Source organism: Bacteroides sp. MSK.20.12 (assembly GCF_019052435.1).
GTDB lineage: Bacteria > Bacteroidota > Bacteroidia > Bacteroidales > Bacteroidaceae > Bacteroides > Bacteroides xylanisolvens.
Window position 1 is genome coordinate 173,014 of sequence record NZ_JAHQVH010000002.1, and the last position, 57,671, is coordinate 230,684.

General features: G+C 41.7%; 45 protein-coding genes and 2 tRNA genes (1 of these 47 running past the window's edge). 27 read left to right on the plus strand and 20 right to left on the minus strand.

Going from position 1 to position 57,671, the window contains the following annotated elements; genetic code table 11:
- The 3 genes from KTR06_RS01780 to KTR06_RS01790 form a co-directional block, all read left to right on the plus strand.
- Nucleotides 1-80, plus strand: partial view of a glycoside hydrolase family 2 protein gene (locus KTR06_RS01780; protein WP_117683202.1) — the 3' portion only. The gene continues 2,560 nt to the left of window position 1, outside the view; only the last 80 of its 2,640 coding nucleotides appear in the window; its start codon lies beyond the left edge, outside the window; its stop codon occupies nucleotides 78-80.
- A 161-nt stretch (nucleotides 81-241) separates the two neighbouring features.
- The gene (locus KTR06_RS01785; RefSeq protein ID WP_004299750.1) at nucleotides 242-553 is read left to right on the plus strand and encodes an iron-sulfur cluster assembly protein; all 312 of its coding nucleotides are present in this window, start codon (nucleotides 242-244) and stop codon (nucleotides 551-553) included.
- A 72-nt stretch (nucleotides 554-625) separates the two neighbouring features.
- Nucleotides 626-1,390: a UDP-2,3-diacylglucosamine diphosphatase gene (locus KTR06_RS01790; RefSeq protein ID WP_004299751.1), complete on the plus strand. Its 765-nt coding sequence runs from the start codon at nucleotides 626-628 to the stop codon at nucleotides 1,388-1,390.
- A gap of 165 nt (nucleotides 1,391-1,555) precedes the next feature.
- On the opposite strand, the gene KTR06_RS01795 is transcribed toward KTR06_RS01790, so the two are convergent.
- The 7 genes from KTR06_RS01795 to KTR06_RS01825 all read right to left on the minus strand — a co-directional run bounded on the left by KTR06_RS01795 (nucleotide 1,556) and on the right by KTR06_RS01825 (nucleotide 15,771).
- Nucleotides 1,556-3,832 carry an alpha-amylase family glycosyl hydrolase gene (locus KTR06_RS01795; protein ID WP_004305044.1) on the minus strand — a complete coding sequence of 759 codons (2,277 nt, stop codon included), beginning with the start codon at nucleotides 3,830-3,832 and terminating at the stop codon, nucleotides 1,556-1,558.
- Between the two features lie 163 nt (nucleotides 3,833-3,995).
- Complete coding sequence (locus KTR06_RS01800; RefSeq protein ID WP_004305043.1) at nucleotides 3,996-5,477, minus strand: DUF5115 domain-containing protein; 1,482 nt, start codon at nucleotides 5,475-5,477, stop codon at nucleotides 3,996-3,998.
- A 25-nt stretch (nucleotides 5,478-5,502) separates the two neighbouring features.
- Nucleotides 5,503-6,675, minus strand: a complete 1,173-nt coding sequence (locus KTR06_RS01805; RefSeq protein WP_004324583.1) for a SusF/SusE family outer membrane protein — start codon at nucleotides 6,673-6,675, stop codon at nucleotides 5,503-5,505.
- Between the two features lie 35 nt (nucleotides 6,676-6,710).
- On the minus strand, nucleotides 6,711-8,321 hold the full coding sequence (gene susD, locus KTR06_RS01810) for a starch-binding outer membrane lipoprotein SusD (RefSeq protein ID WP_117610623.1): 1,611 nt from the start codon (nucleotides 8,319-8,321) through the stop codon (nucleotides 6,711-6,713).
- 29 nt (nucleotides 8,322-8,350) lie between these two features.
- Entirely contained in the window at nucleotides 8,351-11,398 is a 3,048-nt protein-coding gene (locus KTR06_RS01815; RefSeq protein ID WP_004299756.1) for a TonB-dependent receptor, read from the minus strand.
- Nucleotides 11,399-11,503: 105 nt separating this feature from the next.
- Nucleotides 11,504-13,720 (minus strand): glycoside hydrolase family 97 protein, encoded by a 2,217-nt coding sequence (locus KTR06_RS01820; RefSeq protein ID WP_004299757.1) that lies wholly within the window; start codon nucleotides 13,718-13,720, stop codon nucleotides 11,504-11,506.
- A 197-nt stretch (nucleotides 13,721-13,917) separates the two neighbouring features.
- On the minus strand, nucleotides 13,918-15,771 hold the full coding sequence (locus tag KTR06_RS01825; RefSeq protein WP_004299758.1) for a glycoside hydrolase family 13 protein: 1,854 nt from the start codon (nucleotides 15,769-15,771) through the stop codon (nucleotides 13,918-13,920).
- A gap of 244 nt (nucleotides 15,772-16,015) precedes the next feature.
- Here KTR06_RS01825 and KTR06_RS01830 point away from each other — a divergent pair, with 244 nt between their 5' ends.
- Both KTR06_RS01830 and KTR06_RS01835 read left to right on the plus strand, forming a co-directional pair.
- Complete coding sequence (locus tag KTR06_RS01830; protein ID WP_004305037.1) at nucleotides 16,016-17,611, plus strand: DUF6377 domain-containing protein; 1,596 nt, start codon at nucleotides 16,016-16,018, stop codon at nucleotides 17,609-17,611.
- Between the two features lie 161 nt (nucleotides 17,612-17,772).
- The gene (locus KTR06_RS01835) at nucleotides 17,773-19,173 is read left to right on the plus strand and encodes an alkaline phosphatase (RefSeq protein WP_217289901.1); all 1,401 of its coding nucleotides are present in this window, start codon (nucleotides 17,773-17,775) and stop codon (nucleotides 19,171-19,173) included.
- Between the two features lie 70 nt (nucleotides 19,174-19,243).
- Here KTR06_RS01835 and efp read toward each other — a convergent pair whose 3' ends face one another.
- Complete coding sequence (efp, locus tag KTR06_RS01840) at nucleotides 19,244-19,810, minus strand: elongation factor P (protein ID WP_087317008.1); 567 nt, start codon at nucleotides 19,808-19,810, stop codon at nucleotides 19,244-19,246.
- Nucleotides 19,811-20,002: 192 nt separating this feature from the next.
- Between efp and rpmH the strand changes: the two genes are divergently transcribed.
- The 7 genes from rpmH to KTR06_RS01875 all read left to right on the plus strand — a co-directional run bounded on the left by rpmH (nucleotide 20,003) and on the right by KTR06_RS01875 (nucleotide 25,513).
- Nucleotides 20,003-20,161, plus strand: coding sequence for a 50S ribosomal protein L34 (gene rpmH, locus KTR06_RS01845; protein ID WP_004299762.1), 159 nt, complete (start codon nucleotides 20,003-20,005; stop codon nucleotides 20,159-20,161).
- 369 nt (nucleotides 20,162-20,530) lie between these two features.
- Nucleotides 20,531-21,181, plus strand: a complete 651-nt coding sequence (locus KTR06_RS01850) for a PASTA domain-containing protein (RefSeq protein ID WP_049702285.1) — start codon at nucleotides 20,531-20,533, stop codon at nucleotides 21,179-21,181.
- A gap of 26 nt (nucleotides 21,182-21,207) precedes the next feature.
- On the plus strand, nucleotides 21,208-22,281 hold the full coding sequence (locus KTR06_RS01855; protein WP_217289902.1) for an RluA family pseudouridine synthase: 1,074 nt from the start codon (nucleotides 21,208-21,210) through the stop codon (nucleotides 22,279-22,281).
- Nucleotides 22,278-23,252 (plus strand): D-alanine--D-alanine ligase, encoded by a 975-nt coding sequence (locus KTR06_RS01860; RefSeq protein WP_004312992.1) that lies wholly within the window; start codon nucleotides 22,278-22,280, stop codon nucleotides 23,250-23,252. The genes KTR06_RS01855 and KTR06_RS01860 overlap by 4 nt, the downstream gene beginning before the upstream one ends.
- Nucleotides 23,253-23,259: 7 nt before the next feature.
- A complete protein-coding gene (locus KTR06_RS01865; RefSeq protein ID WP_008024464.1) occupies nucleotides 23,260-24,408 on the plus strand; it encodes a 1-acyl-sn-glycerol-3-phosphate acyltransferase in 1,149 nt (382 codons plus the stop codon).
- Complete coding sequence (locus tag KTR06_RS01870) at nucleotides 24,405-25,106, plus strand: NigD-like C-terminal domain-containing protein (protein ID WP_217289903.1); 702 nt, start codon at nucleotides 24,405-24,407, stop codon at nucleotides 25,104-25,106. Before KTR06_RS01865 ends, KTR06_RS01870 begins: the two co-directional genes overlap by 4 nt.
- A 14-nt stretch (nucleotides 25,107-25,120) precedes the next feature.
- Nucleotides 25,121-25,513, plus strand: coding sequence for a rhodanese-like domain-containing protein (locus KTR06_RS01875; RefSeq protein ID WP_004312995.1), 393 nt, complete (start codon nucleotides 25,121-25,123; stop codon nucleotides 25,511-25,513).
- Nucleotides 25,514-25,690: 177 nt separating this feature from the next.
- On the opposite strand, the gene KTR06_RS01880 is transcribed toward KTR06_RS01875, so the two are convergent.
- The 3 genes from KTR06_RS01880 to proB form a co-directional block, all read right to left on the minus strand.
- Nucleotides 25,691-26,647: an acetylornithine carbamoyltransferase gene (locus tag KTR06_RS01880; RefSeq protein ID WP_008024468.1), complete on the minus strand. Its 957-nt coding sequence runs from the start codon at nucleotides 26,645-26,647 to the stop codon at nucleotides 25,691-25,693.
- Between the two features lie 79 nt (nucleotides 26,648-26,726).
- The gene (locus tag KTR06_RS01885; RefSeq protein ID WP_008024469.1) at nucleotides 26,727-27,983 is read right to left on the minus strand and encodes a glutamate-5-semialdehyde dehydrogenase; all 1,257 of its coding nucleotides are present in this window, start codon (nucleotides 27,981-27,983) and stop codon (nucleotides 26,727-26,729) included.
- A gap of 420 nt (nucleotides 27,984-28,403) precedes the next feature.
- Nucleotides 28,404-29,486, minus strand: coding sequence for a glutamate 5-kinase (gene proB / locus KTR06_RS01890; protein WP_008024470.1), 1,083 nt, complete (start codon nucleotides 29,484-29,486; stop codon nucleotides 28,404-28,406).
- A gap of 105 nt (nucleotides 29,487-29,591) precedes the next feature.
- On the opposite strand from proB, the gene KTR06_RS01895 reads away from it, so the two are divergent.
- The gene (locus KTR06_RS01895) at nucleotides 29,592-30,740 is read left to right on the plus strand and encodes a pyridoxal phosphate-dependent aminotransferase (protein ID WP_195365556.1); all 1,149 of its coding nucleotides are present in this window, start codon (nucleotides 29,592-29,594) and stop codon (nucleotides 30,738-30,740) included.
- On the opposite strand, the gene KTR06_RS01900 is transcribed toward KTR06_RS01895, so the two are convergent.
- From KTR06_RS01900 to ribD, 8 genes are all read right to left on the minus strand, one after another.
- On the minus strand, nucleotides 30,709-30,942 hold the full coding sequence (locus tag KTR06_RS01900) for a DUF2007-related protein (RefSeq protein ID WP_004313000.1): 234 nt from the start codon (nucleotides 30,940-30,942) through the stop codon (nucleotides 30,709-30,711). The two genes, KTR06_RS01895 and KTR06_RS01900, sit on opposite strands and share 32 nt — an antisense overlap.
- A 73-nt stretch (nucleotides 30,943-31,015) precedes the next feature.
- Complete coding sequence (gene murI, locus KTR06_RS01905; protein WP_008024472.1) at nucleotides 31,016-31,858, minus strand: glutamate racemase; 843 nt, start codon at nucleotides 31,856-31,858, stop codon at nucleotides 31,016-31,018.
- 108 nt (nucleotides 31,859-31,966) lie between these two features.
- Nucleotides 31,967-32,482, minus strand: coding sequence for an OmpH family outer membrane protein (locus KTR06_RS01910; protein WP_004310501.1), 516 nt, complete (start codon nucleotides 32,480-32,482; stop codon nucleotides 31,967-31,969).
- Nucleotides 32,483-32,538: 56 nt separating this feature from the next.
- Entirely contained in the window at nucleotides 32,539-33,054 is a 516-nt protein-coding gene (locus KTR06_RS01915) for an OmpH family outer membrane protein (RefSeq protein ID WP_008776422.1), read from the minus strand.
- A 23-nt stretch (nucleotides 33,055-33,077) separates the two neighbouring features.
- Entirely contained in the window at nucleotides 33,078-35,732 is a 2,655-nt protein-coding gene (bamA, locus tag KTR06_RS01920; protein ID WP_004313003.1) for an outer membrane protein assembly factor BamA, read from the minus strand.
- A gap of 30 nt (nucleotides 35,733-35,762) precedes the next feature.
- Nucleotides 35,763-36,497 carry an isoprenyl transferase gene (locus KTR06_RS01925; protein WP_004313004.1) on the minus strand — a complete coding sequence of 245 codons (735 nt, stop codon included), beginning with the start codon at nucleotides 36,495-36,497 and terminating at the stop codon, nucleotides 35,763-35,765.
- Nucleotides 36,498-36,522: 25 nt separating this feature from the next.
- Nucleotides 36,523-38,031, minus strand: coding sequence for a DUF6242 domain-containing protein (locus KTR06_RS01930; RefSeq protein WP_217289904.1), 1,509 nt, complete (start codon nucleotides 38,029-38,031; stop codon nucleotides 36,523-36,525).
- Nucleotides 38,032-38,173: 142 nt separating this feature from the next.
- Nucleotides 38,174-39,229 (minus strand): bifunctional diaminohydroxyphosphoribosylaminopyrimidine deaminase/5-amino-6-(5-phosphoribosylamino)uracil reductase RibD, encoded by a 1,056-nt coding sequence (ribD, locus tag KTR06_RS01935; RefSeq protein ID WP_055235907.1) that lies wholly within the window; start codon nucleotides 39,227-39,229, stop codon nucleotides 38,174-38,176.
- Nucleotides 39,230-39,265: 36 nt separating this feature from the next.
- On the opposite strand from ribD, the gene prmC reads away from it, so the two are divergent.
- The 14 genes from prmC (at nucleotide 39,266) to KTR06_RS02005 (ending at nucleotide 54,289) form a co-directional block, all read left to right on the plus strand.
- Nucleotides 39,266-40,102, plus strand: coding sequence for a peptide chain release factor N(5)-glutamine methyltransferase (gene prmC, locus KTR06_RS01940; protein WP_055235906.1), 837 nt, complete (start codon nucleotides 39,266-39,268; stop codon nucleotides 40,100-40,102).
- Entirely contained in the window at nucleotides 40,099-40,581 is a 483-nt protein-coding gene (locus KTR06_RS01945) for a regulatory protein RecX (protein ID WP_004299786.1), read from the plus strand. The genes prmC and KTR06_RS01945 overlap by 4 nt, the downstream gene beginning before the upstream one ends.
- Nucleotides 40,582-40,659: 78 nt before the next feature.
- Complete coding sequence (gene pyrE, locus KTR06_RS01950; RefSeq protein WP_004313008.1) at nucleotides 40,660-41,298, plus strand: orotate phosphoribosyltransferase; 639 nt, start codon at nucleotides 40,660-40,662, stop codon at nucleotides 41,296-41,298.
- Between the two features lie 95 nt (nucleotides 41,299-41,393).
- Complete coding sequence (locus KTR06_RS01955; RefSeq protein WP_008024483.1) at nucleotides 41,394-41,804, plus strand: SRPBCC family protein; 411 nt, start codon at nucleotides 41,394-41,396, stop codon at nucleotides 41,802-41,804.
- A 10-nt stretch (nucleotides 41,805-41,814) separates the two neighbouring features.
- Nucleotides 41,815-43,155: an argininosuccinate lyase gene (argH, locus tag KTR06_RS01960; RefSeq protein ID WP_004305025.1), complete on the plus strand. Its 1,341-nt coding sequence runs from the start codon at nucleotides 41,815-41,817 to the stop codon at nucleotides 43,153-43,155.
- A 93-nt stretch (nucleotides 43,156-43,248) separates the two neighbouring features.
- Nucleotides 43,249-43,321 (plus strand) — tRNA-Gly (locus tag KTR06_RS01965).
- A gap of 16 nt (nucleotides 43,322-43,337) precedes the next feature.
- Nucleotides 43,338-43,421, plus strand: a tRNA-Leu gene (locus tag KTR06_RS01970).
- A 281-nt stretch (nucleotides 43,422-43,702) separates the two neighbouring features.
- Nucleotides 43,703-44,245: an RNA polymerase sigma-70 factor gene (locus KTR06_RS01975; RefSeq protein WP_004314638.1), complete on the plus strand. Its 543-nt coding sequence runs from the start codon at nucleotides 43,703-43,705 to the stop codon at nucleotides 44,243-44,245.
- 70 nt (nucleotides 44,246-44,315) lie between these two features.
- Nucleotides 44,316-45,302 (plus strand): FecR family protein, encoded by a 987-nt coding sequence (locus tag KTR06_RS01980; RefSeq protein WP_008645190.1) that lies wholly within the window; start codon nucleotides 44,316-44,318, stop codon nucleotides 45,300-45,302.
- A gap of 161 nt (nucleotides 45,303-45,463) precedes the next feature.
- On the plus strand, nucleotides 45,464-48,787 hold the full coding sequence (locus tag KTR06_RS01985) for a TonB-dependent receptor (RefSeq protein WP_121960432.1): 3,324 nt from the start codon (nucleotides 45,464-45,466) through the stop codon (nucleotides 48,785-48,787).
- A gap of 15 nt (nucleotides 48,788-48,802) precedes the next feature.
- The gene (locus KTR06_RS01990) at nucleotides 48,803-50,443 is read left to right on the plus strand and encodes a SusD/RagB family nutrient-binding outer membrane lipoprotein (RefSeq protein WP_195401444.1); all 1,641 of its coding nucleotides are present in this window, start codon (nucleotides 48,803-48,805) and stop codon (nucleotides 50,441-50,443) included.
- Nucleotides 50,444-50,476: 33 nt separating this feature from the next.
- On the plus strand, nucleotides 50,477-51,598 hold the full coding sequence (locus tag KTR06_RS01995; RefSeq protein WP_004310491.1) for a glycoside hydrolase family 18: 1,122 nt from the start codon (nucleotides 50,477-50,479) through the stop codon (nucleotides 51,596-51,598).
- Between the two features lie 32 nt (nucleotides 51,599-51,630).
- Nucleotides 51,631-52,773 carry a DUF1735 and LamG domain-containing protein gene (locus KTR06_RS02000; RefSeq protein WP_004305020.1) on the plus strand — a complete coding sequence of 381 codons (1,143 nt, stop codon included), beginning with the start codon at nucleotides 51,631-51,633 and terminating at the stop codon, nucleotides 52,771-52,773.
- Nucleotides 52,774-53,218: 445 nt separating this feature from the next.
- Entirely contained in the window at nucleotides 53,219-54,289 is a 1,071-nt protein-coding gene (locus KTR06_RS02005) for a virulence RhuM family protein (protein WP_217289905.1), read from the plus strand.
- Between the two features lie 194 nt (nucleotides 54,290-54,483).
- Here KTR06_RS02005 and KTR06_RS02010 read toward each other — a convergent pair whose 3' ends face one another.
- Entirely contained in the window at nucleotides 54,484-56,568 is a 2,085-nt protein-coding gene (locus KTR06_RS02010; protein ID WP_217289906.1) for a BT4734/BF3469 family protein, read from the minus strand.
- Nucleotides 56,569-57,671 lie beyond the last annotated feature (1,103 nt).

A 57,671-nucleotide genomic window follows, 5' to 3' on the forward strand; every position in this document is an offset into this window, starting at 1 on the left:
GCCGCCGTCGTGAACTGAATGAATTAAAACTGAAAGAAGTGGAGCAACAACAGACAGATTTCGGTGAGAAAGTAGATTAAGACTACTCATTACAACAATTTACTGTTCCGGTGTGTTTTTTAGTAACCGGAGATAGAGAGTAAATGATATATTCTTTAGGCACGGGATACGCATTCCGTGCCTAATTTTTTATGTTTCATTTTTTATCTCTATCTTTGCGATACATAATAAATAAGGACGTATGGAAAAAATTGAAATAGAAGAGAAGATTGTAGCTATGCTAAAGACAGTGTACGATCCGGAGATTCCGGTCAATGTATACGATCTTGGACTGATTTATAAGATTGACGTCTCCGATAGTGGAGAAGCGGCACTCGATATGACGCTGACAGCTCCCAATTGTCCGGCTGCTGATTTTATTATGGAGGATATTCGCCAAAAAGTGGAGTCAGTAGAAGGAGTGAATTCCGCCACCATCAATCTGGTCTTCGAACCTGAATGGGATAAAGACATGATGAGTGAAGAAGCCAAATTGGAATTAGGTTTTCTTTAATCGTTCTATGTCAGGCAGTGCTCTGATTTTATAAGTTGTAATTCGTTATTAGATCTCGTAACTGGTAATTAAATGAAGAACATTTATTTTCTTTCCGATGCACATCTTGGTTCTCGTGCTATTGAGCACGGGCGTACTCAAGAACGGCGTTTGGTGAACTTCCTCGATAGTATAAAGCATAAGGCTTCCGCCATTTATCTACTGGGAGATATGTTCGACTTCTGGTATGAATTCCGGCTGGTAGTTCCTAAGGGGTACACCCGTTTCTTGGGGAAGCTCTCCGAACTAACAGATATGGGTGTAGAGGTGCATTTTTTTATAGGTAATCATGACATCTGGTGTGGAGACTATCTCACCAAAGAGTGTGGTGTCATCATGCATCGCGAACCATTGACTACTGAAATCTACGGAAAGGAGTTTTATCTTGCTCATGGTGACGGCTTGGGTGATCCGGATAAGAAGTTCAAGCTACTTCGTTCGATGTTCCACAGCAAAACTTTGCAAACGATGTTTTCTGCTATTCATCCCCGCTGGAGTGTTGAATTGGGTTTAACATGGGCTAAGCACAGCCGACAAAAACGGGCGGACGGAAAGGAACCGGATTATATGGGAGAAAACAAGGAACACTTGGTACTATATACCAAAGACTACTTGAAAAGCCATCCCAATATCAACTTCTTTATTTACGGACATCGTCACATTGAACTGGATTTGATGTTGAGCGCCACCTCCCGTGTGTTGATTTTGGGAGACTGGATTAACTTCTTCTCTTATGCCGTGTTTGACGGAGAGAATCTCTTTTTGGAAGAGTATATCGAGGGAGAGACACAGGTCTAATTATGTTTCAACAAAATAAAAGGTCAGGCATAATACGGAACAAAATATAAAACAAGGGCACAAAGAAGTAGCAGAAAAATAACCTGCCATCTTTGTGCCTTTGTCGTTAGAGAATCTTCAATGCTTATTAGTTAAATCTTCCTTTCTGCTCAAAACACCCGCTCGTTATTCGGCAAAGTTGGTGTATAAGCGGAACTCGTGTGCAGGAACACTGATCTTTTTTTCTCCCTCCACGGGATTCCCATTTTCCAGATATAGATACCATGTACCTTCAGGAATAGTATAATCGATAGATGCATTGGTGAAATTCGCATACACATGAAGTTGTTTCCCATTCACAGCTTTCAATGTCAGTGTACGTCCATTATCCCAATCATTATAACTGACTTTCCAGGTAAATTGAGAAGAAGCGTTGAATAAATCGGAGTGTGTTGTCCGTAGAGTGATTAGTTTTGTATAAATATCTACCAAGCTTTTACGCTCTGTCTGATATTCCCAAAGGACTGGTTTCTTTCCGGTACGTCCATTTTCGTCTATTGAAATATCATACCCCATTTCGCCGAATTGCCAAAGCATTTTCGGACCTGGAACCGTAAAGAAGAATGCGGCGTTGGATGATAACTGTTTGAGCCGTTCGGACAGGTTGGTTTTTAAGGCTCCATTTCCGTATTCAATCTGTTTATAGGCACACCGCTCTTCGTCATGACTTTCCATATAGCCCACAAATTGATTCGGACGGGTGGTGTCATATAATCCGGAGAAATCACTATTATCTTTCCAGCCCATAGCCGACTGACAATAAGAATGGTTCATATTCCTCCAAAAATGAATTCCTTCTGTGGCTAAAGTTGTTTCTTCATTTGCACAGAAATGTTCCATGGTAACCATTGCATCTTCTTTGACAGCTTTTACGGCTTCGTAGTATTCTTTCAGTACTGATACACGAGCAGGGTCGGTTGCCGCCAAATCATCATCACCTGTTGTCTGTTTCTGTGTGAAACCTTTGGTGAAATCGAAACGGAAACCGTCGATGTGGTAAGTATCTAACAGATATTTCAGGTTGCGTTTGACAAAAGCTTTTGTTTGTTCTGAAGTGTGATTGAAATCATCCGGTGAAAAAACATACTTCTGATGCGGTGTTACAGCGTTCAGCCATGGATTCTTAGTGGAAGGGCGGTTATTAAACGTATCCCAGTACATACGGGCAAACGGATTATCATTGTTCGTATGGTTGTAGACTACATCGAAAATAACGGCGATTCCATTCTGATGGCAGGCGTCAATAAAAGCTTTATATTCATTTTGAGTTCCATACGAGGCATCCAGTGCAAAGTATAGTCCGGTGTTGTATCCCCAACTGTCATTACCTGCAAATTCTTGTACAGGCATCAGTTCGATAGCATCTATTCCCAGTTCTTTTAAGTAAGGCAGCTTTTCCATTGCTCCTGCCAGATTTCCACTGGAAGTAAAATCCCGCAACAAGAGCTCATAGATAACCGGATTTTCTTTATTCTTCATCTCAAATTCTCCGGCACTCCATTGATAGGGTTGTGGGTTTGTGCTTACGACTGATACGTAAGGTGCTTGTGCGCCAGTGGGAAAGTTGGTATCCACTCCCTTTTCCAATGCTTGCTCACAATAAGGATCGCACAAGTAAGTACCGCCATCCGAAGCACTGTACACAAAGTACTGGAACTGTGTTTCACCGGCAGTCAATTCCTCCAGAGTGATCCACCAGCAATGGTTTGTTTCGTCATATTTCATCATGTAGCGACTATCCAGTTTCCAGTTGTTGAAATTACCTGTTACAAATACACAATCTTTATGACCGCCCTGACTGTCCTTATCATATAATACAAGCGTTATCGAAGTGGCCGAATGGATATGAATACCCTCTTTTTCTTCTCCGGATATGGGGAGAGGGGCTTTTTGCGGTTCTTCCCAGATAAATCCGTTTTGACTATCTTCTACTAAAGTTGCGTAATCGTAGGTTTGTTGGCTACCTTCCGCATCACGTACAATCAGGTTAATGGTCTGTAAGGGAGTAGATGGAGCAACAGAATAGAAATGGCGGATAGATGAGGAAAGGGTGATACTCCACACATTGTCCTTTGTCTTTTTCAGTCTGTATTTATTCTGATTATCTCCCCATGTAGGTGCACCTGTCCAGTTTGCTCCTGTTCCGGAGTGTAAGTACAAGTCGTCAGCGTAACCATAGAAGTTACTTCCTTCGGGTGCTTTGAAGGTGATAGTCAGTGGTTCATCCGCTTTAGGAATAGCCGGATCAAAATTAAATCCGTCGTGGAGAACTTGTTCTTCCGGGGCAGGATCAGTTCCGGACGAAGGACGCTCGCCCGGCATCAACGGATCATCATCTGAACAAGCTCCAAAGCTGTTGAGTATCAGCAATAAAAGGAGCCAAATATATTTAAAGTCTTTCATAAGCCTTATTTTAGAATTCTTCTTCCAATGTAGTGGTACTATATTTAGCTTTGAGTGTGTCAGATTTCGATCATATCTCAAATCTCCTCTTTCCCGAAGAAGGAGACTTGAGATATGATCGTAATTGATTCTACTCGTTGTGCTGTTTAAGAGTGTCTGATAGTTATTCGACTTTACCTTTGCCTGTCGTAAAGTTAATATGGACTTTCTGACCGGCTTTTACATTACATTCGTAGCCAAGTTCGCTTAGATTATCCGATACGTTCTTATTCTCACGGTAAACGATAGTACCATCGCCTTCATTAGCCAGATCAAGTGTAAATTCGCTCTTCCACCAGCCTCCGGCATCTACAGCCGTAGTAGAAATACGTGCCATGCCTGTAACGGTTGCTGCCGGTGATATGAAGTCGCTTGTTTTATCGGTCGGAATCCTGAACAAGGTCGTTTCATCGCAATTCCACGAATTGTTAATCACACCTCCCAACAGGTAAACTTCCGGCAAACGGAATGAAATTGTTTTTCCTTCTGTAGTCACTGCGACAATTACCAGATACCATCCGGATTTACCAATGCCAATATTGCCTCCTGAGGATGTTAATTCGGCGAAATCAATTGCTTCCGGAGATAAGATTTCTTCGTCATAACCAAAGTCTCCTTCCCATTTTCTAACCGGAGCAAACTTGATTTGGTCTCCCGCCGTATAATATTGTATACTCCAGAACATTCCGGGAGTCTGTGTGACAGGAACCATTTCAGGAGCTACTGCCCAATCCCACCCAAGACTGTACGGAGATCCATTGATGTACATGTGCTCGGGTAGATCCTCCTTGATTGTGTATGTATAATCTTCTACATTAATCGTAATTTTCATTTTCTTTCCGCCGGCGCAGGTGAGATTATCCGGGTCGGCTCCTTCTTTATCCCTGAAAGCCAATAATCCCGGATCCGGATCTTCTATTACTTTGGAAGCACCCAAGGCTCTTTGCCAGGCATCCGGAGCTTCTATCGCACTTCCCGGGACAATCTTGAAATCAAACTTCTCTTCCGACTCGACGACTACTGAAAAGAGATACTGATTGTCTTTGTCTACTTCGAGCTTTGTGGCTGTCGATTTGTCCATCTGCCAGCTGTTTAGATCACCTACTATATAGTATTCCGTATCCACAGCCGGAGTTGCGACCGGAGTGATGGCAGATTGCATTTCCGGGTATTCAGTCAGTGAAGTTGCTTCACCGTTGGTTGTCATGACTACCGGTGTCAGCTTTAAAGTGACTTCGCGCTCTAAAGATTTTTGTGACTTATACAAACTTGCCACTTTTTGGTCAAGTTCTGTCAACCTGACTTTTATATTCCCATCTTTTACTTTTGACGGTAGATTTAATATCTGCCCTTCGGCAACTAATTCTATATTACAAGCTGTGAGTGAGAAGTTTTCTGCAATCGAAGAAACAGAGGCGATTACCACAGAATCGCCCGGCTGTTCTTCAAGTTTCATACTGGCAACCGGAGTTATATCTACCATTGCAGTTATAGCTTCTTCCTGGGGATTGGACTGGGGATCAGCCCAGTCCTTAAAATCTTCATCGCAAGCGGTGAAAGCTGCCGAAGCAAGCAACAGACACGCCATATATGATAATCTTTTCATGATATTCAGTTATTAAAGTTAACGATTATTGAGTAACGGAACCTGTTTTCTGAACAAAGTTCAGATTTATTTTCTGCCCTGCCTTAACGTTTATCGCATATTCAGGACCTATTTCCGACCAACTGTCAATCACACTTTTGTTTTCACGGAACACGATTTTTCCATTAGGTATAGCGAACTCCGTACGCCACCAGTCTTCTCCCGGAACTTTGACGGACATACGCAATTCTCCGCCTCCGGTGCATACCGGTGAAACAAAGTCTGCATCTGCCGTTGTTGGTGCTTGGAATTTGCCTTTATCGCCGAATGTCCAATCTCCTATAGCATTGCCTATCAGACAAACTTCGCCCGGAGCAATATCCAGCGTAAAGGCATAATCAGTCCCTTTGATGCTTACAGACATGATCACTGTATACCAGCCTGTGACATTAACGCTGATATTTTGTCCGCCAAATCCATCATCCGATCCGGTGAATGCATCCGAGGCTATTGTCAGACGTGGATCGTTGAATCCGATGTATTCTCCTTCTTTAGTACCGAACTTGAACATATCAGTGCCTCCGAAATAGAATAAACCGAAGAACTTGGACATTCCGTTTACTGCTGCCAAAGGCACCCAGTTGCTCCAATTACTACCTGCCATCGAGCCATTGATAAATATACTGGAAGGTAATTCGAGAGGCGGTACAGCTTTATATCCCAATACTTTGGGAAGTTCAATTACATTCGAAAAAGCGATGCCACGACCACTATTGGTCAGTTCCGCTTTCAGGCGTACATAAACGGGTATGGGAGTGGTCGGAAATTCTTCATCGGAGGATGCACTCCACAAGTCTCCCAGTGCCAATGCAAATTCTAAAGCTTTCACTTCCATTTTGGCAGAAGAATGGGTAGTACCCAAAGTTGTATAATTAGCTTCCGTATTTGTCTCTGCATGAGCGTCAACGAAATTTTCTTCCAGTGAAATTTGTACTGAATAAGTGGTTGCCATCGGAATCCCGTAATCCGGTTGTGTACAGGTTAATTCCAATGATTCGGAGTTTTTAAGGTCGTACACGTTGTTGGAAGCAAAAGCTGGCACATTCAGTACGAACGTATCCGGTTCGTTCAACACAGGGTTGCTGTCACGGTCTGCTTCACAGGCGGACAGAGCTAGTAGCCCCATTGTCAATGTAAATAGTTTATATAGGTTTTTCATTGTTTTCAGTCTTTAAAACGTGAATAAAGGTTCTATCAATATCCCGGATTCTGAGTCATATTTGTATTCGTCAGCGTTTCTGTTTTCGGTATCGGATAGAGATTATAGATCGAACTCACACCGTTTCCTTCAAAGGAACCGCCTTTCCAATCCCAGAGGTAGGTGCTTGAGGTGAAATAGCCATAACGGATCAAATCTGTGCGTCTGAATCCTTCCAGATACAATTCGCGGGCACGTTCATCCAGAATATAATCTAATGTCAGGTTATTGGCAGAGGGTATTTCTGTTGCTTTGGCACGGTCTCTGAGGGCTTTGATATCCAACCAGGCATTTTGTTGTGCATTTGCGCCGCCTGCTCTCAAATAGGCTTCCGCGCGAATCAGATAAGCTTCCGCCAAACGGAAGAACGGAATGTCCGTATCAGGAATTTTAGCATCGTGAGCGGGTTGTCCGTCCGAGCGCAGATTACTCCATTTCATAAATGAAAGTCCGTCGGTGAATTTACCTACACTTTCCAGTTCGGCTTTGCGACCGGTTGTATAGAACAAGGCGCGTTCATCTTTTGCAGCAGCCTGCACATCTCTCACATTCTGCCATTTATTATCGGTATATTCGGTGAAAGGAATATCCTCACTGTTTGCGAAGAACTTGTCAACCAGTGCTTTGCGTGTACGGATACATTCCCAAGGGTCATTTGTTCCGCGATTCGGCATGTCGCTCTTTTGCGTTGCAGCAATCAGGAAGTAACTTCCTCCGTAACTCTTTGCTTGTACACCATCCTGACGGATAGAAAGGATGATTTCTTTTTTAGCATCGGGATTTTCATCATTGTCTGCCATAAAAAGTTGTTCGTAATTTCCACACAATCCGTATCCATTGGAGGGATCGAGCACTTTGCCGGCATAGGTGATAGCATCATTCCAACGCGGTTGTCCGGTGTATACTTCGGCATTGAGATACAAACGGGCACGCAGCAACCAGCAAGCAGCTTTGTCGGCACGTCCGAAAGGAGCTTGACGCGGTTCGCTCATATCATTTTCGATGCTTTCCAGTTCGCTTTCAATATAAGCGAACAGTTCGGAGGCCGTCTTTTGAGGAGGATTCTCTTTGGAGAAGTGTTCGGTGAAAGGAGCTTTTCCGAAGGTGTCCATCAGATAATAGTAAAATAAGGAACGGAGAAAACGGGCTTCGGCACGTTGCTGAACGGAGGTAGCATCCTCTTTTCCGGCGATCTGATTCAGGAAGAAATTGCAGAGTGTGATATTATATGCTAAACGATTATATAATATTTCTGTCTGCTGATGAGAGGAGTTCCAACGCATATAAGTTAGTTCGGGGATACCGGCATTTTCTTGCCAGGTCCATATCATCTCATCAGTGCCATATTCATTGTTAGTGAAAAGAGCGCGATAGAAACAGGATTGACCTTCGTCCTTTACTGCGATATCCGGATCTTCGCTCAATTTTTGTCCGGTAAGTCCCAGTGAAGCGTATAGTTTGGTAAAGTACATATCTTGGTCGAAGGTGGCAGTCATCTGAGGATCGATTGGAGATATATCCAGGTCATTGATACAGGAGGTCATTCCGGTGGTCAGGCTAAGGAACAACGCTGCTGAAACTATTGATTTTATATATTTGAACTTCATAATAGTCTACTTTTTAATAAATTACAATCTTAGAACTGAAGACTTAGCCCGAACAGGATAGTGATCGGATGAGGATAAATGTTCCTGTCAATACCTGCTACTCCGGCATCATTTCCTGAACTGATAACCGATTCAGGATCGAGTCCTGTATACTTGGTGATAACGAAGGGATTCTGTACAGTACCGTAAATACGGCCGTTGATACCTTTATAAGCCTGGGACTTCAGTAAATTTTTGAAGCTATAACCTACTGTTATGTTATCACAACGCAAGAATGAAGCATTCTCAACGAAACGATCGGACAGATAATAGTCTCCCTTTCCTTCAAATCCCAGATTCACGGCAGCTGTCGGGCGGTTGGAATAGTATCCATGATTAAAGATTCCTCCCTTGCCGACACTGGATTTACTGGCCAGTACGTCATTGTACACATAGTTATTCAGGCTGGCACGGAGGGCAAAGCTTAAATCCCAATTTTTATAAGTGAATTTGGAAGTCAGTCCCATCAATACGTCAGCGGCAGGTTTTTTATAGATATATTTGTCCGAAGCGTTGATGACACCATCTCCGTTACGGTCTACGAACATGTTTTCAATCGGTTTTCCATCCTTATCATACACTTGTTGGTAAACGAAGAATGAGTTCATCGGATAACCTACTTTCTGTACCTGGCAGGTTGCACCGCTAATACCAGTAGATACACCTCCGGTTTCTACATAGTAATTAGAATCATCTCCTCCGGTCAGTTTAGTGATTTCATTTTTGTTCCAAGTGATGTTATATCCCAAGTCCCAGACAAAATCTTTGGTTACAATAGGTTTGGCATTGATGGTGAATTCAAGCCCCGTATTTTTTAATGAACCGATGTTGCTGATCAGTTGGGTATTAAAGTTAGTCCCCGCCGCAATCTTTACGGTATTGATTAAATCGTCGGTTTTCCGGTAATAGTAATCCATCGAGCCGGAGATACGTCCGTTCAGGAAAGCAAAGTCGAAACCTGCGTTATAAGTCGTTGTCTCTTCCCATTTCAGGTCTTCGTTATAAGCTTTAGGACGCATAGTGCCATAATAGGTATCCCCGAAAGGATAATAACCTCCGGCTGCGTTGACGCGGTACAGTGCCATATAAGGGAAATCATAATCGTCGCCTAAGTTCTGCTGACCCGTGATACCCCATCCGAGGCGGAGTTTCAGATCTGACAATACTTCTACGTTTTTCAGGAAATTTTCTTCTTTCAGTTTCCATCCCAAAGCAACAGAAGGGAAGCTACTCCAACGGTTGTCTTTAGAGAAACGGGAAGAACCGTCCTGGCGGAAAGTGGCTGTCAGCAAATAACGGCTAAGTAATGTATAATTTACGCGGGCAAAATAAGAAACTAATGTACTGTGATGTCCCCAGGCTGTTTGTGAGCGCAGATTCGGATTGTAGGCTTCGCCTGTTAACGGATTTGTTCCTTGTCCGACTTTATATCCGGTATAGTGGAAATGTTGCTCTTCACCACCCAGTATTACGTCGACATAATGATCCCCGATTTCTTTGGAATATTGTGCATAGGCATTCACCGACAGGTTATATTTGTAGCCGTAGTCAGTCCCGTTCCAACCATAGTAATAAGAGCCCGGGGCATAAGGTGAATTTACATTCTTTTCCTTACCTTCCGAGTAGTCACCGCCTACGTTAGCATGGATATGTAGGTCAGGGAGGAAGTGGAATTTATAGTCTACTTCTACATTGCTGATAAAACTGGTGTTTCTGGAAGTATGTTTCTTTAGTTTCAGTAGGGAAACAGGGTTGGCGGTTGAATTACTTTCCAGTGTAAGCGGCCATTCCGGATCGTTATATGAACTACCGTCACTGGTCGGTTGGTAGAATCCACCGAAGTTTTTGTACATGTCCGAAGAGTCATATACAGGTTGGGTCGGGTCCATGGTCAAAGCTGCGCCGATAGCCCCGTCGTCAGCATAACGTTGGTTGGCCCACATCATTTTAGCATTGATATTGAACTTCAGGTGATCTTTAAAGAAAGAGGGTGTCAGATTGACGGAGGCGGTATAACGCTCGAAATTAGATGTCATCAGGATCCCATTCTGATTGGTGTAACCGAAAGAAACACGATAAGGCATATTTTTCAAACCACCGCTTACAGTCACGTTATGGTCTGTACTAACGGCTGTCTGGAAAATTTCTTTCTGCCAGTCAGTGTTTGCTTCACCGAAGGGGCTTGGAGCATTTCCTTCACCATAAAGTTTGGATACGTATCCTTTGAATTCATTGGCATCCATTACGTCTATTGTCTTTTGCAGTATACCGGCGGAAACGTTACCTTCATAGTTCACCTGTGGTTTGCTGCCTGCTTTCCCTTTCTTTGTAGTGATGATAATCACACCATTAGAAGCACGTGAACCATAGATGGCGGTGGCCGAAGCATCTTTCAAAACAGTGAAAGTTTCGATGTCATTCGGGTTTACCATTGCCAAAGGATTAGTCAAACCTTGCACACCGCTATTATCCATTGCCAGTCCGTCGATAACGATCAACGGATCGTTTTTGGCGTTCAATGATGAACCACCGCGAATACGAATCGTAGCTCCTCCACCCGGAGTACCGCTGGAAATTACATTCACACCGGCTATTTTACCTGTTATCATATCCTGTGCGCTGGTGGTTACTCCTTTGCTGATTTTATCCGGCTTGATGGCAGTAACTGATCCCGTCAAGTCGTTTTTCTTTACTGTTCCGTAACCTACAACGACTACGGCGTCCAATACTTGAGAGTCATCTTCCAGTGTGACCATTACCGAAGGAGCTGCTTTAATTTCTGCTGCTTTGTAACCGACGAATGTAATGGACAGAATAGAATTTTGAGGAACATTCAATGTGAAGTTACCGTCAAAGTCAGTGATGGTACCCGTTGTGGTACCCTTGGCAATGACATTGGCGCCAATCACGGGTTCGCCCATAGCATCTTTCACATGTCCTTTGACTGTGATTTGCTGTGCATAAGCGCCCAATGATAAAAACATCCCTATTAACAAGGGGAGAATCGTTTGAACGATTCTAAATTTAACTTGCTTCATGCATTTAAAAAATTAAAGTTAACAATATAGTAATATTATTTCTCTCTCTTAAAAGTTTCTTTAAAAATACCTATTGAAAACACTTTTTTTAAGACTATCCTTTATTTATAGTCTTTTCAATCCCTTAACCTCTGATTTGTTTTTCACCTCTTTGATACTGATTGCGTATCCACCGCCATTGGCAGCGTGCAGATTCAGTTTGCTTTTATTATTCAAGATACCTTTTTTGATGGTGTATGCCTGCGGGTTATCTTTCCAGTCGGCATCTTTGGCATCTGCGTATACGGTAGCGACGTATTGTTTTCCCGGTTCCAGGAAATCGAACGTTAATTGGGAGTCGTGGCCGTTTTCACCGGCTGTGCAGCCTATGTACCAGTCGTCCGTTCCTTTTGCTTTGCGGGCAATTGTGATGTATTCTCCCGGTTCTGCTTCCAGATAGATTGTTTTGTCCCAGTCGAGAGCGACGTCTTTGATAAACTGGAAAGCATCCATAAAGCGTTCGTAGTTTTCCGGAATATCGGCAGCCATCTGCAAAGGGCTATACATGGTGACATACAATGCCAGTTGGCGTGCAATGGTTGAACGTACCTGGGAGTTGTTTGCCGGATTCATCTGGTTACAGTGAGTCTCGAAGATGCCGGGAGTGTAATCCATCGGACCACCGACCAGGCGTGTGAAAGGCAGAATCGTCGTGTGGTATACTTTATTTCCTCCAAATGATTCATATTCTGTTCCACGTGCGGATTCATTACCGATCAGATTGGGATATGTACGGCAGATACCGGTTGGACGGGTTGCTTCGTGTGCATTGACCATGATTTTATAATCGGCGGCTTTTTTCACGGCATACAGGTAATGATTATTCATCCATTGACCGTAATGATGTTCTCCGCGTGGAATGATATTACCCACATAACCGCTTTTAACCGAGTTATATCCATTGTCTACCATGAATTGGTAAGCTTTATCCAGGTGACGTTCGTAGTTGCGAACAGATGCAGAAGTCTCATGGTGCATCATCATTTTAATTCCTTTGCTTGCAGCATAACGATGGATTTCCTGTACGTCGAAATCAGGATATGCAGTCAGGAAGTCAAATACATAGTCTTTGCTGTTGCCGAACCAGTCTTCCCATCCTTCATTCCAACCTTCTACCAGCACTGCATCAAATCCGTTGGCTGCGGCAAAGTCGATGTAACGTTTCACGTTAGCTGTATTGGCAGAATGTTTGCCGTTCGGTTTGGTTTTGGAGTAGTCTGTAACGCCAAGTTTCACGCTGGTCAGTTCATCTGTATAAGCCCAGGAACCTTTTCCGGTAATCATGTCCCACCATACGCCTATATATTTCACCGGTTTAATCCAGGAGGCGGCGTCTGCAATCTTACAAGGTTCGTTCAGGTTGAGGGTGATGCGGGAGGCGAGAATGTTACGTGCATCATCACTGACGATGATCGTACGCCACGGAGAGTTGCACGGAGTCTGCATGTAACCTTTATCCCCTTTTGCATCCGGTGTCAGCCAGGATTCGAATATCATGTTTTTGTCGTCCAGATTGAGGTGCATACAAGAATAATCAATCAAAGCGGCTTCGTGCAGATTGATGTATAAACCATCATCTGTTTTCATCATCAGTGCCGTCTGTACACCTGTCGGTGAAAATGGGGTTTGAGAAGAATTTGGAGTGATCGCCTGTTGCATCAAACCTCTGATTTCCGATAGACGGGAGATGGTGTAGTCGTACTCTTGAGTGTCGTAATCGCCCGGTATCCAGTATGCGATATGGTTGCCTGCCATGGCAAATTGGGAATGTTCTTCCTTGATAACGAAGTAGTTCAGTGATTTCTGTTGCGGAAATTCATAACGGAATCCCAAACCATCATTGAACAGGCGGAAGCGAACAACGATGGAACGGTCGTTCATTGGCTGAAACAGAATGACTGCCAGTTCGTTATACTGATTGCGGATTTCCTTTTCTTCTCCCCAGACTGGTTGCCAGGTTTCGTCAAAGGTAGTCGTTTGCGCATCTTTCAGCTTGAAGCCATTATAAAGATTGGATTTAGAATCGAGCTTGGTGAGGTCTCTGCGGTCTACCCAGTCAAAGTCGGTTCTGGTATTATCTTCTTTTTTCAATTCCAGTCCGAGAGTGCTCGGCTTAATTACCACCTTGCCTTTGTAAGTCAAGTCGTAGGTTGGTGCGCCTTCTTTGTTAACCTGAAAGGTCAGAACCAGATTGCCATCCGGTGAGGTCAGTTTCTGTTGTGCATTCGCAATGAATGAGATGCAAAGGAATGCGATGATCGAAAAAAACTTTTTCTTTTTCATTCTATTTATGGTATTAAATTGTAAGCTAACCGATATTTCTATTCCTGTTTGTTTCGGATATTGCAAATGTAGCAACCACCTTCACTTTTTTGCTTGATTAGAATAAAAATACAAGTTTGTATAAATGCTAGTATCTTGTTTTATAATTGTTTATCTATCTGATTTCATTGGATAAATATAAGTCGTAGTGAACTTGCTTAGAAGGCTAAAAGGTATATCCCACGGCTTGGAAGTGTTAATTCATTTCTTAATTCAATCTTTTTGTCTGTGAGCAAATCATGAGCAGACGAGGTGGAGAGTATTTCCTGATAAGGATGTAAGTCAATAGTCTGTTCCCGGTCGTTTCCATTCAGAAAGACAACGACTGATTGGTTACCGTATTTGCGTTCATAAACATAAATGCCTTTATTGGGTGCGAAATGTTTTAGTTTGCCTTTGGCGATGACTTCATTTCCTTTTCTCCATTGGAGCAGTTTTTGCATAAAAGAGAAGGCTTCATTTTGTTGCGGAGTACGGTTGGTTGCTTCAAAACAGTTTTTGGCGTCATTCTGCCAACCTCCCGGAAAGTCACATCGGAGTAATCCGTCTCCATTTGCTTTGTCGGCTGCCATCAGGATTTCAGTTCCATAATATATTTGTGGAATTCCACGGGTAGTCAGTAAGAATGTCAAGGCTTGTTTATATCGGTTCAGGTTCTTGGTATCTTCCTCCGAACGGTAGAAACGGGAAGTATCGTGATTATCGAGGAAGGTCAGCAGACTCATTGGATCGGCGTAGACAATATCCTGTGAGAGGTATTCGTAGAGTCTGAAAAGTCCTCCGTTCCATTCGGTGGTTTCTTCGTCGAAAGCTTTATTTATTTCTTCCATCAGTGGGAAATCCATGACAGTAGGAAGATAACTGTTTTTCGGATAAGCAAGTTTACTGTCTTTCTGCCAGTAGGAGATCAGTACATTGCTGCCCAGCCATGTCTCACCGACAATGTTGAATGAAGGATATTCATCATTGACCGCTTTGCACCAATGCGCCATCATTTCAAAGTCGGCGTAAGGATGTGTATCCTGGCGGATTCCGTTGATACCCGCATATTCTATCCACCAGATACTACTCTGTATCAGGTAAGTGGCTACGTGACGGTTTCGTTGGTTGAAGTCCGGCATAGTCAGTGTGAACCAACCGTCAATGGCCAGCTTTTTATCATAATCGGAAGTATAAGGGTCCATTTGGGTGGCAGTTTTGAAACTGGTCTGCATGTAGTTTCCCTCAAAGTTGAACCAATCTTTGGCAGGCATGTCTTTGAATAGATAATTGTTCGAACCGCAATGGTTGAAGATCATGTCCATGACTACCTTTAGCCCTTTAGCATTGGCTTCTTTTACGAGATTGCGAAACTCTTCATTGCTTCCGAGGCGACGGTCTACTTGATAGTAATCGGTGATGGCATATCCATGATAAGAGCCTTCCTTCATGTCATTTTCCTGAATCGGGTTAAGCCATATACTCGTAACTCCGAGGTCTGCAATATAATCCAAATGTTTCTCTATTCCTTTTAAATCACCGCCATGACGGGCGAAAGGTTCGTTGCGGTCTATGTTTGCTTCCAACATTCCGGGAATTATATCATTGGAGGGGTTGCCGTTGGCAAAGCGGTCCGGCATAATGAGATAAAGTACATCACTGGAGTTGAAGCCTTCTACTGCTGAAGCATTCTCTTTGCGCTGTTTAAGTTCGTATGGTATTTTAGTCTGTTTTTTACCTTGTTTCAGGAGAATGTCGAAGTGCTGAGGGATAGCTTTTGAAAGATCTAAATATAAGATCAGATAATTAGGATTTTCCTGTTTCACCACGTCCTGCAGGGTGATGTCATTAGAAGAAATACTTACCTCTGCGGATGATATGCCATCGCCGTATAGAAGTATTTGTAGTTCGGGATTCTTCATTCCTGCCCACCAAAAGGTAGGAGCCACTTTCTTTATATTGGTTGCGGCGAATGCTTGATGATAACCCGATAGAAGTAATAGTAAAATAGCAAATAACAAATTTCGTTTCATGGTAGCTAGATTTTTAACTGTTTGCTCGGAGAACCGATGATGCAAATGTAGGGGGATGCTGTGCACCTTTGTGAGATTAGAATGGAAATATAAACCTGTTATCTGACTATGTTGCTGATAATTAGTTGGATATTCTAATACCTTATGCCGAAAAATACAAGTGAAAATGAAAATAGTTATACCCATATTTTTCGTTTTCATTACTATATTTCTTATATTTGTAACATCTTTAAAAAGGAATCTTATGAAAAATCTAACCCTTTATATGCTATTTCTTCTTTTGCTCTTTCCTTTTTCGTTGTGTGCAATGCATACGGATAATGCGGCTGCTCTTAAAAAGCTGGATGAAGTTATAAGCAAGAAAGAGACTTTCCAGATTCGGAAAGAGAAAGAGATTAATAACTTGAAATTAGAACTTGCCCATTCTACTGATCCTGTTCGAAAATATGAATTATATGCCTCTCTTTTTGGTGCTTATTTGCATTATCAGGCAGACTCGTCCTTATATTATATTAACCGTGAGATGGAAATCCTTCCATTGTTGAACCGCCCGGAATTGGAGTATGAGATCATCATTAATCGTGCTACGGTAATGGGAGTAATGGGAATGTATATAGAAGCCATTGAACAGTTGGAGAGGATTGATCCTAAAAAATTGAATGAGTGGACTCGGTTATCTTATTATCAGACGTATCGTGCCTGCTACGGGTGGTTAGCAGATTATACGACCAATAAGAATGAAAAAGAAAAGTATTTGAAGAAAACCGATTTATATAGAGATTCCATTATTGCTGCGATGCCTCCAGAGGCAAACAAAACGATTGTTTTAGCCGAAAAATGCATAATGAACGGGAAAGCCGATGTCGCTGTGGATATGCTGAACAATGCTTTGAAAGAAATTCAGGATGAACGTCAGAAAGTATATATTTATTATACTCTTTCCGAAGCTTATAGTATGAAGAAAGATATCGAAAAAGAAGTTTACTATCTGATTCTGACTGCCATTGCGGATCTGGAAACTCCGGTGAGGGAGTATGCTTCATTGCAGAAACTCGCGCATCTGATGTATGAATCAGGAGATATTGACCGTGCCTACAAATACTTGAGTTGCTCGATGGAAGATGCTGTGGCGTGTAATGCCCGTTTGCGGTTTATTGAGGTGACGGAGTTTTTTCCGATTATCGACAAGGCGTATAAATTAAAAGAAGAAAAAGAACGTGCCGTTTCCCGCGCTATGTTGATTAGTGTCAGTTTGTTGTCTTTGTTTCTTCTGATTGCTATTTTCTATCTATATCGTTGGATGAAGAAGTTGTCTGTTATGCGGCGGAATCTTAGTCTGGCTAACAAACAAATGTCTGCGGTCAACGCGGAACTGGAGCAAACCGGAAAAATAAAAGAAGTCTATATCGCCCGCTATCTGGACAGATGTGTCAACTATCTCGACAAACTGGAAACTTATCGTCGTTCATTGGCAAAATTGGCAATGGCATCGCGTATCGAAGATTTGTTTAAAGCTATCAAGTCCGAACAGTTTATCCGGGATGAGCGGGATGAATTCTATAATGAGTTCGACAGGTCTTTTCTGAAACTTTTCCCGAACTTTATTTCAGCTTTCAATAATTTGCTGGTAGAAGAAGGAAGAGTGTATCCTAAATCCGATGAACTTCTGACAACAGAACTTCGTATCTTTGCCCTTATCCGTCTGGGAGTAGTAGACAGTAACAAGATTGCTCATTTTCTCGGTTATTCTTTGGCAACTATCTATAATTATCGTAGCCGGATGCGTAATAAAGCTGCCGGAGATAAAGATATGTTCGAGCAGAATGTAATGAACCTATAATGTTATTCACAGATAGCAATATGTTATTACTTCGTAATATACGAGCCAATAATGCTTGTGTATAAAGCAAATATCTACTTTTAGTGTTCAATAATCCACTGTGCATCTCTCTTTTTTTTCTACCTTTGTAGACAACTAATCTAAAATAAATATACTAGAAAATGAAAAAGTTAGTCTACACACTGTTCTTTGTCCTTATCTCCGTTGTAGCCAACGGGCAGGCAAAGTACGTATTCTATTTCATCGGAGATGGAATGGGAGTCAATCAAGTAAATGGTACGGAGATGTATCAGGCGGAAATTCAAAATGGTCGTATTGGAGTCGAGCCTTTGTTATTTACTCAATTTCCGGTTGCTACCATAGCAACCACTTTCTCTGCTAAAAATTCAGTAACAGACTCTGCAGCTGCAGGTACTGCATTGGCAACAGGAAAGAAAACTTATAATGGCGCTATTTCTGTAGGAGAAGATAAAAATGCTATTCAGACTGTCGCAGAAAAAGCAAAGAAAGCAGGAAAAAAGGTGGGCGTAACGACTTCTGTCAGTGTGGATCATGCTACTCCTGCCGCATTTTATGCACATCAACCCGATCGTAATATGAATTATGAAATTGCTCTTGATTTGCCGAAAGCCAATTTCGATTTTTATGCAGGCGGTGGTTTCTTGAAACCTACCACCACTTATGACAAGAAAGAAGCTCCGAGCATTTTCCCTATTTTTGAAGAGGCAGGATATACAGTAGCACGTGGTTACAATGACTATAAGGCAAAAGCTGCAAAAGCAGAAAAGATGATCTTGATTCAGGAAGAGGGAGCCAATCCTTCTTGTCTGCCTTATGCTATTGACCGCAAAGAGAATGATTTGACATTAGCACAAATTACGGAAAGTGCTATTGACTTTCTTACTAAAGGCAATAATAAAGGCTTTTTCCTGATGGTAGAAGGAGGTAAAATAGACTGGGCATGCCACGCTAATGACGCCGCTACTGTGTTCAACGAAGTGAAAGACATGGATAATGCCATCAAAGTAGCTTATGAATTCTATAAGAAACATCCGAAAGAAACGCTGATTGTGATTACCGCAGACCATGAAACAGGTGGTATCGTGCTCGGTACGGGAAAATATGCGTTGAACCTGAAAGCATTGCAATATCAGAAACATTCTGCTGACGGACTTTCACAACGTATCAGTGAATTGAGAAAATCAAAAGGCAATAAAGTCACTTGGGAGGACATGAAAACATTCCTCGGCGAAGAAATGGGCTTCTGGAAACAATTCCCTCTTTCTTGGGAACAGGAAAAGACGTTGCGTGATGAATTTGAGAAATCATTCGTGAAGAATAAAGTCGTATTTGCTGAAAGTATGTACTCTAAGAGCGAACCGATGGCTGCACGTGCAAAGGAAGTGATGGATGAAATCGCTATGATAGGTTGGGTAAGTGGCGGGCACTCTGCCGGTTATGTTCCTGTATTTGCTATTGGTGCAGGTTCTCAACTGTTTGGTGAGAAGATTGACAATACAGAAATTCCTAAAAGAATTGCGAAAGCTGCAGGATATAAATAATAGAACTGTATGAATATAAAAATAGCCGGGAGTCCAAGGACTTCCGGCTATTTTTATATGTTTTTGCAAATTATGCTTTCACACGTCCTACGTAAGAACCGTCACGAGTATCGATTTCGATTGTTTCACCCTCGCTGATGAACAAAGGAACACGTACTGTTGCACCTGATTCCACAGTTGCAGGTTTCAGTGTGTTAGTAGCTGTATCACCTTTCACGCCCGGTTCTGTATAAGTCACCTTCATCTGAACCTTGATCGGCATATCTGCATAAAGAACAGTTTCAGTAGAAGCGTCAGAAACAACTTCCAATACTGCACCTTCGAGCAGGAAGTCAACCCCGTTAATCAAATCGTGAGCGATAGGGTGTTGGTCGAATGTTTCCTGGTTCATGAAGATATAATCTTCTCCTTCTTTATACAAAAATTGGTACGGACGACGTTCTACGCGTACATCTTCCAACTTTTCACCGATGTTGAAACGGCGTTCAAGAACGTAACCGCTGACTACATCTTTCAGTTTAGTACGCATGAAAGTATTACCTTTACCTGGTTTTACATGCAGGAATTCGATACAGAAATAGAGCTTTCCGTCCATACGGATACAAGTTCCGTTTTTGATGTCTTGAGCATTAATCATACTGCTATTTTTCTTAATATATTATTGTTATTTAATTGTTTTCGCAGGAATTCGACTGCAAAAGTAATCTAAATCGGTAAAAAACACAAAAACTTTTGAGCAAAAATGAGTTATCTCTTGGTTAATTTAAAAAAAGTGCCTATTTTTGCAGCCCGATTACGTAGAATAATAACATAAAAACAAGATACAGTAATGAAAAGAACATTTCAACCCTCTAACAGAAAGAGAAAGAACAAACACGGTTTCCGTGAGAGAATGGCATCGGCTAATGGTCGTAGAGTATTAGCTGCTCGTCGTGCAAAAGGCAGAAAGAAACTGACTGTTTCTGATGAGTACAACGGACAAAAGTGATAATCACCTGTCATCAGGAAACAAAAAAGGCGGAGAATTTAATCTTCGCCTTTTTTGTTTCCTGATTTTCAAGAGAATAGTGTGTTAAAAAACGATATTGTTTGCTCTTGTTTATGACTTTTTGCTTTTCTTTGTGGGATAGAATAAAACTCGTAAACAAACATATGCGATGGAAGAGCAGATCCGGGACTTGAGAACCCGCATAATTATAATAAGGTTGTTGAAATCTATAGGAGTGGGGATTATAGTTGCAGCAATTCTGGCGATGATAAGCGTTCTTGCATAGTAGATGGGGACATTTTTCATCGCCTACTTTTTAAAAGTTCAACTATTTTGTCGTATCTTTGGCGCATATTAACAGCAATGCGTATGACTATTAAAGAATTCTTTTCTTTTAAAACAAATAAATTTTTCTGGGTGAACATTATCGCCATGATTGTAGTGGTGGTAGTGATGATATTCGGTGTATTGAAATGGCTTGATATACATACTCATCATGGTGAAACTGTTGCCGTTCCCGATGTGAAAGGGATGACGGTGGACGAAGCAGCGAAAATGTTCCGGAATCACGGTTTGGTATATGTGATTTCCGATACCAAATATGTAAAGGATAAAGCAGCAGGTATCATTCTCGAACTGAAGCCGGGAGTCGGTGAGAAAGTGAAAGAAGGACGTACGGTATATCTGACTGTCAATACGTTGGATGTCCCTTTGCGTGCTATTCCTGATGTGGCGGACAACAGCTCGCTCCGCCAGGCGCAGGCTAAATTGCTGAATGCCGGTTTCAAACTGAATCAGGTTCAATTGGTAAATGGTGAGAAAGATTGGGTATACGGCGTGAAGTACCAGGGACGCCAGTTGGCTGCGGGTGAGAAAATTCCTGTGGGATCTTCGTTAACATTGATGGTCGGAAACGGCTCCGGTGATACGTCGGAAGAAGATTCAGCCGATGTTTCCGTAGATACGGACCAGCCGATTACGTCGGAATCATCATCTGCTCAAGATGATAGTTGGTTTTAATAGATAAATAACAGAAACGGACTCGCATGATAGAGGAAGAACTTCCGGATGAACTGGAGAATGATTTAGACGATATAGAACCAGTCGGCGACGCATCCCAGCTTTACGAACACTTCCGCGTGGTTGTAGATAAGGGACAGGCGATGGTCAGAGTCGACAAATATCTGTTCGAACGTATTGTCAATGCTTCGCGCAACCGTATTCAGAAGGCTGCTGAAGGCGGATTCGTTATGGCCAATGGCAAGCCGGTGAAGAGTAGCTACAAAGTGAAACCGCTGGATGTCATAACGGTGATGATGGATCGCCCCCGTTATGAAAACGAAATTATTCCTGAAGATATTCCCCTTACTATTGTTTATGAAGATCCATACGTAATGGTGGTGAATAAACCGGCAGGGTTGGTAGTGCATCCGGGACACGGAAACTATCACGGTACGCTCGTCAATGCGCTCGCCTGGCACATGAAGGATATACCGGATTACGATGCCAATGACCCGCACGTGGGACTTGTTCATCGCATCGATAAAGATACTTCGGGCTTGCTGGTGATTGCCAAGACACCGGATGCCAAAACAAATCTGGGACTCCAATTTTTTAATAAGACTACCAAACGCAGATATCGTGCTCTGGTGTGGGGCGTTGTGGAACAGGATGAAGGAACGATTGTCGGTAATATCGCCCGCAATCCGAAAGACCGGATGCAGATGGCGGTGATGTCCGACCCGACGGTGGGCAAGCATGCCGTTACGCACTACCGTGTATTGGAAAGACTGGGCTACGTAACCCTTGTGGAATGTATACTTGAAACAGGACGTACCCATCAGATCCGTGTCCACATGAAGCATATTGGCCATGTATTGTTCAATGACGAACGCTATGGCGGGCATGAGATACTGAAAGGAACTCATTTTAGTAAATACAAACAGTTTGTAAATAATTGCTTTGACACTTGTCCCCGACAGGCTTTGCATGCTATGACGTTGGGGTTTGTGCATCCCGTCACAGGTGAGGAGATGTACTTTACTTCCGAACTTCCGGATGACATGACCCGGCTTATCGAGAAGTGGAGAGGCTATATAAGTAATAGAGAATTAGAATGAAACGCAACATCGCTATCGTAGCAGGAGGGGATACCTCTGAAATCGTAGTTTCCCTGCGTAGTGCACAGGGCATTTATTCCTTTATTGATAAGGAAAAGTATAATTTGTATATCGTGGAGATGGAAGGCCGTCGCTGGGAAGTACAATTGCCGGACGGAAATAAAGTGCCGGTAGATAGAAATGACTTTAGTTTTACGAACGGAACGGAAAAGGTTGTGTTCGACTTTGCTTATATTACCATCCATGGTACGCCCGGTGAGGATGGTCGCCTGCAAGGCTATTTTGATATGATGCGTATACCGTATTCCTGTTGTGGAGTATTGGCAGCTGCCATTACATACGACAAGTTTACCTGCAATCAATATCTGAAAGCTTTTGGAGTGCGCATTGCCGAATCATTGTTGCTGCGCCAGGGACAATCGATTTCTGACGAGGAAGTAGTGGAAAAGATCGGTCTGCCTTGTTTTATCAAGCCTAGTCTGGGAGGTTCGAGCTTCGGAGTTACGAAAGTAAAAACAAAAGAACAAATACAGCCGGCCATTGTTAAAGCTTTCGGAGAGGCGCAAGAAGTACTTGTAGAAGCGTTTATGGATGGAACGGAACTGACTTGCGGCTGCTATAAGACCAAAGAGAAGACAGTTATCTTCCCGCCTACGGAAGTGGTGACGCACAATGAGTTTTTTGATTATGATGCTAAATATAATGGACAGGTAGATGAAATCACTCCTGCGCGTATCTCGGACGAACTGACCAAGCGTGTGCAGATGTTGACTTCGGCTATCTATGATATATTAGGTTGCTCCGGCATTATCCGTGTAGATTATATTGTGACTGCCGGTGAAAAACTGAATCTTCTCGAAGTAAACACTACTCCGGGAATGACTACTACCAGCTTTATTCCCCAGCAAGTGCGTGCAGCCGGACTGGATATAAAGGATGTGATGACCGATATTATTGAAAACAAATTTTAATCACGTGATGGATCTGACAGAGTTTAATGAAATTCGTCCTTACAATGATGAGGAACTTCCTCAAATCTTTGAGGAACTGATTGCCGATCCGGCTTTTCAGAAAGCTGCTACCGGGGCTATACCGAACGTTCCATTTGAACTTCTGGCGCAGAAAATGCGTGCCTGTAAGACTAAACTTGATTTTCAGGAGGCATTTTGTTATGGCATTTTGTGGAAGATAGCGGCAGATCATACCGCCGGGCTGACTCTGGATCATACCGCCATACCGGATAAAAGTAAAGCTTATACGTATATATCGAATCATAGAGACATTATTCTCGATTCGGGCTTTCTCTCTATTTTGTTGATTGACCAGGGAATGGATACGGTAGAAATAGCGATTGGAGATAATTTGCTGATTTATCCCTGGATTAAGAAACTGGTACGTGTCAATAAATCATTCATTGTGCAGCGGGCATTGACCATGCGGCAAATGTTGGAATCTTCAGCGCGTATGTCCCGTTATATGCATTACACCATTTCGGAGAAAAAACAGTCTATTTGGATTGCGCAGCGTGAAGGACGTGCAAAAGATTCGAATGACCGTACGCAAGACAGTGTGTTGAAAATGCTGGCAATGGGTGGTGAAGGTGATTTGATAGACCGTTTGATGGAAATGAATATTGCTCCGCTTGCTATTTCATACGAATATGACCCGTGTGATTTTCTGAAAGCGCAGGAGTTTCAGTTGAAGAGAGACATCGAAGGGTATAAGAAGACGACGCAGGACGATTTGATTAATATGCAAACCGGTCTTTTCGGATATAAAGGCAGGGTACATTTTCAGGTTGCCCCTTGTCTGAATGATGATCTGAAAGAGTTGGACCGTTCGTTGCCGAAACCGGATTTGTTTGCCCGTATCTCTGCTTGTATTGACCGCCGCATTCATCGTAATTACCGGATATATCCGGGAAATTATGTGGCGTACGATTGGCTGAATGGCACGACGGAATTCGGGTCCAATTACACGGAAGAAGAGAAACAACAGTTTATGAACTATATTGAACAACAATTGGCAAAGATCAAGATTCCGAATAAGGATGAGGACTTTTTGCGTGAGAAGTTGTTATTAATGTATTCCAATCCGTTAGTTAATTATTTAGCAGCTTGCCGATGAAAAGAAGAAAATTACATGTTATTTGGTTGTGGGGATTGCTTTTCCTGATGACTGCCTGTGGAGATGATGATTATTATTATCCTTCGGTGAAACTGGAATTTGTGACTGTAAAGGCCGGGGATGATGGTCGTATACAAACGCTTATTCCTGATAAGGGAGAGGCTTTGCCTGTGGCGGAAGACCGTACGGGGTCTACTATTGCCGCAAATACTTCCAGACGTGTAATGAGTAACTATGAAGTGCTTCCGGATGGAAGTGCGGCTACTATATATTCTTTGCAATCGCTCATTGTGCCGGTGCCTAAGCCGGAAGATGATCCGGTGTATAAAGACGGTATAAAGCAAGACCCGGTAGAGGTGGTCAGTATCTGGCTGGGGAGGGATTATCTGAATATGATTTTGAATCTAAAAGTCAGTACAGGCAAAGGACATACTTTCGGCATAGTGGAAGATGTGTCTGAACTTAAAACAAATGGTATTGTGAATATGTTATTATACCATGATGCGAACAGTGATGAAGAATACTATAATCGGCGTGCTTACATTTCTGTTTCTTTGGCGCAATATATTGATGAGGAGCATCCTGGCCGGACGATAAATATTAAGTTTAAATATTGTACGTACGATAAGGATGGATCTGCGGTAGTATCTGAAAAGTATTGTGATCCCGGGTTTGACTATACTCCGGGGCAGAATTGAATAATAGAGTATATATGTTTAAATTGAATCAATTAATCGTGGGGATATTTTTATTTCTCTCTTCCCTTTTCTCTTGTCAGCAGAAAGGAGATTTTCAATCCATGAATGTAGAGGAGTTTGATTCTCTTATTCAGAATGAGGATATACAACGTCTGGATGTCCGCACACTTGCGGAATATTCGGAGGGGCACATCACGAAGACAATCAACATCAATGTGATGGATGATTCTTTTGCTTCAATGGCTGATTCATTATTACAGAAGGATAAACCGGTGGCTGTGTATTGCCGTAGTGGTAATCGGAGCAAGAAGGCTGCGGCAATTTTGAGTGAGAAGGGCTATAAGGTCTTTGAGCTTGATAAAGGATTTAATTCCTGGCAGGAGGCTGGCAAAGAAATAGAGAAATAAGGTAAAGTAAAGAGCGGGCGGTAAGTAATAGCCTGCTTTTATTTTAAATACAATAAGAACAAAAGAACATCTCAATTTTCAAATCCTGTTTTTATATTTATAAGTAGGATTTTAAAGAGATGTTCTTTTGTTCTTATGCGTTGATGGAAGAGGCTTTTCGGCCTCTTTATTTTTCGGTTATTTTAGTCCTTCCAATAGTCTCTTCAGAACGACAGTTGCCGAAATCTCACGATTGGCAGCTTCCGGAATAACGATTGATTGCGGGCTTTCGATCACATCGTCTGTCACAATCATATTTCTGCGAACCGGAAGACAATGCATGAAATAAGCGTTGTTGGTAACTGCCATTTGACGGTCGCTGACTGTCCAATCACGATCTTTACTTAATATCTGTCCGTAATTGTCGCCGGAATAAGCTGCCCAGTTCTTGGCATATATAAAGTCGGCTCCTTCGAAAGCCTTCATCTGGTCGTATTCTACTTTTGCGTTGCCTACAAATTGCGGGGCGAGTTCATAACCTTCGGGGTGGGTGATGACAAATTCGTAATCCGTTGCGTTCATCCATTCGGCAAAAGAATTGGGAACAGCTTGTGGCAATGGACGTGGATGTGGAGCCCAGGTCATGACCACTTTAGGACGTGCTGTTTTCTTGTATTCTTCAATGGTAATCAAGTCGGCAAAGCTCTGCAATGGGTGGCGTGTTGCCGCTTCCATCGAAAAGACGGGACGTCCGGAGTATTGGATAAATTGATTGATAATCGTTTCCTGATAGTCAAAGTCGCGGTTTTCGAAACGGGCGAAAGAGCGTACTCCGATGAGATCACAATAACAGCCCATCACCGGAATGGCTTCTAAGATATGTTCCGGTTTATCGCCATCCATAATTACGCCACGTTCGGTTTCCAATTTCCATGCACCTTGATTGATATCTAGTACCATTACATTCATTCCCAAGTTGATTGCAGCTTTCTGTGTGCTAAGGCGGGTGCGCAGACTGGAGTTGAAGAAGATCATCATCAAAGTCTTGTTTCGTCCCAGTTCTACATATTTGAAGCGATCTTTTTTAATTTCGAATGCTTCTGCAAGGGCTGATTTTAAATCGCCGATGTCCTGTACGCAAGTAAATTTCTTCATATCATTTATCTTTTAATTCTTAATTTTCAATTAGTTTCGTTCAATACCTTGTTTGATTTTTAACGATAAAGGTATCGTCTCAATTTCTTCTCGTTTGCCCGTCTCCTTCGATGACCCATTTGTAAGAGGTGATCTCTTCCAGTCCCATCGGACCGCGCGCATGTAGTTTTTGCGTACTGATTCCGATTTCTGCTCCTAATCCGAATTGCGCTCCGTCAGTGAAGGCAGTAGATACATTGGTGTATACGCAAGCTGCATCCACAATCTTTGTGAATAAGGCTGCACGTTCCTTGTTTTCGGTAACAATACACTCGCTATGTTTGGAGCTGTTTTCCTGAATATGGCCTAAGGCATCTTCGAAGCTTTTTACGGTCTTGACAGCCATTTTATAATCCAGAAACTCTGTGCCGAAACTTTCTGCTTTGGCGTGTTCCAGAAGTTCGGCAGGATAGCGGCCTTCTAATGCTTGATAAGCCTGTGCGTCAGCATAGATAATGACATGGCTGTCTTTTAGTTTCTCGCAAAGCATAGGGAGATCGGTCAGTCTTTTCTCATGTATAATGGTGCAGTCCAGCGCATTACATACGCTAACCCTGCGTGTCTTCGCATTGTGAATAATAGCTGCCCCCTTGTTTACATCTCCAAATTCATCAAAGTAAGTGTGACAGATACCTGCCCCTGTTTCAATAACGGGAATTTTTGCATTCTCGCGTACGAAATGAATCAGGCTGCTGCTGCCTCTGGGGATAATCAGGTCTACGTAACCCACAGCATTCAGCAATGCTGCCGTAGCTTCTCTATCAGCCGGAAGTAGTTCTACAATGTGTGGATTGATATTGAATTTCTTCAATACTTCGTGAATCACACTGATGATAGCCCGGTTGGAACAATCGGCATCACTTCCTCCTTTCAATATGCAGGCATTTCCACTCTTTAGACAAAGGGAGAAAACATCAAAACTGACATTCGGACGGGCTTCATAAATAATTCCTATCACTCCGAAAGGAACGCTGACTTTTGTCAATCTCATCCCATTGGGGCGAACACTTTCTTTCAACACTTTACCCAAAGGAGAGGGGAGTGTCGCTACATTGCGTGTGTCGGCAGCAATGCCTTTTAAACGTTCTTCCGTCAATTTCAACCGGTCGTACTTCGGATCATTTTTGTCCATCCGTGCGAGGTCTTTTTCATTCTCTGCAAGAATGAAAGGTGTTTCTGCAATTGCTGCGTCAGCTACTGCATTTAAAATCTGATTGATGATGTCATCATTCAGCAAGGCTAATTCCCGACTTGCCACCTGTACGGCAGCAAAGGTCTCGTTTAAATTTGTAGTCATTTGCTCCTTTTTTGCATTAAATGGAAAGATAAACTATGCAAATATAGTGAATGATGTGAATAAAACTTGTTGAAAACAGAAATAAATGTTGCTTTTGTGATGGTATATAGATTGTAGAGACATATAGTTCTAATTTCGTATCTCTTTTTCTGATTAGTTGAAAATTCATTTCGGTATAGAAATGAGGTAAACTCATACAATTATAATTCAAAAAAACTTCCGTAAACATTCTCAAGTATACTTATCCCTATGAGAAAAAATACTCATAGGTATGAGAAGAAATACTCATTATAATGAGAACTTTTTCTCATTGCAGTGAGAATATACCCTTGTTAGAATAGGCTGAAACAGTTCATTGCTGTTTCAGAAACAAGCTAATTTTAGTCTAAAATCGGATAAAACAGAAATTCTTATTATTAATTATTCAATGTATAGATAGTCATAATGTACTACCGGTTTCTTTCCATGCTTACCGATTGCTTCTTGCACCTGTTTGGAATCGCAGTTCACCTTTCCAACGCCCACTTGATTTCCTTGAAAGTCCATGATACGCACAATGTCATCTTTCTCAAATTCACCTTCAACGTGAGTAATTCCGATGGGGAGGATACTGACAGCCTTTTCAGAGTTTAGAACTTCTGTCGCACATTCGTTGATGTGAATTTCTCCTTTGGCAAACCCCTCGCTATGAGCAATCCATTTTTTTACACTGGATACCGGTTCGTTTGAAGGGATAAAACGTGTACAAAGCGTTTCTTTCGGATGCTGAAGCAAATCTACCAGAATATTATCCCGTTTCCCATTGGCAATAATCACTGTAATTCCTTCATCAGCTACTTTGCGGGCAATATTTGTTTTCGTCAACATTCCTCCCCGTCCGAAACTGGACTTCGTTGCCTGAATATAATTGGATAAATCTTTTCCGTGATCGATCTCCCGGATAACAGAAGAACCCGGATCGGCAGGAGAACCATTGTAAATTCCGTCAATGTTGCTTAGGATAATGAGAGCCTGTGCATCCATCATGGAAGCGATGAGCCCGGACAATTCATCATTATCAGTGAACATAAGCTCGCTGACGGAAATTGTATCATTTTCGTTGACAATAGGAATAACATTATTTTCAAGCATTACCGTCATACAGTTTTTTTGATTCAGATAATGGCGGCGGGTACCGAAACTTTCTTTCGTGGTCAACACCTGACCAACGGGAATACTATGCTCGCGGAAAAGTTCGTAGTAACGGTTGATGAGCTTAGCCTGACCTACGGCAGAAAACAACTGGCGTTGGTCTACACTATCGAGTTTTTTCTGTGGATGCACTTCACTGCGCCCGGAAGCAACAGCTCCCGAAGAAATCAGAATGATTTCCACCCCGGATTTATGTAATTCCGCTATCTGGTCAACAAGTGCCGACATACGGGTAACGTCCAGCGTTCCGTCTCGGCGTGTCAATACATTGCTTCCTACTTTTACTGCGATTCGTGTAAATTCCTGTTTCATTCCTACTAACGATTTGAAAGCACAAATATAGAGCTTTTTGCCGATATGTTACCAAAACAGGCTAAAAAGAATTATCTTTGCAGTCAGATAGAGAAAAGAAAAACAATGAAACATACAAACCCACAAGTAGAACAGATGACCTCTTTCATCGTAATGGATGTGTTGGAGAGGGCGAACGAATTGCAAAAACAAGGCATTGATATTATTCATCTGGAAGTTGGCGAACCCGATTTTGATGTGCCGGCCTGTGTGGCGGAAGCGGCAAAAGCGGCTTATGATCGTCATCTGACTCATTATACACATTCTTTGGGTGATCCGGAACTGCGACGGGAAATTGCCGCTTTTTATCTGCGCGAATATGGGGTAACGGTAGATCCGGATTGTATTGTCGTGACTTCCGGGTCTTCTCCTTCTATTCTTCTTGCATTGATGTTGCTCTGCAATCCGGATAGTGAAGTGATTCTTTCCAATCCGGGGTACGCTTGCTATCGCAATTTTGTGTTGGCAACGCAAGCCAAACCTGTTTTGGTTCCTTTGTCTAAAGAATATCTGCAATACGACATAGAGGCTATCCGTAAGTGTGTGAATCCGCATACTGCGGCTATCTTTATCAATTCTCCGATGAATCCGACCGGAATGTTGTTGGATGAAAAGTTCCTGAAAGAAGTGGCAGCGTTGGGAGTTCCTGTCATTTCAGATGAAATTTATCACGGCCTTGTGTATGAAGGACGTGCGCACAGCATTCTTGAATATACGGATCAGGCTTTTGTCCTGAACGGATTCTCTAAACGCTTTGCGATGACGGGGCTTCGGTTGGGTTATTTGATCGCACCTAAATCTTGTATGCGATCTTTGCAAAAGTTACAGCAAAATCTGTTTATCTGTGCGTCCAGTGTTGCTCAGCAGGCAGGGATTGCCGCATTGCGGCAGGCTGAACCGGACGTGGAACGGATGAAGCTGGTTTATGATGAGCGTCGCCGATATATGATTGCCCGTCTCCGGGAAATGGGTTTTGAAATAAAAGTAGAACCTCAAGGGGCATTTTACATTTTTGCTGACGCACGCAAATTTACTACCGACTCTTATCGTTTTGCATTCGATGTACTCGAACATGCACACGTCGGTATTACTCCCGGGGTAGATTTTGGTACGGGAGGCGAAGGATATGTACGTTTCTCCTATGCAAATTCATTGGAGAATATCCGCGAAGGGCTCGACCGCATCAGTCGTTATCTTTCTCGGCCCGGCTCCTGATAAGTGCGGTGGCTGCTTCGTATTGGTCCTCGGTGACAAGAACGGATACGGAAGGAGCGATATAGGGTGCCAGTGTACCCATAATCCCATCTTTGATTACGCAACGGATGTCATTGCTTTCTAATAGCCCTTTGATGATCTCGGCTTCCCATGGGGATCCGGAGAATACTTCTATTGCTTTGCTATAATCTTCTTCTTTCATGATCTTGCTTATTAGGGGTTATCTACAAATATAACAAAAAAGAGAGAGAAACGGTTACTTTTTTTCTTAAATTTTATTCGAGCGTGATGTGTTTTACACTAATCTGCTGTTTCAGGAAAGTAGAGGCCGATTCTGAAAACTTTTCTTCCGCTTCGGTCGTGTAAAACTGACAGTTCCCATTCTTCGTGCATTTTGCATCCATTTCGGGATGTCTTTTCAGATAGTCTTTCAGACTTTCCGCAACATACTCGCCTTGCGCAATTACACTGATATGCTCCGGAATATATTGCCGGATTTTGGGTAGAAGTATGGGGAAATGAGTACATCCGAGAATGACAGTATCTATTTGAGGGTCCTTCGATAGCAATTGGTTGATGTACTTCCGGATAAAATAGTCTGCTCCTTCGTCCTGTGATTCATTGTTTTCAACTAGTGATACCCACATCGGACAGGCTGTGCCGCTGACCTGGATTTCAGGAAACAACTTGTGTATTTCCAACGGATACGATTCGGATTTGATGGTGCCTGCTGTTGCCAGTACACCGATATGCTGGTTTTTGCTTATCTCTCCGACACACTCTACGGTAGGGCGGATGACTCCGAGCACACGGCGAGCCGGATCGATGCCTGGTAAATCATTCATCTGAATACTGCGCAAAGCTTTTGCGGAAGCTGTATTGCAAGCTAATATAACCAGGTGGCAGCCCATATCAAATAGTTTGTTGACTGCTTGCCGGGTAAATTCGTATACGACCTCAAAAGAACGTGTTCCGTAAGGAGCACGTGCATTATCTCCCAAATAGATATAATCATATTCCGGTAATACTTCTCTTATTTTGTCTAAGATGGTCAGACCTCCGTAACCGGAGTCAAATACTCCGATCGGTCCGGGCGTATTGGATAGATGTTGCTTCATGACACACTTGATTTATATACGCAAATGTACGCCAAAAAAAGGGAAAGAGAAAGAAGGATCAACTTCTTTCTCTTTCCCTTTTGGTATTTCTTTATTCTTGCTCAGTTCCTATTTGATACCAAGATTTGCTTTTACCTTGCTAGTCAAGTTGATGCTCTGTGATTCGTTTACGTATGGAATCGAAGTTCTTGCCAGGTCGAAGATGTAGATTACCCCTTCAGCAGCGCCTACGGCTTTGATAGCATTGTCCAACTTCTGATAGATAGGAGCCATGGCATCATTTTGTGCTTTCGCCATTTGCTGTTGAGCATCTTGTTGGAATTGCTCTTGTCTTTGCATCATATCTTGCAATTCTTTTTGTCTTCTTTCAGCGATGTTGGGAGGAAGAGAATCCTTAGCGATAGCTTGTTGGAATTCCTGATATTTCTTGTTGAATTCTTCCTGCGTTCTCTGAAGTTCAGCAGTAAGTTGTTTTTCTAAAGTCTGAATGTCATTTTGAGCTTTGGTGAATTCCGGCATCACAGTGATGATTTCCTGTGCATTAATGTGGCCGAATTTCAGGTTCTGTGCAAATACACCCATTGGGAGTGCAAGCAACATTACAAGTGCAATTTTTTTTAGCATAGTTCTATAATTTATTTGAATGATTTTTAGTTATTTCCAGCTGCAAATGTATGAAATTAATTTGAATATCCTAATTTTCTTAGGATTTCATCACTAATATCTATGCGTGGATTTGCAAATATTATACCTGTAGCAGAGGCTCTGTCGATAATCAAATCATATCCATGTTGCTGTGATATAGCTTTCACGGCTTCATAAATATCGTCCTGAATTGGAGTAATCAACTTGTCTCTCATCTTGGCTAATTCGCCTTCCGGACCGAAGTAGTTACGCTTCAACTCGGCTGCCGCTTTTTCTTTAGCTACGATTGCATCTTCTGTCTTTGTCTTTTGTGCGGCAGAAAGAGTGGAAGATTTTGCCTGGTAATCCTGGAACATCTTCTGTGCTTCTTTTGCCAGGGCTTCTACTTCGCTCTGGTATTTCTTCGTAGCTTCTTGCATTTGCTCATTAGCGCTTTGAGCTGCCGGAATATTCTTCATGATATATTCCGTATCGATCAGTGCAAACTTCTGTGCATTTGCCGCCATGCTGACAGCAAACAGCATCATGATTAATAGAACAGACTTTCTCATAACGTTTAGTTTTTGATGATACATTAGAATTCTTGTCCTAAGATAAAGTGGAATTGACTTCCTCCGTATTGTTTAGAACCAAATACTTTATCGAAACCGTAACCCCAGTCAATACCCATCATACCAATCATCGGCAGGAAGATACGAACACCGACACCGGCAGAACGTTTCAACTCGAATGGATTGAATTTCTTGATATCGTGCCATGCGTTACCAGCTTCTAGGAAACCTAACACATAAATGTTAGTACTTGTTTCCAGCATCAACGGATATCTTAATTCAATGCCGAGGCGTGCGTAAGCATAACCTTCAGATCCGTATGGAGTTAATGAGCTGTTTTCGTAACCGCGCAAAGCGATACTTTCAGTTGCATAAGTTGAATAACCGGTCATACCGTCACCACCCACGTCGAATGTTCCGAACGGAGATTTCTTGTATTGGTTGTAGTGACCTAACAAACCGAATTCAGTACGTGTCATTAACACCAGACATTTCGGATGTGCAATCGGGTCCATCAACGGAGTATACGTTTTGCCTTTGAATTTCCATTTGTGGTATTCTATCCATTTATGAAGTTTATTCATGTTGTCCTGGGTAATGCTACCTGTTTCAGGGTTACTATAATATCCCTTATAGTCTTTACCGTCCATCAATGAGTAAGGCGGTGTAAGCTGAACTGACAATGAAAAATCTGAACCTGAACGGGGGAAGATCGGGTTGTCAATAGAGTTACGTGCCAAAGTCAATGAAATGCTAAGGTCATTACATTTACCGTTGGTTACCGGGAAGTATTGCCAGTCGCTTAAGTTGTAGCGTTGGTAAGCTAATTCTGCAGAAAGAGTGAAATAGTCATCCGGCCATTTCAGACGTTTACCCCAACCTACGGAAAGTCCCCACATCTTGATAGACTTGTCCGGGTCATAATAGTTTTCGTAGTTGTTATAGTTACCGTAATTGTACATACCATAACCACCGTAACCACTATACATGCTGTTGTAGTAGTTGTTGAAATAGCTGGAATTGTAGTAACGGCTACTGATGTCTGTCTGTACAGAGAAGAATGCTGATACAGAGAATGAATTCGGACGTTTGCCGCCAAACCATGGATCGAAGAATGAAATACTGTATGATTGGTAGTATTTAGCATTCGTCTGTCCGCTGATGGTCAATGTCTGTCCGTCACCTTGCGGCAGGATACCACGGTAGTTTTCACCCGGGTGTAACAGGTTGGCTACGGAGAAGTTGGTAAACTTCAAACTCAACTTACCAATGATACCCGTTTGTCCCCAACCGGCAGAGAACTCTACCTGGTCGTTGGCTTTGGAAGTCAAAGGCAAACCTATGTCAACAGTTCCGTTCATCGGATCCGGTTGAATATCCGGTTGTAGTTTTTCCGGGTCAAAGTGTCCCATCTGCTGGATCTCACGCAAAGAACGCATCAAGTCTTCTTTGCTGAACAGCTGTCCCGGGCGGATACGCAGTTCACGGCGAACGACGTTTTCATACAAACGGTCGTTACCACTGATCTTAATCTTATTGATAGTAGCCTGACGACCTTCATAGATTCTCATTTCGAGGTCGATAGAGTCGCCTACGATATTTACTTCTACCGGATCAAGGTTGTAGAAGAGGTAACCGTTATTGTAATATAAGTTACCGATAGCATCGTCGTCTGTAGAAACACGCTCATTCAACAACTTCTGGTTGTATACATCGCCTTTCTTCATACGAAGCAGGAAGTTCAACTGTTCCGACGGATAAAGAGTATTACCTACCCATGTCACGTTACGGAGGTAGTATTTCTGACCTTCGTCTATATCCAAATATACATCTACCGTCTTTTCATCATATTGTGAAACGCTGTCTTTAACGATCATTGCATCACGATATCCCAGCTCATTATACTTGTCGATGATAAGTTGTTTATCTGCTTCAAAGTTTTCCGGCACGAATTTCTTGGTGCGGAACAAGTTTAGAAGTTTACCTTTTTCATTGGTTTTCTTCATTACTTTTTTCAGCTTGGAAGCCTTGATTGCAGTGTTTCCTGCAATGGTGATTTTGTGTACTTTGATTTTCTCCTTTTTGTCTATATCAATATCCACAATCACCTGATTCTCGCTGGAAGGATCGTCTTTCTGTGCGATGATTACTTCGGCATTTTTAAATCCCTTGTCATCAAAATAACGTTTAATCAATGTTTTGGCACGGTCTACGGTATTCGGAGTAATCTGCATACCTTTTACCATTCCTAGCTTGGCCTCAAGGTCGGTACGTTCTGACTTTTTCACACCGTGGTAGCGTACATCTGCGATACGTGGGCGTTGTGTCAGACTGATTTTTAACCAGATTTTGTTGCCTTCTATTTTCTCGGCTGTGATTTGTACATTTGAGAACAAACCATGACGCCAATAACGTTTGATTGCTCCAGTGATTTCGTCACCCGGCACAGTAATTGTTTGTCCTACCGATAGTCCGGATAGTCCAATCAATACATAGTCTTCATAATTCTTTACGCCTTCGACTTTAATATCTGCTATCTCATACTTTTTGGGTGTTCCGGAGTATAAGATGACAGGTTTTGAGTCTTCATCAGTGTTAGCATTTTGCGCAACGCCTGTTGTCGCAAAGCAGCACAGGCAGACAAACGTTATGAATATAAAGGAAATACGATAATGCATTTATGTTATAATTTGATGTTTCGAGTTATATTAGCTGATCTGTTCACTGGTTTTGCCGAATCGGCGTTCCCTTTGTTGGTATTCCCAAATGGCTTTGTAGAGTTCTTCTTTGTCGAAGTCCGGCCAGAAGGTATCACAAAAATAAAGCTCCGAATAAGCACATTGCCATAAGAGATAATTGCTTAACCGGATTTCTCCTCCCGTGCGGATCAGTAAATCCGGGTCGGGCATAAAATTAGTATCCAGATGAGATGAGATACACTCATCGGTTATTTGCTCGGGAGATATTTCTCCCGTTTTTACCTGCGTTGCTATTTGCCGTACCGCTTCTGTTATTTCCCAACGGGATGAGTAACTAAGAGCTAGTACCATATACATTCCACTATTCTTGGATGTGCGTTCTATACATGACGTCAAACTTTTCTGAACTTCAACCGGTAACTTCTTGAAATCACCGATTACGTTGAAGCGAATATTGTTCTTCATCAGTGTCTCTTCTTCAATAGATTCTAGCAATAGATTCATCAAAGCCGCTATCTCGTCTTGCGGCCGATTCCAGTTCTCGGTTGAGAAGGTATAAAGTGTCAGGTACTTAATCCCCAGTCTGGCAGCATCTTCAGTAATATTCTGTACCGTTTCTGCGCCAGCACGGTGACCGTAAGTACGTTCTTCCCCTCGTTGTTTTGCCCATCGTCCGTTTCCATCCATAATGATGGCTACGTGTTGTGGTATCCGAGTTTTGTCTATTTGTTCTATATAGGACATCTTTTTATTTTAAACGTATACGTTTTTATTTCTTGGCATTTGCCAAATCAAACCATAGCTGATTAAGACGACCACGCCATACCTCTGAATCATGCTCATATGTGCGTGGTTCAGTTGTGGTTGCCTTTGTACTTTCTTCTTTCTCTACCTCTTCTTCAAAACTTGCACTTCCTTTACTAAAGATAATCCATAGATTTTGAGTGTCAGGATCTAGTACCATTGAATAGTTGGTTTTGCCTCTGAATTCAGGATCTACATCGGGATCTGGAGTTCCTCCTTTGCTCCAATCTCTATGGGGGAAAGAGAACTTAGGATTCGCCTTTTTCCAGAATAATCCTTGATTGGAAACATAAATAGAACTGAAGTCTTGACCAAATATGTATACTAAGTCATTATAATATATAATAGATGGTTGAGTGTATTTAGGGCAGTATGCAACAGAGGAAGTAGTTGAGAACTCAACCCATTTGTTTCCGTTATATGCCCATACAATGGTCGTTTCTAATTTACTGTCATCAGCCAAAGTCGCAGTTTCTGTATCTCCTACTAGAAGGACTGAATTAATATTTGTCGAAGACTTATATACTGTATAGGATATATTTTTAGTTGGAAATTTAGATGGCACTTTTCCTCCATTTTCAGCTTTATCCAAAGTCTCTTTTGGTACATCATTTGTTTGATAATAGAAATAGCGTTGGTTATCTGCTCCTTTCTTTATATAACAAATTCTGCTGACATCGTTATTAGTCAATGTGGCTAGTAGCAATTCCACTCCCTCACCAAACATCGTTGATTCATTCCATTTTTCTCCATCTGCAGATTCATATACTTTACCATCACCATTGGAGGTGGCATATAACATGGTTCTGCTTCTGTTGAATTGGAAGGCAATGATAGAAGTCGGAAGTTTGCCTTTTGGTAATCCCTCTATTTCTTTATACTCCCAACTGCCAAAGTTTGTTAAAGAGTTTTTGTATGCATATAACTTTGTGCCAACTACAGAGTATGTGAGAACTTCACTTCCAAAAATAATAGATTTTTGTTCTCCTACAATTTGGTCATCTATTTTATTCATATATTTCCACCTTAACGAATCCGGATCATAGTCATGCACATTTACTTTGATCTTGTATTCCTTAGTCTGATTAGGAGATATACCCGCTAATGCTTCTGTTGACCATACTTTTATAGTAAGTTCTTTCCGAAGATCGATCGAATCATTGATGTTTAAAACGGAATCGTTTCCGCTTTTGTCCTTCATCGTAACGACACCTGATGCCGTTGTTAATGTTTTGATTAAAATCTTGTCAATGATGGTATCGGCATGAACAGGAAGAGAGTCTTCGTTATAGATTTCACGTGATAATTGGTCAATAGTGAATTTATAACTCCCAAGGCCTGCTGTGTCAAGTGCAAACGCATGTATAGTTGCATCCGGGCTATATTCGATGTTATTATCGTCATCAAGACATGACGTTATAACAAATGACACCATGAAAAAACTCGCAATGAATGATAAAAACTTTATTTTCATTTGAAAGATTGTGTTTATTTACAAGTTGCAAAAATAGAAACATTTTTTCCGATAATGAACATTACAGGTAAGTTTTATATAAAATTATAGATAATAACACTGTTTTTATCGACGTAAAACCCCCTGAATAGAACTATCTTAGCTATATTCGACGAACATAATGCCAAATTTGTCTTTCGAAGTGTTCTTCTATCGAATAACTAAAATTATCGTCCATTTGAGGTGCTTTAACACCGGAGTGTAACCGGCCGGGGCACTTTTCGATATAGGCTTCATCCCATAGCTCATTATCAATGAATGATTGCAGCAATTGTCTGCCTCCTTCCACCAATAATGATTGTATTTTTCGTTGATACAATGCTTCCATGATCTGTTTCAATGGGTTATGGTTAAAGTTGATGGTGATATATGTGATGTTCTTTTTTTCTGGCTGTTGCTTTTCAGTAAAGATAAATGTAGGCACGTTGCCATCGAATATTTGTAAATCATTAGGGAGGGATAGCGTGCGATCTAACACAACGCGTATCGGGTTGTGCCCATACCAGTTGCGTACCGTAAGTGACGGATTATCCAATAAAGTAGTTCGCCTGCCTACCATAATCGCATCCGCCTCCGCTCTTTTTTTATGCACTAACATGGAAGTAAGAGGAGAGGAGAGGACTACCGGTTTTCCGTCTGTACGTTCTATATCAATAAAGTGATCGGCTGATTCTGCCCATTTCAGTGTAATGAAAGGACGGTGAAGCGTATTAAAAGTGATAAAACGGCGAATCAGCGATTTACATTCTTCCTCTAATACACCAACTCTCACTTCTCGTCCGGCATCCCGTAATTTCTGAATTCCCCGTCCGGCCACTTCTGAAAAAGGGTCTTGGCAACCGATAACAATGCGTGGTATCTGCTTCTCTATAATAAGATCAGCACAAGGAGGCGTTTTCCCATAGTGGGAACAAGGCTCCAGACTGACATAAATCGTAGAACGTTTCAACAATGACTCATCTTTGACAGAACGGATCGCATTAACCTCCGCATGCGCCTCGCCACAGCGAATGTGGTAACCTTCGCCGATAATTCGCCCGTCACATACGATAACGGCCCCTACCATCGGGTTTGGAGATACGTTGCATAACCCATTCTTTGCAAGCTCAATGCAACGTCTCATGTATTTTTCTTCTTCCATTTTGGTGCTCTTCGCCATATTATTCTTACTTTTGCACTCCGAAATTGTGAAAATATGAATCGTATCACCGCTTACATTCGCCAATCTTTGCAGGAAATCTATCCACCGGAGGAGGTAAAAGCCCTTTCGATGCTGATTTGTTGCGACATGTTAGGTTTAGATGCGCTTGATATTTACATGGGCAAAGATATAATTTTATCCGAATGCAAACAGCGTGAATTAGAAAACATTATATTCCGTTTACAGAAAAATGAACCTATACAGTACATTCGTGGTATTGCGGAGTTTTGTGGAAGGAATTTTAAGGTTGCTTCCGGCGTACTGATTCCCCGGCCGGAGACCGCGGAGCTTGTGGAACTAATAGTAGAGGAGAATCCAAATGCTCGTCGTCTATTAGATATAGGTACGGGAAGCGGATGTATTGCGATCTCTTTGGATAAAAAACTTCCGGATGCAGAAGTAGAAGCTTGGGATATTTCGGAAGAAGCATTGGCTATTGCTCGTAAAAACAATGACGCCTTGGAAGCTCGGGTGAGATTTCTACAAAGAGATGTTCTGGCCGATGACTGGGAAAAGATACCGTCTTTCGATGTTATTGTCAGCAATCCGCCTTATGTGACCGAAACGGAAAAGAACGAAATGGACGCTAATGTCCTTGATTGGGAACCGGGGCTGGCCCTGTTTGTTCCTGACGAGGACCCTTTACGGTTTTATAATCGTATCGCCCGTCTGGGAAGTGAATTACTCTTGCCGGGTGGGAAACTTTATTTTGAAATCAACCAGGCCTATGGCCGGGAAACAGCACACATACTTGAAATGAACCAATATCGTGATGTTCGTGTTATAAAAGACATATTTGGAAAAGATAGAATAGTTACAGCTAACCGATGAGTGCACAATTAACTGATGAAGAGGCTTTGAATCGCGTAGCCTCTTACTGCTCCACTGCCGAGCATTGCCGGGCAGAAATAAATGAGAAGTTACAACGTTGGGGAATTGCCTATGATACCATTGCGCGTATTCTTGACCGACTGGAATCAGAGAAGTTTATCGATGATGAACGTTTCTGCAGAGCTTTTGTGAATGACAAGTTCCGCTTTGCCAAGTGGGGGAAAATGAAAATAGCCCAAGGGCTTTATATGAAGAAGATCCCATCTGATGTGGCATGGCGTTATCTGAACGAAATTGATGAAGAAGAATACCTTTCTATTCTGCGTGACCTGCTGGCTTCCAAACGGAAAAGTATCCATGCAGCAGACGATTATGAATTGAATGGAAAGCTGATGCGATTCGCTATGAGTCGTGGTTTTGAACTGAAAGATATTAAGCGTTGTATCGACATTCCCGATGAAGAGGAACAAATTGACTGAAAAAATAAACGGATTCTTCTTTTTATTCTCGTTCAATTTCTGTACTTTTGCGGCAAATAATTAATAGTTAGTTTAGTTATGAAAAACTTAGAGAGACTATTTGCGGAGAAACTGTTGAAGATTAAAGCTATTAAACTTCAACCCGCTAACCCTTTTACATGGGCTTCTGGATGGAAATCCCCCTTTTACTGTGACAACCGTAAAACTCTGTCCTATCCTTCTCTTCGTAATTTTGTGAAGATTGAAATTACACGTCTGATATTGGAACGATTCGGACAGGTGGATGCGATTGCTGGTGTGGCTACAGGTGCTATCCCGCAGGGAGCTTTAGTGGCTGATGCATTGAATCTACCGTTCGTGTATGTTCGTTCTACCCCCAAAGATCATGGATTGGAGAACCTGATTGAAGGTGAACTTCGTCCGGGTATGAAAGTCGTAGTCGTCGAGGATTTGATTTCTACAGGTGGTAGTAGTTTGAAGGCTGTTGAAGCAATTCGTCGCGATGGTTGCGAAGTAATCGGTATGGTTGCAGCTTATACGTATGGATTCCCGGTAGCAGAAGAGGCATTCAAAAATGCGAAGGTGACTTTGGTAACGTTGACCAATTATGAAGCAGTGCTTGATGTTGCTCTTCGTACAGGTTATATTGAAAAAGAAGACATACAGACATTGAACGAATGGCGTAAAGACCCTGCTCATTGGGATGCTGGAAAATAAGATTCATTTTTTGATCAAACATATTTGGTAAAAAGAACTGTTCGGACAATATTTGGCCGGATTGTTCTTTTTTTGTTTTATACTAATAGAAGTTTATGAGTAATTTTGAGAGTAGTGTCAAGGTAATACCTTACAGCCAGGAGCGCGTATATAATAAACTTTCGGATTTAAGTAATCTGGAAGCAGTCAAAGACCGTTTGCCAAAAGATAAGGTGCAGGATTTGAGTTTTGATTCGGACACGTTGAGTTTTAGTGTTTCCCCTATTGGACAATTGACTTTGCAAATTGTAGAGCGCGATCCTTGTAAATGTATAAAGTTGGCAACAACTAACTCTCCTCTTCCCTTTAATATGTGGATTCAACTGGTTGAAACTGCAGAAGAAGAGTGTAAAGTGAAGGTTACTATCGGAATGGATCTTAATCCATTTATGAAAGCAATGGTGCAGAAACCTCTCCAGGAAGGTTTGGAGAAGATGGTTGATATGTTGGCAGTTATTGAATATTAAACTTTTTTTTATGGCACAGAAACTTTGGGAGAAGTCCGTACAGGTAAATAAGGATATCGAACGTTTCACAGTAGGTCGTGATCGTGAGATGGATCTTTATTTGGCCAAGCATGATGTGCTTGGTTCTATGGCTCATATTACGATGCTTGAAAGCATTGGGTTGTTGACAAAAGAAGAACTGGACCAGTTGCTGGTGGAATTGAAGAGTATTTATGCCTCGGCCGAAAAAGGCGAATTTGTGATAGAAGACGGGGTGGAAGATGTACATTCGCAGGTAGAATTGATGTTGACCCGTCGTTTGGGTGATATCGGAAAGAAAATACATAGTGGCCGTTCCAGAAATGATCAGGTTCTCTTGGACTTGAAACTTTTTACCCGTACGCAAATTAAAGAGGTTGCCGAGGCAGTAGAACAACTATTTCATGTCTTGATCCGTCAGAGCGAACGATATAAAAACGTTTTGATGCCGGGATATACACACCTGCAGATTGCAATGCCTTCTTCTTTTGGCTTGTGGTTTGGTGCCTACGCCGAGAGTCTTATGGACGATATGCTGTTTTTGCAGGCAGCATTTAAAATGTGTAATCGTAATCCGTTAGGTTCAGCAGCCGGATATGGTTCGTCTTTTCCTTTGAACCGTACCATGACGACTGACTTATTAGGTTTTGATTCAATGAATTACAATGTTGTGTATGCTCAAATGGGGCGTGGAAAGATGGAACGCAATGTTGCTTTTGCATTGGCTACGATTGCCGGAACAATCTCCAAATTAGCTTTTGACGCCTGTATGTTTAACAGTCAAAACTTCGGTTTCGTCAAGTTGCCCGATGACTGCACTACAGGATCCAGCATTATGCCTCATAAGAAGAATCCTGATGTGTTTGAACTGACACGTGCTAAATGCAATAAATTGCAATCGCTTCCCCAACAGATTATGATGATTGCGAACAATCTGCCTTCCGGCTATTTTCGTGATTTGCAGATTATCAAAGAAGTTTTCCTTCCTGCTTTTCAGGAACTGAAAGACTGTTTGCAGATGACAACCTATATCATGAATGAAATAAAGGTAAATGAACATATTCTTGATGATGACAAATACCTTCTTATTTTTAGTGTGGAAGAGGTAAATCGTTTGGCACGTGAAGGTATGCCTTTCCGTGATGCATATAAAAAGGTAGGTTTGGATATTGAAGCAGGTAAATTCTCGCATACTAAAGAAGTACACCATACTCATGAAGGTAGTATTGGTAACCTTTGTAATGCAGAAATCTCCGCATTGATGCAGCAAGTGATTGATGGATTCAACTTTTGTGGAATGGAGAAAGCGGAGAAAGCACTGCTTGGAAGATAAAATAAACTTTCGGAGGATAGTTTTTTAAACTTTCCTCCGAAAAGATTTGGCAGAAACAAGTAAACTACTTATCTTTGCACCCGTTGAAAAAACGCGGAAATAGCTCAGTTGGTAGAGCATAACCTTGCCAAGGTTAGGGTCGCGAGTTCGAGTCTCGTTTTCCGCTCTTTCTTTGAAAGGATGCTCGAATGGTGGAATGGTAGACACGAAGGACTTAAAATCCTTTGGCCATTGCGGCTGTGCGGGTTCAAGTCCCGCTTCGAGTACGAGTATTCTTTATAAGGCTTCATGAATCATTGATTCATGAAGCCTTTTTATTTTTATGGGTGTATAATATACATTTTATTTATTTTCTGGAAAGCTCTATATGATAGCTGCTTGGAAGAAATAAACCAAAAAAGAGTTATAATATTTTTTTATTGTGTTATTAATCTTTTATTTTGCTTTTAGATTATGATTTAATGTATAATATTATATTGAATCATTCCTTAGACCTAAATATATGTAATATTTGATTTAACCGCTAACACTGAAAAATACTAGAGAGATGGAGAATAATGACAGGCAGATTGAATTAAAGTTTCAGAGGTTTTTCACTGTAAATTTTCCAAAGGTAAAGAACTTTGCTCAAATGCTGCTAAAATCGGAAGCGGATGCAGAAGATGTGGCTCAAGATGTTTTCTGTAAGCTCTGGTTGCAGCCTGAGTTGTGGCTGGATAATGATAAAGAACTAGACAATTATATTTTTATAATGACTAGAAATATAGTTCTGAATATCTTTAAACATCAACAGGTAGAACAGGAATATCAGTCGGAAGTTATAGAGAAGACTCTTCTTTATGAATTAACAGAAAAGGAAGAGATCTTGAATAACGTATATTATAAGGAGATGTTGATGATTATTCAACTCACCCTGGAGAAAATGCCGAAGCGTCGGAGGTTGATATTCGAACTTAGTCGTTTCAGGGGATTAAGTCATAAAGAAATAGCTGATAAACTCGATGTTTCTATCCGAACAATAGAGCATCAGGTTTATTTGGCATTGATCGAATTAAAGAAGGTACTCCTCTTTTTTATTTTTTTTCTCTAATATTTTTAAGTAGTATGTATGTAGTAGTTGTATTTAGTGTATAAAGCCCAAAAAAGAAAGAAAAAGATTCATGAAAAATTATATTCAACAACTCGTAGAATTATTCGGCCATAATAGCTATTCAGCCGGAACACAGAAGAAAGTGCAACAGTGGTTGGCTGATGAGGAGCATGTTGATGAAAAGAGTGAGGCTCTTCGTGAGCTTTGGAAACAAGCAGGAGAGCAGAAAGTGCCTGATGGCATGCAACAATCAATACAACGAATGCGGCAGAATCTGGGAATGCAGTCTATCACTTCACGTAGAAATTACCAGTTACTTATATGGAGAGCTGCAGCTATTTTCTTGTTAGCAGTCTCATCCGTTTCTATTTATTTGATGTTGGAAAAGGAACGGCCGGAAAAAGATTTAGTTGAATGCTATATACCGACAGCGGAAATTCGTGAACTTACATTACCGGATGGTACAAATGTCATGCTGAATTCGAAGAGTATACTACTATATCCGGAAAAATTTACAGGAGAGACTAGAAGCGTATATTTGATTGGTGAGGCCAACTTTAAAGTGAAACCGGATAAGAAGCATCCTTTCATTGTAAAGGCCAATGATTATCAAGTTACTGCTTTAGGTACTGAATTTAATGTAAATGCTTATCCGGAAAATAGCGAACTGATGGCTACTTTGCTGGAAGGTAGTGTGAAAGTTGAATTCAATAACTTGCTGTCCAATATTATTTTAAAGCCTAATGAACAGTTGGTATATGACAAACATACGAAAGCGCACAATCTGCGGATGCCTGAGATAGATGATGTGACGGCATGGCAACGTGGGGAATTGGTTTTTAGTAATATGTATCTGGAGGATATTTTTACAAGTCTTGAACGCAAATTTCCTTATGCTTTTGTATATAGCCTTCATAGCTTGAAAAAGAATACATATAGTTTCCGCTTCTCCAAACAGGCGAATCTGGAGGAAGTTATGAAGATTATATCGCAAGTTGTAGGAAATGTAAACTATGTTATCAAGGGAAATAAGTGCTATGTAACTAGTAAAGAATAAATATATTGTAGAACCTTTTAAATTTAATACGTAATGCAAAAAAATACCCGGAAGGAATGGCCGTTCCTCCCGGATATGAAATCAATCTCTTTTAATATTAGCGTAATATTGACGCTATTCTGAATGATCCTAGAATAATAACCAATTAACTAATACTAAAGATGCTACAAATCTACGAAAAAATAGCAGAAAAAATAGCTCATAAGCGGGTCTTTCTCACTTTTTTAAGTCTTATTCTTATACAGACTTTCGCTTTGGCTCAAAATGATAGTAAAATAACTATCCAGCAGAAGAACATCACTGTCATTGATGCCTTAAAAACTGTGGAAAAACAGTCCAAAAAGTCTATAAATTATAGTGATTCCGAATTAAAAGGAAAAGTAATAGCCCAGTTAAACTTGCAGAATGCATCCCTCGAGACCGCACTTGATACCATCTTAAAAGGGACGGGCTTTTCATTCCAGATTCAAGGTAACTACATCATAATAGCTGAAAAGAAGCCTGTAGTTGCACAAACCCTTAAAAATATCAAAGGAAAGGTTACTGATGAAAGCGGTGAACCGTTGATTGGAGTAAATATATCTGTGGATGGTAGTTCTACAGGTACGATTACCGATTTCGATGGTAACTTTACGATCAAGGCGGCAGAGAAATCTATTCTCAAAGTATCTTATATCGGATATGCTGCACAGATAATTCCTGTTTCCAAGAAAGATTTCTATCCGGTTGTAATGAAGCAGGATACAGAAGTGCTCGATGAAGTTGTTGTGACGGCATTGGGTATCAAACGTGCAGAAAAGGCGTTGTCTTACAATGTACAACAAGTCAAGGGAGATGCTCTGACTACAGTAAAAGATGCTAACTTCGTAAACTCGCTGAACGGTAAGATAGCCGGAGTGAGTATTAACAAAAGTGCTAGTGGAGTTGGTGGTGCGACACGTGTTGTAATGCGTGGTGCAAAATCTATTGAAGGTGATAACAATGCTTTGTATGTGGTGGACGGTATTCCTTTGTTCAATACCAATATGGGAAATACCGACAGTGGTATTATGGGTGAAGGTAAGGCCGGAACAGAAGGAATCGCCGACTTCAATCCCGAAGATATTGAAAGTCTTTCTGTTTTGAGTGGTCCTTCGGCTGCTGCGTTGTATGGTAGTAGTGCCGCTAACGGTGTAATTTTGATTACCACTAAAAAAGGAAAAGAAGGAAAACTTTCAGTGCAGTTCTCTTCTTCTTCAGAGTTCAGCAAAGCTTATATGACTCCTGAGTTTCAAAATACGTATGGTAACAAAAAAGATATGTATGAAAGCTGGGGTGAGAAACTGTTGACTCCTACAAGTTATGATCCTAAGAAGGATTTCTTTAATACCGGAACAAACTTTATTAATTCGGTTACGTTGACCACCGGTACGAAATCGAATCAGACTTTTGCTTCTGTTTCTTCTACCAATTCCAAAGGTATTGTACCTAATAATGAATATGATCGTTTGAATTTCACAATCCGTAATACGGCAACTTTCCTTAATGATAAATTACAACTCGATTTAGGTGCGTCGTATGTGAAACAGAAAGACAAGAATATGGTATCGCAAGGACAATATTGGAATCCGGTGATGGCCGCCTATTTGTTCCCTCGTGGTGAAGACTTTGATGGAATTAAGTCATTCGAACATTTCGATGAAAGTCGCCAACTTCCGGTTCAGTATTGGCCGGTGGCAGATCCGGTATATGCTTCACAGAACCCTTACTGGACTGCTTATCGCAATGTAGCTACGAATGAAAAGAGTCGTTATATGTTCAACGTAGGGTTGACTTATAATATTACCGATTGGTTGAATGCGACAGCCCGTTTCAGAATGGATGACACACATGTATTGTTTGAACGCAAGATTTACGCTTCATCCGACGATAAATTTGCGGAAGGAAAGAAAGGACTGTATGGATACAATAACTATGAAGACCGTCAGGAATATGCCGACTTTATGTTGAACGTAAATAAACATATAGCTGATTTCAGTATTTCTGCCAATGCGGGTTGGAACTATTCTAACTATTGGGCATTGGAGAGAGGATACAAAGGGACATTATTGGGAGTGCCCAATAAATTTGCGGCTTCTAATATCGATCCGGCTAATGGTCGTATCTCAGAAAAGGGTGGTGATAGTCGTGTACGTAATCATGCTGTTTTTGCCAATTTGGAACTTGGTTGGAAGAGTATGCTTTATTTGACGCTGACCGGACGTAATGACTGGAATTCACGTTTGGTGAATACCGATGAAGAATCTTTCTTCTATCCCTCAATCGGTCTGTCCGGGATTATTTCCGAGATGGTCAAATTGCCCGAATTTATCTCTTACCTGAAAGTTCGCGGTTCGTATACGGAAGTCGGTGCGCCTGTATCCCGTTCGGGACTGACTCCGGGTACGGTAACTACCCCTATTGTGGGTGGTGCATTAGATCCTACCGGTATCTATCCGTTTACTGATTTCAAGGCAGAGCGTACAAAGTCATACGAATTTGGATTAAGTCTGAAGTTGTGGAATAAATTAAGTGCGGAGGTAACCTACTATCATTCTAATACATACAATCAGACCTTCTTGGGTGATCTTCCGGAATATACCGGATACAAGCAGATTTATTTGCAGGCCGGTAATGTGGAAAATCGTGGTTGGGAGGCTTCATTAAGCTATTCCGATCGGTTTAAGTTCGGATTAGGAATCTCTTCAACATTGACATTCTCTCGAAATATAAACGAGATTAAGGAGATGGTTGAAAACTATCATACGGATTTGATGGATGAACCGATTAATATTCCGGAGGTTTTGAAGGATGGTGGTCGTGTCATCTTGAAAGAAGGCGGAAGTATCCACGATATTTATGCCAACACCTTCTTGAAGAAAGACCACCTGGGATATGTTGAGGTAAAGAGCGACGGAACCTTTGGAATGGAAAAGGGGGAACCTGTTTATTTGGGAAAAACTTCTCCTGACTTTAATCTGGGATGGAGTAATATGTTGACATACAAAGGCTTTGGACTCGGGTTCCAGATCAACGGGCGTTTTGGTGGTGTGGTGACCTCTTCTACAGAGGCATTGCTTGATCGTTACGGTGTGTCCAAACGTTCGGCTGAGGCTCGTGAAGCGGGAGGCGTATTGTTGAAGGGACAAGGTCTGGTAGATGCGAAGTCTTATTATCAGATGACAGGTACGGGAAATTATGAAACTTCCGGTTACTATGTATACAGTGCCACCAATATTCGTTTGCAAGAACTTACCTTTAGCTATACTATGCCTAATAAGTGGTTTGGTAACGTGTTGAAAGATGTTACAGTTTCGTTTATAGCCAACAATCCTTGGATGTTGTATTGCGAAGCTCCGTTCGATCCGGAACTGACTCCTTCCACTAGTACTTACGGACAAGGTAATGATTATTTTATGCAACCGAGTGTTCGTAGCTTTGGCTTCGGTATTAAATTTAAATTATAATACACCTTCTTTATTATGAGAAAAATGAATCATTTTAAACTATTAGCGGTGATATGCGCAATGGCGCTATTTGCCTCATGCAATTTTGAAGAAATCAATACCAACCAATTTGAGATGAGCGACGGAGAAGGTGCGATGGATGGTTTTGAAGTCGGAGGGCTGATTACAGCTATGCAACGGACAGTGATTCCCGTAGGCACACAGGCTGATGATACAGATGTTATCAATGAATATCAAATAGCTTATCATCTGTCGGCCGATAATTGGAGTGGATTTTTTGGCGAGAACAACAGTAACGGTTGGAACGCAGGTAGTAACAATACTACTTATTATTTGTTGGACAATTGGATAAAAGCGACCTATACACAGTCTTATACCAATGCTCTTGATCCTTGGAAGAAATTGAAAATAGCGTCCGAGAAAAATGGTACGCCCGAAGTCTTTGCTTTGGCTCAAATTCTGAAGATTTCCGCTTGGCACAAGACACTTGAAAGTTTCGGTCCGATGCCTTATTCTCATGCGGCGGACGCTACAATGAACATTCCGTTCGATTCGGAGAAAGAGGTGTATACGGCGATGTTTGAAGAATTGACCGCAGCCATTGAAGAATTAACGGAAAAGGCGGAAAATGGGGTGAATGTAATGGGCGCTTATGATGCGGTATATGCCGGAGATGCTACCAAATGGGTGAAATACGGCAATTCGCTGATGCTTCGTTTGGCTATGCGTGTCCGCTTCGCTGATGCGGAACTGGCGAAAAAGTATGCTACTCAAGCAGTGAATCATTCTATTGGCGTGATGACGGCTAAGGATGATGCGGCTCAAATGAGTCAAGGAGCGGGTATGACTTTCCGCAACAACATTGAATGGTTGGCAGGCAACTATAATGAAGCTCGTATGGGTTCTTCCATCTTTTCTTATCTGATGGGATATGAAGACCCGCGTTTGAGCGTTTATTTTTTGCCGATGGATGGTAATGCCTCTTATGGTGTTGAGGCTTTCGACGGAAAAACGTATCAAGCGGTGCCGGCAGGGCATGCCAATGCGCAGAATGACATCTACAAATCTTGCTCAAAGCCCAATATTCAAAGTGGAACTCCTACATATTGGCTGCGTGCATCGGAAGTTTATTTTTTGCGTGCGGAAGCAGCTTTAGTGTGGGAAGGTTTCGGCAGTGCGAATTCATGGTATAAACAGGGCATTGATATGTCTTTTCAGGAGAATGGTGTGACCGATCCTGTAGACGATTATATGAATTCCAATTTGTCACCTCGGGCATATGTTTTTTCCCATTATCAGTATGGGCAAACACTTTCTGCTCCGTGTGAGACTACTGCCAAGTTTGAAGGAACAACAGAGCAGAAGTTGGAAAAAATTATGATTCAGAAGTGGATTGCTTTGTTTCCTAACGGACAGGAAGCGTGGACGGAATGGAGAAGAACCGGTTATCCGAAGTTGAATGTCATTAAGACTTTGAAAGGAGCAGTGCAAGGCGCAACTCTTGAGGGCGGTATTCGCCGTATGATTTATCCTACCAGTTTTTCTCAGACTAACGAGGGAAAGGCTATTTATGAAGCAGCCTTGAAGTTGTTCAATAACGGTGCAGGTGGCGAAGATAAGTCTTCTACCCGTTTGTGGTGGGATTGTAAGAGATAACCTACATGTATCATTTTAATACAGATGAAGAATATGAAATCATTAAGAAAATTGTTATATATTATTCCATTGACAGGCATGATGGTAACTTCTTGCATGGATGTGGAGAATATTGAGATAGACCATATAGGCGGGTATGCCACAATGAACAATGCGGAGAGTGAGGCATATTATGCCAATCTGCGCGCCTATAAGGCGACTGCTTGGAATTACAATCGTCCCGTAGCTTTCGGATGGTATTCCAATTGGGCGCCTGCTGGAGCTTATCGAAGAGGATATCTCTCTGCTATGCCCGATAGTATGGATTTTGTTTCAATGTGGAGTGGCGCTCCAGGACGTTATGAAATCACTCCGGAGCAGAAGGCAGATAAAGAGTTTGTGCAAAAGGTGAAAGGAACGAAACTGTTGCAGGTAAGTCTGCTTTCTTATCTTGGTAAGGGTGCGACACCAAATTCGGTATACCTCGAAGTGGAAAAACAAGCGGAGGAAGAAGGCTGGTCGGCGGCTCAATTGGAAACGGCGAAGAAACAAGCCCGTTGGAAATATTGGGGATTTGAAGGTCAGTTTGAAAGTGAAAACCATTATGCATGTCTGGCGAAGTTTGCCAAAGCTCTGTGCGATTCTTTGTATGCAAACGAATGGGACGGTTATGATGTAGACTGGGAAATCGGTAGTGGTGTGTTTGATATGGATGGCACATTGAGTCAGAATAAGCATTTGATTCATTTGGTTAAAGAAATGAATAATTACATTGGCCCGAAAAGCGATCCGGAAGGTAAAGGACATAAAATGATCTGTATTGATGGAAATATTTATGGGCTTACCCATGAATTGGATGAGTATGTCGATTATTGGATTATACAAAGTTATGGTAGTTCCAATCCCGGTTTTGATGGTTATGGCGTTGATCCTAAGAAAATAATCTGCACAGAGAACTTTGAAAAGTATGCCACTAATGGAGGTCAATTGCTGAAGCAGGCAGCTGCTATGCCGCGAGAAGGTTATAAAGGTGGAGTAGGAGCTTATCGCTTCGATAATGATTATGACAATACGCCAAATTATAAATGGATGCGTCAGGCTATTCAAATCAATCAGCGGGTTTTCAATGAATGGAAAGCGAAACAAAACGAAGCGGAAAATAAACCGCAGGAATAAGTGGACTTATAAAATTCTAAAACAGTAAAAAGATGATGAATAAACATATATTCTATTATTTGATGGTAGGTAGTATGGCGTTATTGTTGGGCGCTTGCAACGACAGCATGAATGACCTGCTGGAGCCTAAGGTTTATTTCGAAAGCAAGGAATATAATTTCTCGGTGGAAGATGAAATGGATGTAATGACATTTGATCTGGTTTCAAGACTCTCGTCAGCAACTTCCTCTCAGGTAGACGTATCATATAGTGTAGCCGAACCAAGTGTAGTAGACGAATACAATGCAAAGTATGGCACAAATTATGAGATGCTTGATGTTTCGCAGGTAAAGCTAAGCAGTACGACATCTTCTATTTCGAGTGGAAAATTGTATGCGGATAATGTAGAAGTCGAACTTTCCGGGTTAGAAGCTTTGAAAGCCGGGAACTCGTATGTTTTGCCTATGCGGGTGCATTCGTCTTCGGTGTCGACTCTTTCCGGAACAAACATTGCATATTTCTTTTTCTCCAAACCGTTGAAAATTACCAAAGCTGGTAACTTCAGTAATCACTATATTTCTGTGAAGTTCCCTGTCGGTACTTTCTTCTCGTCATTCACTTACGAAGCATTGATTAATGTGGATTATTTCCTCGATAATAATACGATTATGGGAACCGAAGGTGTGATGATCCTCCGTATCGGTGATGCGGGAGGAGGAATTACTCCTAAAGATTATTTGGAAGTGGCCGGAGGACAGAACTACCGTGTAACGAAACCGTTGTTAACAAATCGTTGGTATCATGTAGCGTTGACTTATGATCAACCGACAGGAAAAACAGGCATTTATGTAAATGGTGAGAAATGGGCTGGTTCAGATTGGGGTATTGACGGTTTTGATCCGAATTCGGATATGGGTTTTTATATTGGTAGAATCTATGGTTTTAAATGGGGTGAACGTCCATTCCATGGTAAAATGAGTGAAGTCCGTGTTTGGAGTGTAGCCCGTACGGAAAATCAACTTAAGCAGAATATGCTGGGTGTTGACCCTGCTTCAGAAGGCTTGGCACTTTATTATAAACTAGACGGATCGGAGACTCAGGAAGGTGGAGTTATCAAAGATGCCACAGGGCGTATAAACGGTACTACAAATGGAATTACTATTAAGACGTTGGATGCTCCGATAGCTATCAATTAATGGAACACACAAATTTGTGAGAGATTTTGCTCTTTGCATTTTTGAATATGAGTGAAAGCCTGCTTACTGAAAAGATAATATTCTTTGGGTAAGCAGGTTTCTTTTATTTATGTTTGTTTTATGAAGAAGTTACTATTTCCCCTGTTTATATCTTTTCCATCTAAATGTTTTTGCCAGTACCTTTATACATATAATTTATGCGGTTCATGTAAACCAATATGTAAACCGGAAAAATACGAATAAAATCTGTTGAATCCATAAAGCGAAGATATTACGGAGAAAGCTTTCTACTGTAATTATGATCTTTTTAGGGAACTTCTCAGATAATGATTGGCGCTGCTTCCAATGACATAAGATTACAGACGAAGGTGGAGATAAAATAGGAGATATTATCTTTGGCAGTTCGATATGTTCTAAGTACATTTGTTTCTGATAAAAGAAATGAATGTTCAAGATGAATATGGAAGAAAGTAATAACGGAAGCAAGAAACTGCAAATACGCAATAGTACGGCTGAATTTCTTATTTTTCAGATAGAGAATAAAGAAGAAGGCATTGAAGTGCTTTATCAGGACGAAACTTTGTGGCTGACGCAGAAGACGATGTCGATATTGTTCGATGTTGATATACGCACAATTAATGAACATTTGAAAAATATATATTCGCAAGGAGAAGTAGATAAGAATACAACTATCCGGAAAAACCGGATAGTTCAAAAAGAAGGTAATCGGAATATTTCTCGTGAAGTTTTTATTTATAGTCTTGATGCCATCATTTCAGTCGGCTATCGCGTCAACTCCGTGCGCGCCACTCAATTTCGGCAATGGTGTACATTTATACTTCGGCAGTTTGCCATTCGTGGATATGTCATTGATAAAAAGCGAATGGAGAACGGATCATTCATCAATGAAGATTACTTTGAACATTTGCTTGCTGAAATCCGGGAAATACGATTGAGTGAGCGACGTTTCTACCAAAAGCTAACAGATATTTATGCTACCAGCATAGACTATAACCTCAATGCCCCGACCACACGTTTGTTTTTCAAAAAAGTCCAGAACAAAATGCACTATGCAGTTCATGGACACACGGCGGCAGAACTTATTGTAGAGCGTGCCGATGCAGAGAAGGAACACATGGGACTAACTACCTGGGAGAAAGCTCCTAACGGAAAGATTGTAAAAACAGATGTGTCGATAGCAAAGAATTATTTGAAAGAAGAAGAACTGGAGTCAATGGGACGGTTGGTCAATGCTTTTCTGGATTTGGCAGAAGACCGGGCAAAGCGGCATATTCCTATGACGATGGAAGACTGGGCGAAACGCATAGACAAATTCTTGGATAGCGATGACCGCCCGGTTTTAAATGATTCAGGAAAAGTTTCTACCGAACAAGCGAAAGACTATGCGGAAACTGAATTTGAGAAATACCGTATCATTCAGGACTGTTTGTTTCAGTCTGATTTCGACAAGTTTAATATTGGTGATACACTAGACTTTGTGGATGAAATTAAATAAGATTACCCCTATTCATCTATGAAACAAAACTCTCAAATTTAGATCTTATGATGATTTGTACCTGTTTTATTGTCATACTGTCAGGATTATGCGCAAGTAGATGAATATCAACGTTCTATCACCTGACAATAACCATTGATAATAGGCTGACAATAAAATATCCCGACTTTTATTGTCAGCCTTACTTTTATCTCTTATAATACCTTTATTACCTGATAAACAGTACCTTTATAAGTATGCTTCGAAGGAATACCGCATTTTTGCAGCAATCTCCCGAAGTGGTATACTTTGTTATCAGACAATGACATACCGCTTTTCTTCTTCAGATAATTCAAGATTTCAACCGGAGTAAGAAATTCCCCTTCCTCTTTCGTTTGTGCAGCCTTGAAATACTGGTAAAACAATTGCAACATAGCCGGTGTCTGCTCAAACTCACGGTTGTTTTCCGTCATAATCTGCTCATCCTCACTGTCAAACCAGTAGCGTTCGCCATGATGAATCTCGTGCATGGCTTGTGCATAAAGCTGTTCATAATCTATCGGCTGTGTAGTGTCGATGTTTCCCGTCACTTCAATACAAATGAAACGGCGGCTTCCCGAAGGATCAGTCAGCAAATCCTTCTGATTGCTTGTACCGATAAATGAAGCATACCGTTGCAATTCAAGTACCGAGCGACCGTGCGGTTTCCGTAGATTGACCACAGGCTTTTGAAGAATATGTTTCAGAAATCCCTGTTGTGGCAGAGTTATCTGGTCAAACTCATCGATGTTGATGAGCGCAAACCGATTCAGATACAGTTCTGCATCTCGTTTATGGCTGAAATCAATGCTGTCTGTATAGTAAGCGCGAAGCGCAGGCGGAATCATTTCACGGCAGAAAGTTGATTTATGAGTTCCCTGTCGGCCCACTAATATGGGCGACGTATTGTTTGCGTGCATTTTATCTACCCCTCTCCAATGTGAAACCATATTCAGGAACCAACGGTGGAAAAGCAATTCCCAATGCGGATTTTTGCAAGGGACCCTGTTTGCCAAAGCATGAATACGGTCTTTGCCGTCCCAATGAGGCAGATGAAACAAGAACTCTTCCAACGGATTGTAGATTGGCACACGGTTGGAATGTAAGTATCGGTCTATGTCCCTGTCCCATACGCCAATACCTTCGGATTGGGCATCAAGCATGATACTGTTTTGTGCCCGTTTGTCGATGGAATGAAAATAAAACTGAAACGAGAAACGCTCCCGGTATTCCACTTCCCCGATCTGCGTATTATAACGGAACTCATAACGACGGTTCATAAATTCGTCCATCTGCAGGCTAAGGCGTTGCTCTTTAGTCAGGCAGTTGCTTTTGGGCACTCCCTTACATTCCTTGTATACGTTTCTTATCATTTCGCGTATCAGCATCGGATTTTTTCTTTTGTAATAACGCATGATGGTCCGTCGGGTTACCTCCTCTTCCGGGATGCCGGAGTAGTAACAATTTTCGGCAAGCGGGACTACTAAAGTTTGCAAATCATGATCGTTCCGATGCCAGTCTGTTTCCATTTCTTCGAATGTCTTCCGCAATGCTGCTTCATAAAGCAATGCTACTGTATCTTCCGTGTCATACCCCGGCAGTGCTCGATTCAGTGGAGATGTTTCAGTGCTCGATTTCTCATGATAAGTCATCTCGCCGGGCATACCGATGGGTTGTGAAAGATAGAAAGGGACAGGAGTGGGACGGTAAATCAAGTCCGGATCATAACTAAGACGTGAGAATTGTTCCAGTTTCGGCTCTTTCAATAGAATGTTGAAGGGAAGTTGAGGCTGATAACATTTAATGGCAAGCCGGTAAGCATGTGCCTGAAACACTTCGGCTTCTTCCGTTGTTTGCGGTAAAGTGCCGTCCGGACGGGTGAAGCAAGTCCATATCTTGACGCTTTTACCACTTGCTCCCATAAAAGCCAGCATTGTTTGGGGAAGTTCGGCTGCCTTTTGCTTCACGATTTCCACTTCTGTCTTTCCGGCTAGCGGACCGATGGTCAGTTCTACAATGCCATTGTAGGTTTTCATTCGCTTCACTCCGTTCACTCGCCCGAAGGCTGCTGCGGGAATCACTCGTGGTAGTTTGTTGGCGAGGGAACAAGGCTCGTCGGGTAGAACAAAATGCAGGGCCTGACGTAATTCGGTTACCGGGCGGAGCTTGGTTTCTTTTTTCATTTTTTCTATCAGCAGGTCGATGTCTGTCACGCTTAGTGCCTCCGTATCTCCGTTTTCCCTGATTTGTGTAATCTTCATTTTTCTTCTCTTGATATTTAATGAGAGTAAGTGTTTGTTATTGGTTTCAAAGGTACGGATAAGGTACTTGTAAAACAAACTATTTGCGCTTTATCGCGATAAAGAATGTGCTTTCTTGTTATACTCTATTCAAGAAGGCGGACTTGAAACATTAACAAGTAAGTAAAGATATGCTCGCCACTGTGTATTGTTGCCTAAAGACACCGTTATTCTTACGTTAACTTACCGGTATTGGTAGTTCGCCACGGCCGTGACGAGATCTTCCCACGGCCGTGGTAGGAATTCGTCACGGCTGTGGAAAGAAGTCACCACGGCCGTGGAAAGGTAAAGATACCGTAGCTTTAGCCGAACAATACATGCTTCTTTAGTGAAAGATACCAGATGCGCAGCATTCAATTAACGGGGGCGACATTCGCTTCGTAGCGAGTTTATATTTCTTATACGCTCTTTGCTAATATTGAACTTCCTCTCTTTCAATACAAAACTTCCTGTATTTATTTCCGTATTTCCACTTTGTTTCGAAAAAAAAGCATATCTTTGTCATACGCTTTCTGTTCACCAGCGTGGTGAAACAGGTAAGAAGCGTTATTTATTTTGAAATAGGAATATTATTGCATTATCCCTCGTTCTTGAAATCTAGCAAGTTTCTGTCCGTAGAGGGGTGGTTCAACAGATATTCCACGTGAACGGTCGTATATCAACATATTGATGGAAGATGTGTTATATATAAACGATTAGCGTGGATGTCTGTTGTTATCATTATCTTATGGACGGGTTTGCTAGGCCTCAAGGACAGATAATGATTCAACAGCATTCACGCTTTTATTGTACCCGGTTGGTTTCATGATCTTTATAAATCCCCAACCTCGTATGTCAACATATCGATGAAAGATGTGTTATATATACACAATTAGCGTGGATGTCTGTTGTTATCATTATCTTTCGGACGGGTTTGCTAGGCCTCAAATACGGATAATGGTTCAACAGCATTCACGCTTTTTTTGTACCCGGTTGGTTTCATGATCCTTATAAATCCCCAACCCCAATCTCCTGTCCGCCCGGAATACAAAAAGCGCGAATGTTTGTTGAATCAACATCAACAG

Excerpts from the sequence above, each read along its gene's own strand:
- KTR06_RS01785 (WP_004299750.1), top strand. The coding sequence starts at position 242 with ATGGAAAAAATTGAAATAGAAGAGAAGATTGTAGCTATGCTAAAGACA.
- KTR06_RS01790 (WP_004299751.1), top strand. The coding sequence starts at position 626 with ATGAAGAACATTTATTTTCTTTCCGATGCACATCTTGGTTCTCGTGCT.
- KTR06_RS01795 (WP_004305044.1), bottom strand. The coding sequence starts at position 3,832 with ATGAAAGACTTTAAATATATTTGGCTCCTTTTATTGCTGATACTCAAC.
- KTR06_RS01800 (WP_004305043.1), bottom strand. The coding sequence starts at position 5,477 with ATGAAAAGATTATCATATATGGCGTGTCTGTTGCTTGCTTCGGCAGCT.
- KTR06_RS01805 (WP_004324583.1), bottom strand. The coding sequence starts at position 6,675 with ATGAAAAACCTATATAAACTATTTACATTGACAATGGGGCTACTAGCT.
- susD (WP_117610623.1), bottom strand. The coding sequence starts at position 8,321 with ATGAAGTTCAAATATATAAAATCAATAGTTTCAGCAGCGTTGTTCCTT.
- KTR06_RS01815 (WP_004299756.1), bottom strand. The coding sequence starts at position 11,398 with ATGAAGCAAGTTAAATTTAGAATCGTTCAAACGATTCTCCCCTTGTTA.
- KTR06_RS01820 (WP_004299757.1), bottom strand. The coding sequence starts at position 13,720 with ATGAAAAAGAAAAAGTTTTTTTCGATCATCGCATTCCTTTGCATCTCA.
- KTR06_RS01825 (WP_004299758.1), bottom strand. The coding sequence starts at position 15,771 with ATGAAACGAAATTTGTTATTTGCTATTTTACTATTACTTCTATCGGGT.
- KTR06_RS01830 (WP_004305037.1), top strand. The coding sequence starts at position 16,016 with ATGAAAAATCTAACCCTTTATATGCTATTTCTTCTTTTGCTCTTTCCT.
- KTR06_RS01835 (WP_217289901.1), top strand. The coding sequence starts at position 17,773 with ATGAAAAAGTTAGTCTACACACTGTTCTTTGTCCTTATCTCCGTTGTA.
- efp (WP_087317008.1), bottom strand. The coding sequence starts at position 19,810 with ATGATTAATGCTCAAGACATCAAAAACGGAACTTGTATCCGTATGGAC.
- rpmH (WP_004299762.1), top strand. The coding sequence starts at position 20,003 with ATGAAAAGAACATTTCAACCCTCTAACAGAAAGAGAAAGAACAAACAC.
- KTR06_RS01850 (WP_049702285.1), top strand. The coding sequence starts at position 20,531 with ATGACTATTAAAGAATTCTTTTCTTTTAAAACAAATAAATTTTTCTGG.
- KTR06_RS01855 (WP_217289902.1), top strand. The coding sequence starts at position 21,208 with ATGATAGAGGAAGAACTTCCGGATGAACTGGAGAATGATTTAGACGAT.
- KTR06_RS01860 (WP_004312992.1), top strand. The coding sequence starts at position 22,278 with ATGAAACGCAACATCGCTATCGTAGCAGGAGGGGATACCTCTGAAATC.
- KTR06_RS01865 (WP_008024464.1), top strand. The coding sequence starts at position 23,260 with ATGGATCTGACAGAGTTTAATGAAATTCGTCCTTACAATGATGAGGAA.
- KTR06_RS01870 (WP_217289903.1), top strand. The coding sequence starts at position 24,405 with ATGAAAAGAAGAAAATTACATGTTATTTGGTTGTGGGGATTGCTTTTC.
- KTR06_RS01875 (WP_004312995.1), top strand. The coding sequence starts at position 25,121 with ATGTTTAAATTGAATCAATTAATCGTGGGGATATTTTTATTTCTCTCT.
- KTR06_RS01880 (WP_008024468.1), bottom strand. The coding sequence starts at position 26,647 with ATGAAGAAATTTACTTGCGTACAGGACATCGGCGATTTAAAATCAGCC.
- KTR06_RS01885 (WP_008024469.1), bottom strand. The coding sequence starts at position 27,983 with ATGACTACAAATTTAAACGAGACCTTTGCTGCCGTACAGGTGGCAAGT.
- proB (WP_008024470.1), bottom strand. The coding sequence starts at position 29,486 with ATGAAACAGGAATTTACACGAATCGCAGTAAAAGTAGGAAGCAATGTA.
- KTR06_RS01895 (WP_195365556.1), top strand. The coding sequence starts at position 29,592 with ATGAAACATACAAACCCACAAGTAGAACAGATGACCTCTTTCATCGTA.
- KTR06_RS01900 (WP_004313000.1), bottom strand. The coding sequence starts at position 30,942 with ATGAAAGAAGAAGATTATAGCAAAGCAATAGAAGTATTCTCCGGATCC.
- murI (WP_008024472.1), bottom strand. The coding sequence starts at position 31,858 with ATGAAGCAACATCTATCCAATACGCCCGGACCGATCGGAGTATTTGAC.
- KTR06_RS01910 (WP_004310501.1), bottom strand. The coding sequence starts at position 32,482 with ATGCTAAAAAAAATTGCACTTGTAATGTTGCTTGCACTCCCAATGGGT.
- KTR06_RS01915 (WP_008776422.1), bottom strand. The coding sequence starts at position 33,054 with ATGAGAAAGTCTGTTCTATTAATCATGATGCTGTTTGCTGTCAGCATG.
- bamA (WP_004313003.1), bottom strand. The coding sequence starts at position 35,732 with ATGCATTATCGTATTTCCTTTATATTCATAACGTTTGTCTGCCTGTGC.
- KTR06_RS01925 (WP_004313004.1), bottom strand. The coding sequence starts at position 36,497 with ATGTCCTATATAGAACAAATAGACAAAACTCGGATACCACAACACGTA.
- KTR06_RS01930 (WP_217289904.1), bottom strand. The coding sequence starts at position 38,031 with ATGAAAATAAAGTTTTTATCATTCATTGCGAGTTTTTTCATGGTGTCA.
- ribD (WP_055235907.1), bottom strand. The coding sequence starts at position 39,229 with ATGGCGAAGAGCACCAAAATGGAAGAAGAAAAATACATGAGACGTTGC.
- prmC (WP_055235906.1), top strand. The coding sequence starts at position 39,266 with ATGAATCGTATCACCGCTTACATTCGCCAATCTTTGCAGGAAATCTAT.
- KTR06_RS01945 (WP_004299786.1), top strand. The coding sequence starts at position 40,099 with ATGAGTGCACAATTAACTGATGAAGAGGCTTTGAATCGCGTAGCCTCT.
- pyrE (WP_004313008.1), top strand. The coding sequence starts at position 40,660 with ATGAAAAACTTAGAGAGACTATTTGCGGAGAAACTGTTGAAGATTAAA.
- KTR06_RS01955 (WP_008024483.1), top strand. The coding sequence starts at position 41,394 with ATGAGTAATTTTGAGAGTAGTGTCAAGGTAATACCTTACAGCCAGGAG.
- argH (WP_004305025.1), top strand. The coding sequence starts at position 41,815 with ATGGCACAGAAACTTTGGGAGAAGTCCGTACAGGTAAATAAGGATATC.
- KTR06_RS01975 (WP_004314638.1), top strand. The coding sequence starts at position 43,703 with ATGGAGAATAATGACAGGCAGATTGAATTAAAGTTTCAGAGGTTTTTC.
- KTR06_RS01980 (WP_008645190.1), top strand. The coding sequence starts at position 44,316 with ATGAAAAATTATATTCAACAACTCGTAGAATTATTCGGCCATAATAGC.
- KTR06_RS01985 (WP_121960432.1), top strand. The coding sequence starts at position 45,464 with ATGCTACAAATCTACGAAAAAATAGCAGAAAAAATAGCTCATAAGCGG.
- KTR06_RS01990 (WP_195401444.1), top strand. The coding sequence starts at position 48,803 with ATGAGAAAAATGAATCATTTTAAACTATTAGCGGTGATATGCGCAATG.
- KTR06_RS01995 (WP_004310491.1), top strand. The coding sequence starts at position 50,477 with ATGAAATCATTAAGAAAATTGTTATATATTATTCCATTGACAGGCATG.
- KTR06_RS02000 (WP_004305020.1), top strand. The coding sequence starts at position 51,631 with ATGATGAATAAACATATATTCTATTATTTGATGGTAGGTAGTATGGCG.
- KTR06_RS02005 (WP_217289905.1), top strand. The coding sequence starts at position 53,219 with ATGTTCAAGATGAATATGGAAGAAAGTAATAACGGAAGCAAGAAACTG.
- KTR06_RS02010 (WP_217289906.1), bottom strand. The coding sequence starts at position 56,568 with ATGAAGATTACACAAATCAGGGAAAACGGAGATACGGAGGCACTAAGC.